The organism is Paraburkholderia bengalensis, assembly GCF_037126505.1.
Lineage (GTDB): Bacteria > Pseudomonadota > Gammaproteobacteria > Burkholderiales > Burkholderiaceae > Paraburkholderia > Paraburkholderia bengalensis.
This window is the reverse complement of the sequence record NZ_JACFYJ010000024.1, coordinates 1-57,671: the sequence shown is the minus strand read 5'-3', so window position 1 is coordinate 57,671 and position 57,671 is coordinate 1. Positions and strand designations below refer to the sequence as shown.

The following is a 57,671-nucleotide window of genomic DNA, read 5'->3' as shown; positions in this document are numbered from 1 at the left end:
GGCGAAGTGCCTTGCGGTGGACGCCCGTTGCACGCTGCGTTCGAATTGCACATCGAGCAGGGGCCGATACTCGAAGCAGAGCAGAAGACGATCGGTGTGGTCACCGATGCGCAAGGTCAGCGCTGGTACGAGATCACGCTGACGGGCCAGGAGGCGCATGCGGGCCCGACGCCGATGCCGCGCCGCAAGGACGCATTGCTGGGCGCGGCCCGCGTCGTCGATCTCGTCAACCGCATCGGCCTCGATCACGCGCCGCTCGCGTGCGCGACGGTGGGCATGATGCAGGTGCATCCGAACTCGCGCAACGTGATTCCGGGCCGCGTGTTCTTCACTGTCGATTTCCGCCATCCCGAGGACGCCGTGCTCGCGAAGATGGACGCCGAATTGCGCGAAGGCGTTGCGAAGATCGCGGACGGCATCGGCCTCGAAACGCAGCTCGAACAGATCTTCTACTACGAGCCCGTGAAATTCGACGCGGCGTGCGTGAAGTCCGTGCGTGCCGCCGCCGAGCGTTTCGGCTATGCGCATCGCGACATGGTGTCGGGCGCGGGTCACGACGCGTGCTATCTGTCGCAGGTCGCGCCGACGTCGATGGTATTCGTGCCGTGCGTTGACGGCATCAGTCACAACGAAATCGAAGACGCGACGCCCGAATGGATCGAGGCGGGCGCGAACGTGTTGCTGCACGCGATGCTGGAGCGCGCGTGCGAGCCTGCTTCATGACGGGCAGGTCGACGCTTTAACGCCTCACTGCTTTACCGATACAACACGCCGTCCCGGCTTCGTGCAAACGAAGCCGGCAGGCACGGCTACGTCCTCACCTTGACGAAGGAACGCGTATGGCCATCAAGCAAACGGGCGACATCGCCACGCATCGCCTGTCGTCCGAACAGCTTTCGTGCGAGTTCGCCGACATTGCGCCGCTGCTCGATCCCACGGCGGCCGCGGCGGCGGCGAGCCGCTGCCACTACTGCTACGACGCGCCGTGTGTGCAGGCGTGTCCGACGCAGATCGACATTCCCAGCTTCATCCGCAAGATCGGCAACGGCAATCTGAAGGGCGCCGCCACTGACATTCTGTCCGCGAATCCCTTGGGCGGCATGTGCTCGCGCGTGTGCCCGACGGAGATTCTTTGCGAAGGCGCCTGCGTGCGCAATCATCAGGATACGAAGCCCGTCGCGATAGGCGCACTGCAACGTCATGCCACCGACTGGGCGATGGCGCGCAACGCCGTGCAGTTCACCCGCGCGGCCGATAGCGGGCGGCATGTGGCCGTCGTCGGTGCAGGTCCGGCGGGGCTCGCGTGCGCGCATCGCCTTGCCGTGGCGGGCCATCGCGTGACGATCTACGACGCGCGGGCCAAAGGCGGCGGTCTCAACGAATACGGCATCGCCGCCTACAAGACGGTCGACGACTTCGCGCAGCGCGAGGTGCAATGGCTGCTGTCGGTGGGCGGCATCGAATTGAAAACAGGTGTCGCGCTCGGCCGTGACATGACGCTCGATGCGCTGCGCGAGCAGCACGACGCAGTGTTCCTTGCGATCGGTCTCGCAGGCGTGCGCGCGCTCAATCTCGAAGGAGAAGAATTGAGCGGCGTGATGGATGCTGTCGATTTCATCGAGCAGGTGCGGCAGGCGCACGACCTCGCGACGGTGCCTGTGGGACGCCGCGTGGTCGTGATCGGTGGCGGCAACACGGCCATTGATGCCGCCGTGCAAAGCCGCAAGCTCGGCGCGTCGAGTGTGACGATGGTGTATCGGCGCGGCGTCGAATCGATGAGCGCGACGTGGGCCGAGAGGGATTTCGCGCTGACGCAGGGCGTGACGCTCGTCACGCATGCGAAGCCCGTGCGCCTGGTTGGCCGCGACGGCGCGGTGACGGGCGTCGAGTTCGAACGCATCACGAACGACGGCAGCGCGGAGCGCCTCGCGCTCGATGCCGACATGGTGCTCAAGGCGATCGGGCAAACGCTCGTGCCCATCGGCCTCGCGCATGAACTGCTCACGCTCGATCAAAACCGCATTGGTGTCGACGCGGACATGCGCACGTCGCTCGACAAGGTGTGGGCCGGCGGCGATTGCGCGGCATCGGGCGGCGTCGATCTGACCGTGCAGGCCGTGCAGGACGGCAAGCTCGCAGCGGCATCGATCGATGCGGCATTTGCGCTCGCTGCGGTCAAAGCCGCGTGAAAGCGCAGTTTTCATGGAACGAACCGAATCCCCACGGAGCCGAACATGGCCGATCTACGCTGCACGATTGCCGGCATTACGTCGCCGAATCCTTTCTGGCTCGCGTCCGCGCCGCCCACCGACAAAGCCTACAACGTGAACCGCGCATTCGAGGCGGGCTGGGGCGGTGTCGTATGGAAGACGCTCGGGCTCGATCCGCATGTGGTCAATGTCAGCTCGCGTTACGGCGCGGTGCAATGGAATGGCCAGCGCATCGCGGGACTGAACAATATCGAGCTGATTACCGACCGGCCGCTCGACGTCAATCTGAAGGAAATCAGAGAGGTCAAGCGCGACTGGCCCGACCGTGCGTTGATCGTCTCGCTGATGGTGCCGTGCAACGAGCGCGACTGGAAATGGATCTTGCCGCTCGTCGAGGACACGGGCGCCGATGCGGTCGAACTGAACTTCGGCTGTCCGCATGGGATGAGCGAGCGCGGCATGGGCTCGGCTGTCGGCCAGGTGCCCGAATATGTCGAGATGGTCACGCGCTGGGTGAAGGAAGGCACGAAGCTGCCGTGCCTCGTCAAGCTCACGCCGAACATCAGCGATATCCGCATGGGCTCGCGCGCGGCCTACAAGGGCGGCGCCGATGGCGTGTCGCTGATCAACACGATCAACTCGATCGTCGCCGTCGATCTCGACCAGATGGCGCCGATGCCGACCGTCGACGGCAAGGGCACGCACGGCGGCTATTGCGGTCCCGCTGTGAAGCCGATCGCGCTGAACATGGTCGCTGAAATTGCGCGTGACGCGGAAACGCCGAACCTGCCCATTTCCGGCATCGGCGGCATTTCGACGTGGCGCGATGCGGCCGAGTTCATGGTGCTCGGCGCGGGCAGCGTGCAGGTATGCACGGCCGCGATGCATTACGGCTTTCGCATCGTCTCCGATCTCGCCGACGGCCTGTCGAACTGGATGGACGAAAAAGGCTACGCGACGCTCGACGACATCCGCGGCCGCGCCGTGCCGAACGTCACCGACTGGAAGTACCTGAACCTCAAGTACGACATCAAGGCGCGCATCGATCAGGACAAGTGCATTCAGTGCGGCCTCTGTCACATTGCGTGCGAGGACACGTCGCATCAGGCGATCACGCGCGAGAAAGACGGCAAGCGTCATTTCGAAGTGGTCGATGCGGAATGCGTCGGGTGCAATCTTTGCATGCATGTGTGCCCCGTCGAGCAATGCATCACGATGGAGCGTGTCGACAGCGGCGAGTATGCGAACTGGACCACGCATCCGAACAACCCGGCGCGCGTGGCGGCAGACACCTCTGGGACCGTGGATGCGCAGCAAGCGGCGAAAGCAGCGTGACGGGACGACTGCAACGCGCCGGACGCGTTTGAGGCAGCACGACAATAAAGCGCATGGCAACCAATAGTCAACGAGCGGTCAAGTGGAGATCCATTGATGAAGCAGACAGCGCAATCCGCCGATGCGTTCAACGCATCCGGCGCGCACGGCAGCAGTCTCTATAACGACGACCTCGCGCCGACGGGCACGGCGCAGCGCACGTGGAAGTGGTATCACTTCGCGGCGTTGTGGGTCGGCATGGTGATGAACATCGCGTCGTACATGCTCGCGGCCGGCTTGACGGAAGAGGGCATGTCGCCGTGGCAGGCGGTCGCGACCGTGCTGCTCGGCAATCTGATCGTGCTGGTGCCGATGCTGTTGATCGGCCACGCGGGCGCGAAGCACGGCATTCCGTACGCGGTGCTGGTGCGCTCGTCGTTCGGCACGCAGGGCGCGAAGCTGCCTGCGATGCTGCGCGCCGTCGTCGCGTGCGGCTGGTACGGCATCCAGACGTGGCTTGGCGGCAGCGCGATCTATACGCTGCTCAACATCCTGACGGGCAACGCGCTGCATGGCGCGGCGCTGCCGTTTCTCGATATTTCGATTGGGCAGCTCGCGTGCTTTCTCGCGTTCTGGGCCTTGCAGATCTACTTCATCGTGCACGGCACGGATTCGATTCGCTGGCTCGAAAGCTGGTCGGCGCCCATCAAGGTTGTGATGTGCATCGCGCTCGTCTGGTGGGCGACGTCGAAGGCGGGCGGCGTCGGCTCGATGCTGTCGGCGCCTTCGCAGTTCGTGGCGGGCGGCAAAAAAGAGGGGCTGTTCTGGCTCACGTTCTGGCCGGGCCTCACGGCGATGGTCGGCTTCTGGGCGACGCTCGCGCTGAACATCCCCGACTTCACGCGCTTTGCGAAGACTCAGCGCGATCAGATCGTCGGCCAGTCGATCGGTTTGCCCGTGCCGATGGCGTTGCTGTCGGTGATCTCGGTCGTGGTCACGTCGGCGACGGTCGTGATCTACGGCAAGGCGATCTGGGACCCGATCGATCTGACGAGCCGCATGACGGGCATCGGTGTCGGCGTGGCGCTCATCATCCTCACGCTCGATACGATGTGCTGCAATCTCGCGGCGAATCTCGTCGGCCCCGCGTATGACTTTTCGAGCCTGTGGCCGAAGGCGATTTCGTATCGAACGGGCGGCCTGATCACGGCGACGATCGCCATCGTGATGATGCCTTGGAAGATTCTCGCGACCACGCAAGGCTACATCTTCACGTGGCTCGTCGGCTATTCGGCGCTGCTCGGGCCTGTCGCGGGCATCCTGATGGTCGACTACTTCTTCATTCGCGGCACGCGCCTCGATCAGCGCGAACTGTTCGACGAGAACGGCGAATACAGCTACACAGGCGGCTGGAATATCGCGGCTGTCGTCGCGCTCGTGATCGGTGTGCTGCCGAATCTGCCCGGCTTTCTGCACACCGCGTTTCCCGCTGCGTTCCCGAACGTGCCCGCATTCTTCAACACGCTTTACACGTATGCGTGGTTCGTGGGACTGGCGCTGGCGTCGATCGTGTACGGCACATGGATGAAGTCGCGCCGCAGTCCGGGCGCCAGCATGGCAAGCGCGTGATCCCCTGATTGCGTGATTCAACGGAGGAGGCAACCGATGACAACCCTGATTCGCGGCGGCACGGTGATCGGTGCGGACCGCAGCTACAAGGCCGATGTGCTGATCGCGGACCCGCAGGACGGCGGCACGATCCTGCAGGTCGAGCGCACGATCGATCCGCCCGCGGGCGCGACGATCGTCGATGCGCACGACCAGTATGTGATGCCAGGCGGGATCGATCCGCACACGCACATGGAATTGCCGTTCATGGGCACGACGGCCAGCGACGACTTCTACACGGGCACGGCCGCGGGCCTGTCCGGCGGCACGACGAGCATCATCGACTTCGTCATTCCGAGCCCGAAGCAGCCGTTGATGGACGCGTTCAGGCAGTGGCGCGGCTGGGCCGAGAAAGCCTCGGCGGATTACGGCTTTCACGTGGCCGTGACGTCGTGGGACGATTCCGTCTATCGCGACATGGGCACGCTCGTGCATGAGCATGGCGTGTCGAGCTTCAAGCACTTCATGGCCTACAAGAACGCGATCATGGCCGACGACGAAGTGCTCGTGAACAGCTTCTCGCGCTCGCTCGAACTCGGCGCGCTGCCGACCGTTCATGCGGAAAACGGCGAACTGGTGTTCCAGTTGCAAAAGCAGCTTTTGGCCAAGGGTTTCAAGGGACCGGAAGCGCATCCGTTGTCGCGCCCGCCCGAAGTGGAAGGCGAGGCCGCGAATCGCGCGATCCGCATTGCACAGGTGCTCGGCGTGCCCGTGTACATCGTGCATGTGTCGTCAAGAGAAGCCGTCGAAGCGATTTCGCGCGCGCGCAACGAAGGGCAGCGTGTGTTCGGCGAGGTGTTGCCGGGGCATCTGGTGATCGACGAAGCGGTCTATCGTGATCCCGACTGGACGCGCGCCGCCGCGCACGTGATGAGCCCGCCGTTTCGCACGAGCGAGCATCGCGAGGCGTTGTGGCGCGGCCTGCAGTCGGGCCAGCTTCACACGACGGCCACCGATCACTGCGTGTTCTGCGCATCGCAGAAAGCGATGGGCCGTGAAGACTTCACGAAGATTCCGAACGGCTGCGGCGGCGTCGAAGACCGGATGTCGGTGCTATGGCACGAGGGCGTGAACAAAGGGCGCATCACGCCGAACGAGTTCGTGCGCATCACGTCGGCGAACGCGGCGCAGATCTTCAATCTGTATCCGCGCAAGGGCGCCGTGCAGGTCGGCGCGGATGCGGACCTGGTGGTTTGGGACCCGTCCGCGACGAAGACGATCTCGGTGAAGACGCATCACCAGAAAGTCGACTTCAACGTGTTCGAAGGGATGACGGTGCAGGGCGTCGCGATGCACACGTTCACGCGCGGCGCGCATGCGTGGGCCGACGGCGATCTGCGCGCGCAGCGCGGCGCCGGACAGTATCTGAAGCGCCCGCCCAACGCCCCGTACTACGATGCCGTGCGTGTCGCAAACAAACTGAAGGAGCCGCATCCCGTCGAGCGCTGAAGATCGCGCCGCCCGGCTTGCCGCTGTCGTCGTATGGCTCGGCCGCTCCCGCATTGCGCGGCGGGAGCGGCCGTTTTCGTTTTCGGTTATCCTTGCGCGCTTTGCCGCAGCGGGCCGGCGCCCGCCATGACGGCCGGCGGCGAGTGCAGACGGCGAAAAACGGCGCAGGCCGCACCAAGGCCCCATGCGCTGCAGGGGATTGGGCCGTCCCCGTATACTTGCGCATTGCCAACCCCATTTTTTCGGTCTAGCTTATTCCGCCTCGGCATATTGATAAGCCCTGAAATGCGTTGTGGAAATAAGGACCGTTTGCTACAGTCCGCCCACGCTGCCGGACGGGTGTTCCGGCAGTCGCACGCATAACCGGATAAAACGAACCTCGGAGCACAACCCTATGAAGTCGATTCGATCCCTTCTGCTGATCGGCCTGCTGCAAGTCGCGACGGCGACGGCCGCATTCGCCGCCGACGACCTCGCGAAAATCAAGTCCGCCGGCGAGTTCAAGATCGGCACGGAAGGCACGTACGCGCCGTTCACGTTCCATGATGCATCGAACCAGCTGACGGGCTTCGACGTCGAAATCGGCCGCGAGATCGCCAAGCGCCTCGGCGTGAAGCCGGTGTTCGTCGAAGGCAAGTGGGACGGGCTGATCGCGGGTCTCGACGCGAACCGCTACGACGCCGTGATCAACGAAGTGGCCGTTACCGACGCGCGCAAGCAGAAGTACGACTTCTCGGAGCCGTACATCGTGTCGCACGCCGCGCTGATCGTGCGTTCGGACAACAACACGATCAAGAGCTTCGACGACCTGAAGGGCAAGAAGTCTGCCAACACGCTGACCAGCAACTTCGGCAAGATCGCCGCCGCTCATGGCGCGGAAGTGGTGCCCGTGCAGGGCTTCAACGAATCGATCGATCTGCTGACGTCGGGCCGGGTCGATGCGACGGTCAACGACTCGCTGTCGTTCCTCGACTTCAAGAAGCACAAGCCGGACGCGAAGGTGAAGATCGCCGCCGTCGATACGGCGTCGGATAGCTCGGACCATTCGGCTGTGCTGATCCGCAAGGGCAATCCCGATCTGCAGGCTGCCATCAACAAGGCACTCGCCGACATGAAGGCCGACGGCACCTACGCGAAGATCTCCGAAAAGTACTTCGGCAAAGACGTTTCCAAGTAAGCACGAAAGGCGAGTCTGAAACATGCCTGCATGGTTGCACCTGATGGGTGAATCGCTGTGGCCGCTGCTGTACGCGGGCCTGGTGTTCACCGTGCCGTTGACGCTCGTGTCGTTTGCCATCGGCCTTGCGCTCGCGTTCATCGTCGCGCTCGCCCGCCTGTTCGGGCCGGGCTGGTCGGTTGCGATCGTGCGCTTCTACGTGTGGCTGTTTCGCGGCTCGCCGCTGCTCGTGCAGCTATTCGTGATCTTCTACGGCTTGCCGAATGTCGGCATCGTGCTCGATCCGTTGACGGCTGCGATCATCGGCTTTTCGCTGAACGTCGGCGCGTACAACTCGGAAGTGATTCGCGGTGTGATCGAGTCGATTCCGAAGGGACAATGGGAAGCCGCGTACTCGATGGGCATGACGCGCGCGCAGGCGCTGCGCCGCGCGATCCTGCCGCAGGCGGCGCGCGTCGCGTTGCCGCCGCTGTCGAACTCGTTCATCGCGCTCGTGAAGGACACGTCGCTCGCCGCCGTGCTGACCGTGCCGGAGATTTTCCAGGCCGCGCAGCGCATCGCGTCGGTGACGTACGAGCCGCTGATCCTCTACACGGAAGCCGCGCTGATCTACCTTGTGTTCAGCTCGGTGCTGTCGTCCGCCCAGGTGCGCCTCGAACGCCGCTTTGGCCGTCATGCGCTTTTCACATCGGGTAACTGAACGATGATCCGCCTCGAAAAAATCGAAAAGTATTTCGGCGATCATCGCGTGCTGAACAGCGTCGATCTGAAGCTCGAACAAGGCAACGTGACGGCGCTGATCGGTCCGTCGGGCAGTGGCAAGAGCACGTTGTTGCGTTGCGTGAACCTGCTCGAAATTCCCGAAGCGGGCTCGCTCGAACTCGGCGATCAGCGCATCCAGTTCAGCCGCACCGAAAAGCCGTCGAAGGAATCGGTGCTGGCGATCCGCCGCCGCACGGGCATGGTGTTCCAGAACTTTCAGCTGTTCCCGCACCGGACCGTGATCGAGAACGTGATGGAAGGGCTCATCACCGTGCAGAAGTGGGACCGCGAACGCGCGCGCGTGCGCGCGCTTGAACTGCTGGAAAAGGTCGGCATCGCGCACAAGGCCGATGCGTGGCCCGTCACGCTGTCGGGCGGCCAGCAGCAGCGCGTGGCGATCGCGCGGGCGCTCGCGCCTTCGCCCGAAGTGCTGTTGTGCGACGAGCCCACGTCCGCGCTCGATCCGGGCCTTGCTGCCGAAGTGGTCGAAGTGCTGCGCCAACTGGCGAAGGAAGGCATGACGATGCTGATGGCGACGCACGATCTGCGCCTTGCCGCATCGATCGCGCGCGATGTGGTCTTTCTCAGCAACGGTTCGATCGTCGAGCAGGGTCCGTCGCGCGACATCTTCATGCGGCCGAAGCAGGCCGAAACCGCCGAGTTCGTGTCGACGCTCACGCAGGCGCTGCCGGAAAGCTGGTCGGATTAAGCTTCGTCGAGTGCAGAAGCATGACTGAAAGGGCGCCTGCGGGCGCCCTTGCTGCTCGCGCAAGGCCTGCCGGCGATGCCCGCGAGGGGCAGCCAGGCTACAATGGCCGTCGCCCTGAACCACGGAAAACCGATGAAGACCCGCCTTCCTGTTATCGCATGCTGCATGGTTGCCGCCTTGTCCGCGGGATGCGCGGCCGTGTACAAGAACACGAGCGCGTGCGAGCAGATGATGCGTCAGTCGGCCAGCGAGGTCACGGCCGCTGACACGCTGAGCATCAGCCACGCGGGCGCGGGCATCAACGGCAGCCGTGTCGTCGTCGAAGGCACGCTCGCGCATCCGCAGACGGCGTCGGAAGCCGCCGCTGCCAAGCCGCCCAACACCAACATCATCGAAGCCGGGCTGCTCGCGCCCGTCGCGGCCGCGATCCAGAAGTCCAAGCCGCCGAAGACCGTCGCGCCCGCCGCTGTCGAATGCACGTTCGACGCGAACGGCCTGAGCGCGTTCCGCTGGCTCTCGCCGCCGCGCCTCGCCAAACCCGCGACGGCGTCGGGCGAAGAAGAACACTCCGACAACTGATTCCATCGCTGCGCCCTCTGCGCTTCCTTCTTCGGCACGCATGCTGCGACGCACGCGCCGTCCCGAAAGCGCCGTGCTAGCATTTCTGCGTGCAACGCACACGTCAGGAGGGCAGCATGGACGGCTTCGTCAGACATCAGATTGAAGGCGCATCCGTCGATATCGACGTGGTCCCCGCCACGCCGCGCGGCTACAGCGCGCGCTTTCGCATCTTTCGCGACGCCGCTGACGATCCCGAATGGCATCACGTCCACGTGTCGGGCTGCGTATTCGACACGCGCGAAGAGGCCGAAGAAGCCGCACGTTCGATGGCATACGAAAGCGTGCTCGGGCGCGGCGGCGCATAGCGCGCGACCGAGCGCGTTTTCGGCAGTGCGTTTCTCTTTTATTCCTTCCTTGCCGCTTTCCTGAAGCTTTCGCATGACGGCGTTGGCCGTCGTGCGAATTCCTTTTCCTCGCCACCACGCCGCGCGCAGCCTGAGTTGGTGGGTGTGCGGTATCTGCTTGCGCTTCCACGAATGCCTGTTTTGGGAGTTTTCTTGTATTGACCGTTGAAATGTCTCCGTAGGATTTGCCTGTCGTGACCGACATCGAAGAAGTGGCGGTGCGTAGGAGGCATCCTCGTGGGACATAGGCTCTGTCGTATAGCGAATATCGGCTTTTCAATAGTTCGGTATCCGAATCAATAGGGCTTGAGACCCGACGATGCTGCGTTTTCGGAAGAAGCGTTGTTATCCGTATCAAGGGTGGGAATGAGCAATCGGTATAGCGTAGGGGATGTTCAACGGGCGTCGGCTGGCCGTTTCGATGCACGCGCAGCGTGGCGCAAAACGGTGCGCAAGGGGCGTCGTGGGCGCACCGGCATGGTCGTTGCCGTGAGTGTCGGGACATTGGCATGGGTGACGCCCGCGCGCGCGGCCGTCACCGACTACATCGCGGTCAGCAATACGGTGATGACGGGCGCGCCGACCATGGCCACGAACGATCTGAACACAATGGCCATCGGGCCGTCCGCAGAGGCATCGGGCATTGATGCGCTGGCTGTCGGCGCGGGTGCGGCCGCGGACCGCAGCGGCTCGACGGCTGTCGGCGCGCTGACGGACGCGCTCGCCATCAATTCGACCGCGATTGGTTATGGCGCGTCGACAGGCTTCACCGCGGACAGGGCGGTGTCGATCGGCTATATGTCGTCGGCGGACGGGTTGGATTCACTGGGACTCGGTTCATTCGCGATCGCGATGGGGCAGCGTAGCGTGGCCATCGGCGTGAATGCCTTCGCGGGTTCGGCACAGGACGGACTCGCGTTGGGATCGAACAGCCTCAACCTGGCGAGCGGCGCGGTGGCGTTGGGCGCGAACGCAAAGGCCGACCGGGCGAACACAGTGTCGGTCGGCAATTCGGCGTTGCAGCGGCAGATCGTCAACGTTGCGGCGGGCACGATGGACACCGACGCCGTCAACGTGAGCCAGTTGCGCAACGCGGTCTCGGCGGGCGTCGCCGATGCCGTGACGTACGATTCGTCCGCACACGACGTCGTCACGCTGGGTGGTGCGGGCGCCAGCGTTCCCGTACGACTTGCCAATGTGGCGAGTGGCTCAATTGACCCGGGCAGTCGTGAGGCAATCAATGGAAGCCAGCTGTATGGGTTCGGCGCGAGTGTGGCAGCAGCGTTGGGCGGGGACGCCGCCGTCGCGTCCAACGGCACGCTGATCGCGCCCACCTATCGCATCGGCGGGAGCGTGTTCCGCAATGTCGGCGACGCGCTTGGCAATCTCGACAGCCGCGTCGCCAGCAACACCACCGCAATCGACGATATCAACGTCGCGCTCAGCAACGTGGTGAACAACGGAATCGAATCGCGCTATTTCCACGCGAACTCGACACTCGCTGATTCGCTCGCGGTGGCGCCCGAATCCGTTGCGATTGGGGGTGGCGCGCAGGCCGCGTTTGCCGGTTCGGTTGCGATCGGCGCGAATGCCGTGACCGATCGCGCCAATTCGGTGTCGGTCGGCTCTGCTGGCAATGAGCGGCAGATCACGCATGTCGCCGCGGGCACAGCCGATACGGATGCCGTCAACGTTGCGCAGTTGAAGCAGGCAGGCCTCGTCGACGGCAACGGCCACGTGACGAGCGCGGTCGTCTACGACAACGCCGGCGGGCAGGTCGATTACGGCAGCGTGACCTTGGGACAGGGTGCCGCGGGCGGCACGGTGATTCACAATCTGGCCAACGGTGTCCTTTCCAGCGACGCGGTCAATCTCGGACAGTTGAACGAGGCGCTGAGCAGCGTCATGAATGTGCAGGCGCAAGGGTCGGGGACGCCGTTCCTGAGTGCAAACGGCGATGACGTCATGGAAGCGGCATCCGCAACGGGCACCCATGCAACTGCCCTCGGCGCTGCGGCAATCGCCAACGGCGATCAGGCAACGGCGCTCGGCAGCGGTGCGCAAGCAAACGGCGCGACGGCGACGGCGGTGGGCGCGCAGGCTACCGTCCACGCCGCCAACGCTTCAGCGTTCGGCGCCGGCAGCCAGGCATTGGCTGATGGTGCAGTCGCGCTTGGCGCAGGCTCGGTTGCGGATCGGGCGAACAGTGTTTCTGTCGGACAGGCAGGGAGTGAGCGGCAGATCGTCAACGTCGCGCCAGGCACGCGAGGCACCGATGCCGTCAACCTGAACCAACTGAATGCTGCCATCGACCAGACCTATCGGTCGCTGAACGACCTCGACAGAAGTACGCGCAAGGGCATCGCGTCAGCCTCGGCATTGCAGATCGTCACGCCCTATCTGCCGGGGCGAACCACGCTCAATGCAGGCGTTGCCGGCTATCGCGGGCAGGCCGCATTCGGGTTGGGCGTATCCCGCTGGAACGACAAGGGGACGGTCAACTTCAACGCGGGCGTGGCGTCCGCAGGTAGCAACAGCACCGTCGTGCGTGCGGGTATCGGCATCGTGATCGGCGACTGATCTCCGCATGGGAGGCTGGCGTGCGTGGCGTGTTCTTGTCACGCACGCCTCATCCTGCGATACCGCTGGAACGGAGCACGTCGGGTCAGATCAGACGTGCTCACGTCGGCTCAGAATGCGTAGAACGGTCCCGTTCCAGCGGAGGTCAGGCGCGATTCGATCGCCGTGTAGATGCGCCGTCCGTAGAAGAACGGCAGGCCCCAGTTGAACGCGCTCGATGGCCCGCCAAGGTTGTTGAACGCATTGTTGCGCGTGGCAAACAGTGTCTGCGCATTGGCGACAGAGAACGCGGGCGATACAGACGTGCCGTCTACGCCTGTCAACGTGGCCGTCATCGTCTGCAAGGATGCGGGGCACCACCAGACACCGCAACGTGCCATCGTCGTGCTTGGAAAGAAGAGCCCGTTCGAGCCGCTGTCGATAAAGCTTTGCGAGTAGGGCTGTCCGTTGAGCGAGGTTGTGACATAGCCGGTAATCGAGTTCGCTTTCAGCACGGTTGCGCCGCTGAGCGCATTGTTGGCCTGCGTGTCGATGCCGAAATAGATCGAGCCGTTGACGGTCGCCGCGCCGGCCGGACCGACCGTGGGCAGTTCGATCACGATGCCGTTGTTGTCGAGCGCAAACCGGCTGATCGGGTTTGTCACCTGCTGGTCGACCGGCTGCTTGCTGGACGTGCACGCGCCTGTCGAGTCGCATGCGTAGTACCAGCGAGGCAACGCAGAGGCGATACATCCGCCGCCGCAATCGACGGAGAACAGGCCGACACCCAGAATGCCATTCACGCGCAATCCGCTGGGCGTCATCATCGGCAAGCCGGACGCGGCGCAGTCGGACGGTACAGTGGGGACGGAAGGATCGCCGATCACCTGGATCGGAATGCCGCTCGCGAGTTGGCTTGCCATCCGGACGTCGGCGGTGCGCACGGCGCCCCACGTGAAGCCGGTGCCGAACACGCTGCATTCGCCGCTGACGCCTGTTGCGGTTCCTGCAGGCAAAGCCGCGGCGACCGCGGGCAGCGCAAGGCTCGCCGGCAGTTGCGACGCGAGTAGACGCAAGCCCTGAGAGCCGGTGTCGACCTGAACGTTGTCGATGGTCACGCAGTTAGCGGTGCCCGGCGCGCATACCGTCACGCTGGTCGTGAGCATGTTGCGGGTTTGCGTTGGCGTAGACGTGACAACGACGGGCTGGACGTTTGGAATCGTCGATTGCGGCACGCTGGCGGAGGACGGGTTGTCCGGCGCCGGTGCGGACGCTGCGAGCGTGCCGCTGGCGCTTGTACCCGACGAGGTTGTGGTCGTTTGGGACGAGTTGTTGGCGGTGCCCGTCGCGCCTGAGCCACCGCCGCCGCACCCTGCCAGCGCGACGACTGCGGCGAGCATGACCATGGCCATCTGCGCAAAGGCTGCCACGCGCGAAGATTGCGTATTCATCGCGGCCTCCGTTAGCGCAGATCGTTGGGTGAAACGCCGGGAGGAATCGCGGCGGGCAACCATGCGCGGCCAACGTAACTGCGCATTTGCCCGCCAGACTCCACGATCACGTCCGGCTGCTCGATTCGCGAAGCGTGTAACTGCCCCGACTCGTTGAATTGCTCGGTTGCTTTCGCGCGATATCGCTGTGCATACGGACCGAGCAATTGCGTGAGATCCGGCATCGTCGGACCTTGCCACGCGTAGGCGAACACGACGCCGTCGCGGCTCGCGTACTCGTTGATGGTAGTGCCGCCTGCGTCGACGCTCGAACGCACGCGGACGGTGCCATCTCCGAGCACGCGCAGCGCCGCGTTGTCTCTGGCCTGCATCGGTGGTGTCGTGCCGCCCAGCGCGGCGTGCGCGAGGTTCGAGGTCAACATGTTCGCGCCCAATGCAAACATGACTGACGCCGCGATCATGATCGCGGAATGGTTTTTGGTGAGTGTCATGACGCGGCCCCCAGGTTTTTGAGATCGTGATTTCAAGATATCACCGGGTTTTCGAGAGACCGGTCATGCCGGCTGCCTGGTCGCGCTCGTATCTCAAAAGGAGGGACGCGGTTCGGAGGTGATTTGTCTATAAAAATCAACCGTCTGGATCGGTAAAAAAGAACGCTTGTGTCGTGGCGAAAATCATGGCGAAACGTTAAATTTCGACTCGAAAGTCCGTCCGGAATGCCGGCGGCGCGACGCATTATGAGATGATGCGGGCGGCTTTCAGGCCACGTCGGGCGCGCATCGCAGTTCGTAATCCGAACGCGACGTATCGCGCTGCACCGACGCTCATGAGCCGGGGCGCCAGGCGCGACGTGATGACGGCGTTCCCCGCTTTTTGCACTTCGACTCGCTGGCCCGGTAAAATGATGGGTTAGTCCACGGAACTTGCCGTGGCGTAGCGGAAGGATTCCCTGAACATGACTGAACTTCGTCTCACCAAGCGGTTTGCAGCATTGCTGATGGCAGGCGGTCTGGTCGCCGGCTGCGGCACGTCGTCGCCGACCAAGATCGACTACAAGAGCGACTCGAAATCGAAGGAAGTGTCACTCGCAGTTCCGCCGAACATGACCGAGGAAACCGCGGACCAACGCTCGCTGCCGCCGCAAAGCGGCCAGACTTCGCTGTCCACGCTGCAGCAGGTGCAGAGCGAGGCGCCGTCCACCGCGTCCGTGGCGCCCGCCGTCACCGGCATGCATATCCAGCGCGACGGTTCGGAAAGCTGGCTGGTGCTCGACAACGAGACGCCCGAACAAGCCTGGCCGCAGATCCGCCGTTTCTGGCAAGAACAGGGCTTTCTGCTCGTCGTCGACCAGCGCGACAAAGGCGTGATGGAGACGGACTGGAACGAAACGCATCCGACCATCAACGACGGCCTGATTCGCAGCACGTTGTCGAAGGCGATGGGCAACTCGTACGTGACGGCGGAACGCAACAAGTACCGTACCCGTCTCGAGGCGGCGCCCAGCGGCGGCACCTATGTGTTCATCAGCCAGAAGGGCCTGCGCGAGGCACTGAGCGGCGTGAACAACGACACGAGCAAATGGGAGCCGAAGCCGAATGATCCCGCGCTCGAAACCGAATATCTGAAGCGGCTGATGGCGTCGCTGGCCAAGAACGATGCGAGCGCGCGCGCGGCTAACGCATCGGGCGGCACGGCGCTCACGCCGGCTGGCGCGCAAACCGCGCCCAATGCAGCGGCAGGCGGCGCGAAGTCGGCGGCGGCTGCAACCGCTGCACAGAACGTCGCGCTGGCCGGGCAGACACCCGTGCGCGACCCGTCGTCGACCGAGACATCGGCGCAGGCATCGTCTACCGAGGTCACGCTTGGCGAGCCGTATGACCGCGCATGGCTGCGCGTCGGCCTTGCGCTCGATCGCAGCAACTTCACCGTCGACGACCGGGACCGCACGCGCGGCCTGTACTTCGTTCGCTACGTCGATCCGAAGGACATGTCGTCAGCGGAGCAGGGCTTCTGGAGCCAGATTTTCCACGGTCGCAAGGAAAAGGTGGCCAAGCAGTATCGCGTGAACGTCCGCGCGGTCACGCCGAATCAGACGCGTGTCGCCGTTGTCGACGACAAGGGTGATGTCGATTCGTCGTCGCAAGCCAAGCAGATCATGTCGCTGATGGTCGATCAGTTGCAGTAAGCGTCGACGCCGCGCTGTGGGGCGCGGCCACATGCACAAAGCCCGCGTGACGTTTGCGTCTGAACTGACCCCGCGAAGTTGGACAGATAAGTTCTAGTGGGAATCTGAGGCCTGAGTCCTGTATTGCACGGGACTCAGGCCTTTCAGTATGAGCCTGAGGCGTTCGTGGTTGTAGTAATGGATATAGTCGTCCACCGCGCTGCGCAACTGCTCCACACACGTGAAGCGTTCCAGCCTGTACAGCTCGGACTTCAGCGTGCCGAAGAAGCTCTCCATCGCGGCATTGTCAAGGCAGTTGCCCTTGCGTGAGACATGCTCTGGATTACTTTGTGCCGCCTCAGTAGCCGGCCGAACGCCGACATCCGGTATTGCCAGCCTTGATCTGAATGCAACAACGGACGCTCCGTGTGGCCGAGTTTGGCCAGAGCCTTTTTCAACATCGCGCTGACCAGTTCGAAGCTCGGTCGTCGATCCGTCTGCCAGGCAACGATCTCACCGTTGTACAGATCCAGCACCGGTGACAGGTACAATTTCTCGCCGCCGACGTTGAATTCGGTTACATCAGTCACCCACTTCTGATTGGGGCTATGGGCCTCGAACTGTCGCTGCAAAAGGTTCGGAGCGGCACGGCCCACTTCACCTCGCCAGGAACGATACTTCTTCTGACGAACCCGGGACTTCGGTTGCAATTGCCCCATGAGCCGCTGCACAGCCTTGTGGTTCACGAGATGACCCGCCTGGCGAATCGCAGCCGTGACGCGGCGATAGCCGTAACGCCCCTTGTGACGCTCGAACACCGCCTGGATCTTTGCCTTGAGATCGGGGTGCCGGTCACCGGCCTGCAACCACTTGAGATGGTAGTAGAACGTGCTTCGGGCCAGCCCGGCAGCCCTGAGCAGCGCGGGCACCGGATGGCACTGCCGTAGCGCCTGCACTATTTGCGTTTTTTCTTTTGCGCTGCCCGCTTCTTCGCCTGCAGCAGCGCATCGAGCTTTTTTAGATACGCCACCTCCGCGCGCAGATACTCGTTCTCCTTGAGCAGTTCCTCGCCGCTACGTTCGTCCGGTATAGATACTTCGTTGAGCTTCGGGGGCAAGGCAGTGGCCATGTTTCGGGAGCGTTCTCGCGGGCGGGCTGACAAAGCGGCTAATCCGCCCTCATCATACTGCCGTCTCCACAGCCCAATGACAGAACGGTTGCGGATGTTGAAGCGCGCCGCCGCCTCCCGATCCGACAAGCCTGCGCGCTCCATCTGCTCCAGCACCGACCGCTTGAACGGCGCAGTGTAGTACTCGTGCTTACGCTGGATACCGGCCGCCCCGAGCGCCCGGTACGCCGCCAACCATTTGCGTAAGGTCGCTTCATCGATTCCATGCCGTCGTGCGACGGCACGCAAAGAATCACCTGTGTCGGATTCAACCTCTGTGATGACCGACAGCTTAAACTGCTCCGTGTACTTCGCCATGAAAAACACCCCAAAGGTTGGATTGGCGTCCAACTTTTGGGGTGCAATTCATCACGCGGGCTTTTTTGCGCGGTCGCGCGGCGCCCTGGGACCGCGTCTACTCGTCCTCAAGTCCGCGTGCCTGCGTTTTGCTGGCAGGACATCGAGCAACGCAATGATGCGCGGAGACAAGCCATGTTCGACGTCATGCCGTACTGGATGTGGGTGGTGAGCCTGATCGCGCTTGCCTTGCTGTGTGGCGCGGTGCTGTCGTCGGACGCGCCGAAGCGTCGCGGGATGCCGCGTATGCAGCGGTTCGCCCATCGCCGGAAGATCCGCTGATAACGTCCGCGCCGGATCGCCAACCGCTCGCTCTGTCCGCACAGTCGGTGGGCAACGTGACGCTACGGTGTAGCTTCCGTTGCTGGTTTCTTCGCGCAAGGCCGTGCTCTGCCGCTTCGCATATGTTTGGCGCCCGAAATCAGGCGCTTGTACGAAGCGTCCCGCGAGGCGTGGCAATAGGCACGCTAGCTGCCCTAACCGGTCGGGAAAATCGACGAAGCCGGCGGTACCGCCTTGCTGCGTCGGGTCCGTAAGCGGAGCCGGGGTGCGAATGAGCAGCGCGACGCAGACGCGAGTCGAACCTGGAGAAGACAGGGAAAACGAATGCGCAGAGAAGCGAATGCACAGAGAAGCGAATGGCTCCATGTCTGGCGGGCGTCCGGGGAGGGTGCCCGTTCTGTTGGCCCCGTCGCGTACCCCTTGTACTGCGGCGGCTTTTCCCGCGCTTCGCGTGTGCAGCGCAGGCTATTTTCGTGCTACCGCCTCCGCCGACCCGACCCGCAAGCCGCGAAGGCAACGGTTCGCGCCACGGAACGGCCCGCAAACCTCAGCAGCGCTCGCTCACGCGCCGTCCGCCGACGCCCGGGATCCGCTTGATGACGCCCGTCGCGAGCGCCGTGCCGACCAGAATGACCGCGCAGCCCTCGATCATGCCCATCGACACGCGTTCGCCGAGAAACAGCGCGCCCCACAGGATGCCGAAGATCGGGATCACGAACGTCACGGTGATCGCGCGCGCCGGCCCCGCGACGGCGATCAGATGGAAGAACAGCATGTACGCGACGCCCGTGCACGCGATGCCGAGCGCGATCACCGCGCCCCACGCCTTGATGGACGGCGCAGCGGCCGGCCACGACGCGATGGCGAGCGGCAGCAGGACGATGGTCGCGCCGATCATCGTGCCTGTCGCGACCGTGAGCGCGTCGACGCCCATCAGATGCTTTTTCGTGTAACTCGCCGCGATGCCATACAGCAGCGTCGCGCCGAGCGCGGCCGCCGCCGCGAGGGCCGTCGTCGCGGGCGAGATGTTGGTGCCGCTCGGCGCGGCAATCTGGTCCCACACCAGCATCAGCACGCCCGCGAAGCCGATCACGAGGCCGATGCTGCGCAGCGTGCTCAGCTTGTCCTTGAGCCACAGGTAGGCAACGAGGCCGCCCCACAGCGGCGTCGTCGCGTTGATCACGGAGGTGACGCCAGCCGACAGCGTGATTTCCGCGTATGCGAACAGGCAGAACGGCGCGGCCGAATTGAGAATGCCGACGATCAGGAGCGGCAGCGCGCGCGTGCGCAACGTCGCCGCCGACTCGCGCAGCGGCCGGCGCGCAACGAGCACCATCACCAGGAACAGCGCGCCGATGCCCACGCGCAGCGCCATCAGCGGCGCGACCCCGAAGTCGCTCACGCCGACGCGGATGAACAGGAACGACGCGCCCCATAGCGCGGCGAGAACGAGAAGCTGGAAGACGTTGACTGGATTCATCGTGAGGGTGTCGCGCGCAGTTGAGTCGCGATGCGTACGCATGCTAACACCCGACTTACGCGCGTCGTTTCACGATGGGATGAAACAGCAAGAATCGGCAAGTCGACGCAGCACGCGAATGGCGGGTGCAGGCCACCCGCCATCGCCGGCGCGCAGATCAATGCGGGCCGGTACGCGTCAATGCGGAATCATCCACGTGAGCACGTTCTGCTGCAGCCACACAAGAATGCCGAGCAGCACGGTCAGCAGGATCGAATGCTTGAAGGTCTTGGCGAACACATAGCCTTCCTTGCCCTTGAGATCGGTGGTGGCGACGCCCGTCGAGATGTTCTGCGGCGAGATCATCTTGCCCATCACGCCGCCCGACGAATTCGTCGCGGCCATCAGCACGGGGTTCAGATTCAACTGATGCGCGGCGACCACCTGGAGATTGCCAAACAGCGCGTTGCCCGATGTATCGCTGCCCGACAGGAACACCGCCACCCAGCCGAGGAACGCCGACACCAGCGGAAAGAACGGTCCCACGGACGCCACGCCCAGACCGAGCGTGTAGTTCATCCCCGAGTAGTTCATCAGGTACGCGAGACCGACGATCGTCGCGACCGTCAGAATGGCGATGCGCGTCTGCACCCACGTATCGGCGATCGCGCGGCCGAAATCGGCCGGCTTCAGGCCGACAACGAACGCCGTGATGATCGACGCAACGAGGATCGCCGTGCCCGTCGCGAGCGGCTGGAAGTCCCAGATGGCGCCGTACGGCGTGTTGTAGAGCGTGATGTAGACGGCTTTGTCGAGCCCCGGCCACGGCACCTTGACGTCGCCGATCAGGAAGATTTTCGCGATCGTCCAGATAATCACGACAGCCGACACGATTAGCCACGGATACCAGCCCTGCGTGCCCGTGACCTTGCCGCGCGTCTCGTTCACGCGGTCGACGTTGATGGCGAACGCGGGATCGGCGGCGGGGCGCCACACGCGCAGAAAGGCGATTGTCAGGATGAGCGAAACCAGCGAAGACAGCACGTCCGTCAGGCTGTAGTTGATGAAGTTCGAGGTGACGTACTGCGTGAGCGCGAAACTGCCGCCCGACACCAGCAGCACGGGCCACACGCGCAGCATGTTGCGAAAGCCCGCGTACACGCCGATCACATAGAAGGGCAGCAGCAGCGCGAAAAACGGCAGCTGGCGGCCGACCATCTTGGCGAGCGCGTCGGTGGGCAGGTGCGTGACGGCGCCGAGCACGGTGATCGGCACGCCCAGCGCCCCGAACGCGACGGGCGCCGTGTTGAAGATCAGCGTGAAGGTCAGCGCTTCGAGCGCCGGAAAGCCGAGCAGGATCAGCAGCGAACTGGTGATGGCGATCGGTGTGCCGAAGCCCGAGATGCCCTCGAACAGCGCGCCGAACGAAAAGCCGATTACCACCAGCACGATGCGCCGGTCGTTCGGCAGGTTGTCGATCATCCACATGCGGAAGGCCGCGAAACGTCCCGAATACTGCGCGATGTTGTACAGCAGAATCGCCGTGACGACGATCCACATCACGGGCCAGCAGGCGAAGACCGCGCCCGCCGCGACGGAATTCAGCGCGAGTCCGACGGGAAACTGCCAGCCGAAGATGGCGATCAGCAGGCCGACTACGAGACCGGCCAGCGACGCCTGCCACGCCGGTCGCCGCGCCCAGCCGAGCAGCACGAGCACCACGATGATAGGCAGCGCGGCCACGATGAACGAGGGCAGCAGGCTGTTGCCGATGGGAGTCAATATCTGATGAAACATCACGTCTCCTTCGTTGTTGTTCGATTCGACGCGAAGACTGCGCCTACGCGGCGAAGCGGCAGGGCTGGACGGATGAAGGCGCGCAACGGATACACAAGCGTCGTGCGACGCGAGCGCGGGAGGCGCGGGATCACGCAATTAAACAGGTGTTGCACTGGCAACCGCCAGCATAGAGCGCTGGAGATTTCCGTCAAGCAGGGAAAACGAAGAAGGCTGTTGCGGGAATAGAGGCGGGGCGTTGTTCGTAGCGCACGCATTTGCGCTTGCTGTAAGTAGAATGTTTGGCGTTCGTAAGCTTCCGCGCGAACGTAGTAACCCGTTGCGCGCATTCATCGACGGCGCGCGCTGCCCATCGAGGCGCCGCCCGCCAGGCGACGCGCCCGCGATTCACTGGGAACTAGTGTGAACGGCCGCCGCCGTGTCCGCCGCCCGATGTCCAGGCGCGACCACCCCCGCCGCCGCCCCAGCCGCCGCCGCCCCATGCGCTGTGACCGCCGCCCGAGTAGCCATAGCCGCCATAGCTGCCGCCGTGACCGCCCCAGCCCGCGTGCGTGCTTCCGCCCCAGGCGCCGTGACCATTGCCCCAGTAGCCGTGACCATTGCCCCAGTAGCCATGACCGTTGCCCCAGCTGCCATGTCCGCCGCCCCAGTATCCGTAATGACCCCAGTGGCCGTAGTAGCCGTAGTGTCCGTAATGCCCGTAATAGCCGTGCCCGCAACAGCCGCCAAAGAACGCGAAGCTGAACGTCACCGACGGCCACCAGAAGCCGGGCCAGCCATACGCGTAGTAAGGATAAGGGTAGGGGTACGGGTACGCGTAGGGACTCCACGCGACGGGGTAGTACGCAGGCGCGCCGTAGGCGGGCGCCGGCTGCGCGGGCGCGAGGTCATAGGCGGGTGGCTGGCCATCGGGCGACGTCCCGTCGGGCATCGTAAACTGTTCCTGCACGGGAGCCTGCGTCCGGTCGCCCGATCCGATGGGCATCTCCTGCTGCGTAGCCGCCGTCGGCACGGCGGGATACCCGGCGTAGTAGCCGTAGTAGCCAGGATAGTAGCCGTAGGGAGAGTAGTAATAGCAACCAGACAGCGCTCCCGACAGCGCCAGCATTGCAACGGCGCTGGCGACGCGCAGCGTTGCATCGAGCGGTTTCATGACGTGCTCCTCTATCGCGCGCCGCCGCATGCGCGTCGCGCATTCACGTTATCTAAAGAGCTTACGTCAGCATTTCGCGGCTCACCTCACAAAGTGGTAACCGCTTATTTCAGGGCGACGTGCTGCAGGACATGTCCGGCGCGTACGTGCGCGCCGGACTCTGCCCATCTCCCTTCGGCTTCCGAAACGTCGGGTCTGCGTCGCCGCTCGCGCGATGTCCGGGTCCGTTTGCCGCATCGCCTCGATGGCGATTTGTCGTATATGTTCTGCGTGATCGACCTGCCGGGCCGACTTGCCGGGCGCAAATCCTGAGGCCGGCTTTGCCAGGCCGTCGGCGTGGTCGGGGTCAGTGCCTGCGGTGCGGGGCGAAACCTCAAGCAGGGCGTGAATGCGCCAACTACTTGCCGACCTGGTTGCCGATCACGCCGCCGACGGCCGCGCCGCCCAGCGTGGACAGCGCATTGCCCCCGATCGCCGCACCCGCCGCGCCGCCGACACCCGCGCCGATTGCCGTATCCCGTTGCCGTGTGGTCATGCCGTCGCAGGCGGCCAGACTTGCCACCACAGCCACCAGCGTCGTCAGCGCACCGATTCGATGGAATGTTTTCATGGTTGCGACTCCCTGTTTTATCGGCGGGATTCGCATGTTGCGCTCCCGCTCAAGGTGATTTCATGGTATCGCCGCGGTCCGTTTCTGTTTGTGTGGGCTTGTCAGTAAAGTGTCGGTTTCGTAATCAAATGTTTCGCGTTTTCGAACGATTGCGACGGCCGTAAAAACAACATGGCCGCACGCGCGATGCGGTAAAACCGCGCGCAAAAAAGCCCGCCTCCACGGGGCGGGCTACTCTGATCGCGACACGCACGAAGCGTCGTGCGCGCCGGACGTCGACCGTCACTGACGCTGATAAATCTCCGCGCCGCTCTTGATGAACTCGACGGCCTTCACTTCCATGCCTTTTTTCAGCGCGTCGGTGTCGCTCATGCCTTCCTTCGCAGCGAAGTCGCGCACGTCCTGCGTGATCTTCATCGAGCAGAAGTGCGGGCCGCACATCGAGCAGAAATGCGCGACCTTCGCCGAATCTTTCGGCAGCGTTTCGTCGTGGAATTCGCGCGCCTTGTCCGGGTCGAGGCCGATATTGAACTGGTCTTCCCAGCGGAACTCGAAGCGCGCCTTGCTCAACGCGTTGTCGCGCACCTGCGCGCCCGGATGGCCCTTCGCGAGATCGGCGGCGTGCGCGGCGAGCTTGTACGTGATGATGCCCGTCTTCACGTCGTCCTTGTTCGGCAGGCCGAGGTGCTCCTTCGGCGTGACGTAGCACAGCATCGCCGTGCCGAACCAGCCGATCATCGCCGCGCCGATGCCCGACGTGATGTGGTCGTAGCCCGGCGCGATGTCCGTGGTCAACGGTCCGAGCGTGTAGAACGGCGCCTCGTCGCACCATTCCAGTTGCAGGTCCATGTTCTCCTTGATGAGCTGCATCGGCACGTGGCCCGGACCTTCGATCATCACCTGCACGTCGTGCTTCCACGCGATCTGCGTGAGTTCGCCGAGCGTCTTCAGCTCGCCGAGCTGCGCTTCGTCGTTGGCGTCGTAGATCGAACCGGGGCGCAGGCCGTCACCGAGCGAGAAGCTCACGTCGTACGCCTTCATGATTTCGCAGATGTCTTCGAAGTGCTCGTACAGGAAGCTTTCCTTGTGATGCGCGAGACACCACTTCGCCATGATCGAGCCGCCGCGCGACACGATGCCCGTCATCCGGTTGGCCGTCAGTGGCACATATTGCAGGCGCACGCCCGCGTGGATCGTGAAGTAGTCGACGCCTTGTTCGGCCTGTTCGATCAGCGTGTCGCGGAAGATTTCCCACGTCAGGTCTTCGGCCTTGCCGTTGACCTTTTCGAGCGCCTGGTAGATCGGCACCGTGCCGATCGGGACGGGTGAATTCCGGATGATCCATTCACGCGTCTCATGGATGTGCTTGCCCGTGGACAGATCCATCACGGTGTCGCCGCCCCAGCGGATCGCCCACGTCATCTTGTCGACTTCCTCGCCGATCGACGACGTCACGGCCGAGTTGCCGATGTTCGCATTCACCTTCACGAGGAAGTTCCGGCCGATGATCATCGGCTCGCTTTCCGGGTGATTGATGTTCGCGGGAATGATCGCGCGGCCGCGCGCGACTTCTTCGCGCACGAACTCGGGCGTGATTTCGTTCAACCCGTTCGGACCGAATGCCGACGCGCCGAATGCCTGGCCCGGATGCTGGCGGCCCATCATCGCGGCGAGCTTCGCGCCCGTCGGGCCGCTCGTCTTCAGGCTTTCCAGATACTCGGCGCGGCGCTGGTTCTCGCGAATCGCGATGTATTCCATTTCCGGCGTGATGATGCCGCGCCTGGCGTAGTGCATCTGCGAGACGTTCTTGCCGGGCTGCGCGCGGCGCGGCGTGCGATGCAGGCCGGGAAAGCGCAGCTGCGCGGTGGCGGGATCGGCGGCGCGCTCGCGGCCGTAGTCGCTGGAGAGCCCCTGCAGCGCCTGCGTGTCGCCGCGCGCTTCGATCCAGCCCTGGCGCAGCGCGGGCAGGCCCGCGCGGATGTCGATCTTGGCGTCGGGATCGGTGTACGGACCCGACGTGTCGTACACGTAGATGGGCGGATTCTTTTCGCCGCCGAAGCCCGTGGGCGTGTCGGACTGCGTGATTTCACGCATCGGCACGCGGATGTCGGGTTGCGAGCCGGTCACGTAGACCTTGCGCGAGTTCGGCAGCGGTGCGACGGCAGCTTCGTCGACGTGCGCGTCCGCGGAAATGAATTTCGGGTTGGCGTTCATGCGTCTCTCCATGCAATTGTGGGGCGTTACAGCTACGCAGGAGAACGAGACGGAGGGGAAGTGGACCGGGTTCGCGCGAGTAAGGTGATGCAGTACGGCAGGTAAAGCGGCGAGCCCGAACGCTTCCCTGCGCTGGCATTATCCAGATCAGGTTCAAAGGGTATTTCTCACCCACGCCGTGCGGTGCCGTATTCGTATCCGGCGACGCACAACGCAGGACCCCCGCGTTAGCAGCGCACACGATACCCTGGCTGGGCCGGGTTTGGCAACTTATCTCGAAACTGACGGAGAGCGCACGGGCGAGACGCGGGCGGGTCGGCGGAAAAGCCGTGTCGCACGAGGCTTTCAGCATCATGACGGTTTTCGGGCACGTGCCGTTGCTGACGCAATCGGTTATCTCATTAATGAGGGGAATGCCTTATTCTCGAGGTAGCCGTGGCGGTGGCGGTGGCGGTGGCCGCGGCGGTGGCGGTGGCGGTGACGGTGACGACGTCGATGTAAGGCGGATTCAAGATCGCTCGCCGCGTGCCGTTACCGATAGCAAAGGCAGTCTGATTATCGGGAAACCTAATCAAAACGATGCATGAGGAAAGAGACATGACGACATCGAAATGGGCACGTGGCGCGGCGGCCGTGCTGGCCGCGACGGCGGGCGCATGCGTGCCGTGCGCGGTGGGCGCGCAAACTCTCGCGTCGGGCGGCACGATCACTTTCGCCGGTGCGATCGTCGCACCGTCGTTTGGATTCGCAGCGACGCCCGTCACGCGCCATTCGCAAGGATTCCGTACGGAGCGATCGATGGACCCGAATGCTTCGGCAATCGATGTGACGTTCACCCCGGCTCCGGACACACCGACGGCGGCGCAAGTGTCGGTGTTCGTGAACACCGAAGGCGGCATCGCCGCGCCGCGCACGCTGACAACGCGCTTCTCCGATAACGCGCGCCATCTGGCGCAGACGGGCGCGGCATTCAGCATGGGACGCGCGGGCGGCACGCTGTCGATCGAAAGCGGCGCGGCGGCCGAGCGCGCGGTGACCGTGATGCTCAGTTACGACTGAGTCTCGACGGTCGGTTGGCGGCTGGATGGCGACCGACGCGCGGTTTATCCACCTTTGTTCAGGCGTGCGGGGACGGGCATCGGTCTATCGCCCGTTTTCGGCTGCCTTGCTACGAAAGTTACGATTCTCTTGCCGAAGCGTTGCCCAGATACTGCATAATGCACGGCGGCGCGGTTTTCGCGTCCGTTGGCTGCCGTTGTTGCGTTCTGCATCACGATAGCCATCAATTCGCGCCACTATCCCAGACGCTTCCCTTGTCGTCCGACGGCTGTTCAACTCCCGTTTTACCGTTCTACTGCCATGCCCGCCCGCTTGACCACCGATGCCGCGTCGCCGATGCGGCGCCAGCCGTTCCGTTTGTGGGTGTTCAGCGGGGCTGCCGGCCCGTCGCCGGCATGGGCGGTCTGACGTGGCGTTCCATCTCCCCGGCCGTTTCCCGTTTCGCCTGCCGCAGTCCCACGGCGGACAGATCGCGCTCGCGCTCGGCGTCGTCTATATCGTATGGGGCTCGACCTATCTGGCCGTGCACGTCGCGCTAGGTTCGTTTCCGCCGCTGCTGATGTCGGGATTGCGCAATTTTTTCGCGGGCGTCGGGCTGTTCATCTTCACGATGCGCCGCAAACCTGTGTGGCCGCCGCTCGTCGAGATCCGCAATGCGGGGCTGGTCGGCACAATGCTCGTCGGTCTGTCGAGCGGGATGCTCGCGTACGGGATGCGCACGGTCGGCACGGGCACGGCGGCCGTGATGGTGGCGACCGTGCCGCTGTTCGCGACCGTCATCGCGGCGATCGCGGGGCGCAAGATCGCAAAGGGCGAGTGGTTCGCCGTCGGGCTGGGGCTGGTCGGCATCGCGATCCTCAGTCACGGCGACCAGACAGCGGGCTCGGCGGGCGGCAGTCTTGCCATTCTGTGCGGCGCGTTGTTCTGGGCGGGCGGCGCGCATCTGGCGTCGCGCCTCACGCTGCCTTCGGACCTGTTCCTGTCGACATCGCTGCAAATCGGCCTGGGCGGCGCGATCTCGACGATGGTCGCGTGGATTTCGGGCGAGCGCATGATGGACGTTCACATCCTGCCCGTCCTCGCGTTTCTGTATCTGATGCTGGTCGGCACGATGGCCGCGTATGTCGCGTATGGCTTCCTGATCCGGCACACCAGCCCGATCATCGCGAGCAGCTGCATGTACGTGAACCCGGTCGTCGCGGTGGCATTGGGCGCTGTGCTGCTCGGCGAACCGGTGACACGCGCGACCGTGATCGCGACCTGCGTGATTCTGGTGAGCGTCGGGCTGTCGTTCTGGTTTGATTACCGGCGGCGCGGCGAGGCCTGATCCGCTTGCGGGCGCGCATGGGGGCGGGGCGGTGATGCAGCGGCTCGTCGCGTTGCGTGTCGGCCGCGCGAAGTAGCGAGCCGCGACGGCAGGGTATCGGCAGCTTCCTTCAATCGTTCCGCAACGGCACGGGATCGGGTATATCTTCTCGGGGCGATCGTCCGCCATCACGCGCCTCGGTTGCGTCCCAACCGCACGTCCGGTCGTCGCCATCGGGCGCATCATCATGCAGCGGTCGTCCGCGATCACGCGCCTCAACCGGGCCTTAACCACACGTCGGTGACCCTCATCGGGCGCGCCATCGTCACGCCGCGCCGCCCAGCAAGCACCGCCAGGCAGCCACTACAACCGCGCCGCCAGTTCCGCGCCCTCGCGTATCGCGCGCTTCGCATCGAGTTCCGTCGCGAGCGACGCCCCGCCGATCACATGAAAGCGCGGCCCGTCGGCGGCGGGCGCAGCGGGGTAGAGGTCGCGCAGCGACTCCTGCCCCGCGCATACGACGATCGTGTCGACATCGAGCCACTGCTCGCTGCCTTCGCGTGCGATCAGCAGGCCGCGCTGCGCGATCTGCCGATACGTGAGCCCGTCGAGCATCGCCACGCCGTTGCGCGCGAGCGCCGCGCGATGCACCCAGCCCGAGGTCTTGCCGAGGCTCGCGCCGAGCTTGCCGGTCTTGCGCTGCAGCAGCCAGATCTCGCGCACGGGAACGCACGGGCGCGGCGTCTTCAGGCCGCCGCGCCCGCTGACGGACAGATCGACGCCCCATTCGTCCGCCCATGCGTCGCGCGACAGCGGTAGCGGCTCGTCCGCGCGATGCAGCAGGAACTCGCACACGTCGAACCCGATGCCGCCCGCGCCGATCACCGCAACGCGCCGCCCGACGGGCACGCCGTGCAGCACGTCGACATACGACAGCACGTTGGGTCCGTCGATGCCCGCAATCGCGGGACGGCGCGGCACGATGCCCGTCGCGACGATCACGTCGTCGAGCGCGAGGCGGCGATGAGCGCGGGATCGACGCGCGTCGACAGACGCACGTCGACGCCATGCCGCGCGAGCTGGCTGCCGAAATAGCGGATCGTCTCGCTGAACTCTTCCTTGCCGGGAATGCGCATCGCCAGATTGAACTGACCGCCGATGGTTGCGGCCGCATCGAACAGCGTCACGCGATGCCCGCGCGCAGCCGCCACACTCGCCGCCGACAGTCCCGCCGGCCCGGCGCCGATCACGGCCACGGCGCGCGGCTTCTGATGCGCGGCGAGCGGCCGGTAGACGAGTTCCGTCTCGCGGCCCGCGCGCGGATTGACGAGGCATGTGGCGCGCTGGTTCTGAAACGTGTGGTCGAGGCACGCCTGATTGCACGCGATGCACGTGTTGATCTCATGGGCGCGTCCTTCGGCTGCCTTCATGACGAAGTCGGGATCGGCGAGCAGCGGCCGCGCCATCGACACCAGATCGGCCACGCCGTCAGCCAGCAGCGCTTCGGCGACCTCGGGCGTGTTGATGCGGTTCGACACGATCACGGGCACGCCGACGGCCGCTTTCAGACGCGCCGTCAACGGCGCGAACGCGGCGCGCGGCACCGACGTGACGATGGTCGGCACCCGCGCCTCGTGCCAGCCGATGCCCGTGTTGAACATCGTCACGCCCGCCGCTTCGAGTGCTTTCGCGATCTGCTCGGTTTCATCCCACGTGTTGCCGCCTTCGACGAGATCGATCAGCGACATCCGGTACACGACGATGAACCGCTCGCCGCACGCGGCGCGCACGCCCTCGACGATCTCGCGCGCGAGCCGCATCCGGTTTGCGAGGCTGCCGCCGTACGCGTCGTCGCGTCGGTTGGTGCGCGGACACAGGAACTGGTTCAGCAGATAGCCTTCGCTGCCCATGATCTCGACGCCGTCATAACCGGCGCGTTGCGCAAGCCGCGCGCAGCGCGCGTACGCGCGCACGGTCTTCGCGATGCCGGCGAGCGTCAGCGCGCGCGGCTTGAACATCGAAATGGGGGACTTCAGCGCGGACGCCGACACGACGAGCGGCTGATAGCCATAGCGTCCCGCATGCAGGATCTGCAGCGCGATCTTGCCGCCTTCGTCGTGCACGGCCTGAGTGAGCTTGCGGTGATTGTGCAGATCGAACACCGAGTTCAGCGTGCCGCCGAACGGTAGCAGCCAGCCTTCGCGATTGGGGGAAATACCGCCCGTGATGATGAGACCCGCGCCGCCTTTCGCGCGCTCGCGGAAGTACGCGGCGAGCTTCGGATAGTTCCAGAAGCGGTCTTCCATGCCCGTATGCATCGAGCCCATCACGACGCGATTGCGCAAGCGCGTATAGCCGAGGTCGAGTTCGGACAAGAGCCGCGGGTAAGACATGCAAGCCACCATGTAAAGTTGGGACGCGCTCGAACGATACACGCGCGCACCCGCAAAACCGCCGAAGAAAAATTCTAATCGCCTTTCAATTCCTTTATGTCCGGCGCCGGATTGTTCGCGAATCATCAGAAGTAAGCGCGATGGCACGACGATTGCTGACCGCAGTCGTCCAATCGACGTGTGCAAGCCGCCGTTTTAGCGTGCTCGCCGACATCGCGGACAAAAAAGGCGCGTCGCCAGCGACGCCTCCGCGCGTCCATCCGGCGCACAACGACACCACTAACGTCAACGCCGGACAGATGCACGGATGCGGGCGGCGCGTCGCAGATCAACGGGCTCGAGCCCAATCAGGGAGAGGTGGCAAATGAAGGTTATCCGGACCATGGCGGCGCTGATAGGCGTCGTCGCGCTCGTGTCGGCGTGCGGCGGAAGCTCGAACGACGTGGGCAAAGAACTCGGGTTGCAGAACCCGTTGATCCACTTCGTGCATGCGATTCCGAGCGGCCCGACCGTCGACTTTCTCGTCAACGGCGCGGCGCTGCAGAAGAACATCGCATACAAGAACGTGACGAACTTTGCGAACATCAACACTGGGCAGACGTCGGTCGGGTACGCGCCGGCGGGGACCACGGCGGCGCTTGCGAGCGGTGCGTTCTCCGACGTCGCCAAGGGCCACGAGTACACGGTGATCGCCGTGCCGGGCGCGTCGGGGCCGGACATCGGGCTGATCGATGATCCGTTCGACAAGGGGCTGTTGTCGGGCAGTGCGCGCGTGCGCGGGTTCAATGCCTCGGTGAACGCCAGCAACCTCGACCTGTATCTGGTGCCCGCGAACAACACGAACATCGCGAGCATCAGCCCGACGATGGCGGGCGTGTCGTTCAAGAACGCGGTGCCCGCGAGCGGTCAGGACTCGATCTATGTGTCGGGCGGCACGTATGTCCTGATCGCGACGGCGGCGGGAAGCAAGACACCGATCTTCCAGTCGAACTCGTTCGCTCTCGCGAACAACGCCGACTGGCTCGTGACATCGGTACCGATCGGCGGCGCGTTGAGCCAGCTGTTGCCCGGCCAGATTCACTTGCTGGTCGCGCAGGGCGGCAACACCTCGCAGCCGGCGCTCGAGCTGACCAACACGTTGAACGGCCAATAAGAAAAAACGCGAGAAAAACGCCACGCAGCATCAGGGGGATGGCACGGCGGCTCGCTCACGTGAGCCGCCGTTCTGTTGTTTGCGCGCGATGTATCTGTCGCGTGTTTGCGTCCGCGAGCGGCGTGACGAAAAAAAATGCCGCCGCGTGAGACGCGGCGGCGACATGTGGAATTCGAATCAGCCTGTTGAGCAGTATGAAAGCAGCGTTATGAACGCGGCTGTACGAAGGCGAAATCAGTCCGAATGCTTCTCGGCCGAATTGGTGATCGCGTTGCCGCCCTTCGATATGTCCTGGCCCGCGCCCGCCATGGTGTTGCAGGCGGCCAGCAGCGTCGTGCCGGCGAGCAGCAAGAGTGCGATGAATCGTGTCATGAGTCTCTCCCTAGCAGGTTGTTCGATGAATGCATCCGGTCGATGCGCGCGCAGGTCGTTCAGGTCATGCATTGGCGCGTGTTTGTTGGCTACTCCGGCGCGCGCGTCCTGGTCGTCCGACCGGGGCATCGCGCCAGCCGATCCGGTCTGATTCCATGGTAAGAGAGGCATTGCCGCGACGCTGTCAGAGACGCGACGATTTTCTTGTCGGCGCAATCCTACGCGGCAACCCGTGTCGCAAGCATCACGAAATATCGACTCAATATCGAGTCAGCCGCGCACGATGGGCGCGGGCCCTGCATGCGGGTCAGTGTCGAGGGCTTTATCGGGGGATTTTTCGGGGGCTTCATTGCGCACTTCATTGGGCGCTTTAAGGCCGGGCTCATCGAGCGTCGATTTGACGTGTGCAGAAGCGTCCGGCGCGTCCGGCGCGTTGGCCACGGGCAGCACGACACGGATATCGGTGCCGCGCAGGTTGCCGCGACGGATCTCGAAGCGGCCGCCGCGGGCGGCCACGCGCTGTCGCATGCCCATCAGCCCATGCGTATGCGTGCGCGTCAGGTCGGCGGGCATGATGCCGATGCCGTTGTCGGCGATGTGCAGCGACACCTCGCCGTCGCCCTTGGCAAGGCCGATGGTGATCTGCGTTGCGCGCGCGTACTTTGCCGCGTTGGTGAGCGATTCCTGCGCGACGCGAAAGAGCGCGATTTCCGTGTGCTCGTCGAGCTGGATGTCGTCGGCGGGCAGTTGCAGGTCGAGCGTCCAGCCGTTGCGCTGCGCCGCTTCGTCGCCGAGCGTGCGCAGCGCCGTGACGAGACCGAAATTCGCGAGCACCGTTGGCCGCATGTCTTCGATGATGCGGCGCTTGAGGGCAATGCCCTGATCGAGCGTGGCGAGCGCACGCGTGAGCTTGTCGGCGACGGCGGGGTCGGTGTCCTGCAGCTTGCGCCGCGCCCACGCGACATCCATCTTGCTCGCCGTGAGAATCGCGCCGAGTTCGTCGTGCAACTCGCGCGCGAGCTGCGTCTTTTCGTTTTCGCTGACCGCCTGCAGGTGCCAGCCGAGCGCTTCCAGTTGCCGCGTGCGCTCGTTGACGAGCTGATCGAGTTCTTCCTGTTGCGTGATCAACTGCTTCTGCGCGCGCGCCTGGCTGTCGAGCTGAATGCCGAGATTGCGGAACAGCAGAATGAACAGCACGATGTTGAGAGCCGACAGACCCGCTGCCACCAGCGTCGACACGCGCTGGTCGGCGCGGCTCGCGTCGAGTGCGCGCTGCGCGCGGCGCTCCTCGTTGTCGCGCAGCAGCACACGCTCTTCGTCGTCGAGCGCGCGTTGGCTGCGCTCGCATCGCTTGCGCCGGGATGTCCCGCTGCGGCCGGTGCGCCGCACGCCGCGAGCGCCGCCGCATTGCCGGTTGGATCGGGCGATGCCTGCTGCAACGTCTGCACGCCGTTGCCGATGCGCGCATCGATCAGCGCGGCAATCTGCGTGAAGCTGGCCAGTTCCGCGCCGTCGGCGGCGCGCCCGAAATACGCATCGAGCGAACGGAGGGCGCGGCGAATAGCGGCGGCGCTCGTGCAGAACTCGCGCGCATCGGCGCGATTCCTGGTCAGAAGAAAGCGGCTTTCGTGCGCTTGCAGTTGTGCGAGCTGCGCGCCGAGATCGCCCAGCTGCGCGCTCACGCCACGCGCTTCGAGGGCCGCTTCGTATTCCGACGCGATGCGTTGCCGCGCTGATTCCAGAATGACGAGACCGCCGCAGGTGATGACGATCGCCACTGTCATCGCGATCGCCCAGCTGCGCTCGTGCATCCAGCCTGTCAGCGTTGTCGTGAGTCGTGTTGCGGCTGCGCCTGACACGGCAGTCTCCATGCGATGAACTCATCGACAGTGTAGCGTCGCGGGGCGCCTTTGCGTTCAGCCATCCCCGCCGACGGGCCGCCGAAAGCCGCTGTCGGCGGATTCCCACAGAAAAAACAGCGCGCGCCGGAATGCGGGTACGCAAACTGCTCCGTACGATGGGTGTTCACGATCCATCAGGGAGGTTGCCATCATGCTCAAGTGGGCGTTGTTCTTCGCCGTGATTGCCGTCATTGCAGGGCTGCTCGGCTTCACGGGCATTGCAGCAGGCGCGGCGGCGATCGCGAAGTTCCTGTTCGTGGTGTTCCTGATCCTGTGCGTGGTGTTCCTCGTGCTCGGCTTCGTCGTGACGAAGAAGATCGTCGATTAGCGGAGCGCGAAGGCAATCTATCCGCCACGGATCAACGGACCCGCGATGACACATCGCTCAAACAGGAAGGAGCGTCCGCATGCTGCATTACGCACTCGTTTTCTTCGTGATCGCGATCATCGCCGCTGTGTTCGGCTTTACCGGCATCGCGGCCGGCGCGGCCGAAATCGCGAAGATTCTGTTCTACATCTTTCTGGTCGTGTTCGTCGTCACGCTGCTGTTGGGCGTGTTCCGAACCTAGCGAAAGCATTACACCCCAACGCGCGCGCGGCGGATCGCGCATTGGAGACGACGGCGCGCACGCGTTTTCCACCACACCGGATCAAGGAGTCAGTCAATGTCGAAGTCATCTCAAGGCGAGTTCGTGATGGACGTCGAACGGATTCGCGCGCAGGCGCGCAAGGATATGGATGAAGGCCCCGTCACGCAGACCTACGGCGCGAATCGCGACACCGTGCTCAAACTGCTGAACGGGGCGCTCGCGACGGAACTGGTCTGCACGTTGCGCTACAAGCGTCATTACTTCATGGCGAAGGGCATCAATTCGGAAGCCGTTGCGCAGGAGTTTCTCGAGCACGCGAACGAAGAGCAGGAGCACGCCGACACGCTTGCCGCGCGCATCGTGCAGCTCGGCGGCGAGCCGGATTTCGCGCCCGACAGCCTGACGGCGCGTTCGCACTCCGAGTACAGGGAGGGCGAAAACCTCACCGACATGATCCGCGAAAACCTCGTTGCCGAGCGCATCGCGATCGATACGTATCGCGAGATCATCCGTTATCTCGGCGATGGCGATGTCACGACGCGCCGCATCTTCGAAGAGATTCTCGCCGTCGAGGAAGAGCACGCGGACGATATGGCCGATCTGCTGGCGGGCCGGGAATAAGCCGTTCATAGCGGCTGCCTGCAGCCGTTGCGCCGGGCGGCACGCGCTTGCGCACCGCTTGCCTGCTGCGGGCAGCCTGGATGGTCATACCATGTCGAACATTGCGATGATCCGGGTATTGATTGCGGACGATCACGCCATCGTCAGAGGCGGATTCAGGCAGTTCGTCGCCGACGAGCCGGACATGTGTGTCGCGGCGGAAGCGTCGACGGGCGACGAAACGATCCGGCTCGTGCGCGAGCAGCCGGACGGCGAGCCGTTCGACGTCGTTCTGCTCGACATCGCGATGCCCGACAAGAACGGCATCGACACGTTGCGCGTGATCCGGCAAATGCGGCCCGAGCAAAACGTGCTGATCCTCTCCGGCTATCCGGAGAGCCAGTACGCCATCAATCTGCTGCGCGCCGGGGCGAACGGCTACCTGAACAAGGACTGCGAGCCCGACGAGATCGTTCGCGCGATCCGCTCCGTGGCGCGCGGCCATCGCTATCTGTCCGAGGCCGTCGCCGACACGCTCGCGAACAGCCTCGACAAACCGTCGGCCGCGCATCCGCACGAACAGTTGTCCGAGCGCGAATTCCAGATCTTCTGCAAGCTCGCGTCCGGGCAGATTCCCACCGATATCGCCGACGAACTGCATCTGTCCGTGAAGACGGTGAGTACGTATCGCGCGCGCGTGCTCGAAAAAATGCGTATGACGAACAACGCGGACATGACGTACTACGCGATCAAGAATGGCCTGATCGATTGACGGCACGCGAGCATGGAACGCCACCGATGAACGCCGATTCCGCCACCGCACACCACACATCCGGCCACGCGCCGCTGCGTGTGCTGCTGATCGAGGATTCGCCGCTGATCCGGCGCAGCATCGTCGAGGCGATCGACGCGTCGGGCGCGATGCAGGTGGCCGCGCAGGCCGAATCCGCCGACGAGGCTATCGCGCTGCTGGACGGCGAGGCGTTCGACGCCGTGATCGTGGATCTGCAGCTCAAAGGCGGATCGAGCGTGCCCGTGCTCGCGTACATGCAAAAGGAAGGGCTGATCGACTCGACGTTTGCCGCCGTGCTCACCAATCACGCGTTGCCCGCGTATCGCGAGCGCTGCCTGCAGTACGGCGTGCGGCACTTCTACGACAAGTCGTTCGAGTTCGATCGCGTGATCGACGCGCTGCACGAATACGCGCAGGCGCGTCTGGAAGAGCGTTGACGCGCGCCGTTCAGTCGGCGGCGGCCGCAAGCGGTTCGGGCTGGCCGCGCAGGTGATTGAGCCCCGCGAGCACGACGAACAGCAGACCGGCGATGCTCACGCCGACCCAGCCGAACAGCGGCCACACGAACGCACCGACGGCCGACCCCACCGCGCCGCCGATGAAATAGCACACCATGTACACCGTGTTGACGCGGCTGCGCGCCTCGGGGTTGAGCGCGTAGATGCGCGACTGGTTCGAGATCTGCGCGGCCTGCACGCCGACATCGAGCACGATCACGCCGATCACCAGCCCGATGACGCTCGCTCCCGACAGCGCGAAGATGACGAACGAGATGGCCGCGAGCACGATCGACAGCGAGACGATCGCGCGCGGCCCACGCCGGTCGGCGAATTTGCCCGCGAGGGGCGCGGCCATCGCGCCGCCGGCGCCGACGATGCCGAACAGCCCGGCCGCCTGCGGCCCATAGTGAAACGGCGGGCCGGCGAGCAGCAGTGCGAGCGTCGACCAGAACAGGCTGAATGCCGCGAACAGCAAGGCGCCCGTCATCGATGCTTCGCGCAGCCCGCGCAGTTCGACGGCGAGATGCCACATCGACGCGATCAGCTTGCCGTAGGCGAGCGTCGAAGTCGGCTGGCTTTTGGGCAGCTTCGACAGGATGACGGCGGCGAGGCCGATCAGCGCGACGATCGACGCGCCGAACACGGCGCGCCAGCCGAAGTACTGGCCGACGAAACCCGCCGCCGTGCGCGCGAGCAGGATGCCGAGCAACAGGCCGCTCATCACGGTGCCGACCGCGTGCCCGCGCTGCGAAGGCGGCGCGAGCTCGGCGGAGAAGGGCACGGCTTGCTGCGCGATGGTCGACAGCACGCCGATCGCGAGGCTCGCGAACACGAGCACGATCAGGTTGGGCGCGGCGGCCGCGAACAGCAGGGCGACGCACAGACCGGCGATCTGCAGCAGGATCAGCCGGCGCCGGTCGAAGCGGTCGCCGAGCGGCGCGAGCAGCAGCATGCCCGCCGCGTAGCCGAGCTGCGTGGCCGAAGGCACCACGCCGATCCATGCGGCGCTGTGCGGAAACGACTGGCGGAAGTCGTCGAGCAGCGGCTGGTTGTAGTAGATGTTCGCGACGGATACGCCCGCGATGGTCGCGAGCAACAGCAGCAGGCCGCGTAGCGAGCGGTCGGACGCGGCGGTATCGGCAGTGGGTGTGGACATGATGCGGCGGCCGGCGCGGCGCCAGCGGGAGAGGATCGAGCGTGCCGATCATACCGGAGCGGGGCGCTTTTTGCTGGCGTCCGCCGCGCGCATCCGCGTTCCGTCTGCGCTTCATTCGCGCGTCGTTCGCGTTTTCGTCCGCGTGTTGTCCGCGTGTTGTCCGGTTCGATGCGGCACGCCCGCCGCCGTGAGTCGATCAGTCGGTCGATCAGTCGGTCGATCCGTCAGCCGATCCGTCAGCCGATCAATGTGCCTTCGGGCTCATAGAACGGATAGGGGCCGTCCGCCGCATCGACATAGGCATGATGCGTGACGACGCCATTCGCGCTGTCATAACGATGCAGCGCGAACGCGGGCGGCTCCATCATGAAGGCCGACGGGGCGTCATCGCGCAGATCGAGCGCGACCTGATGCGCGGGCGCGGGCACGGCCGAAGCGATCGTGCCGCCAAAACGCACGAACATCGGGCGATGCACATGGCCGCACATCACGCGCTCGACGTTCGGATAGCGCGCGACGAGCGCTTTCAGCCTGTCGGCCGACGCGGGTTCGAGGCGCAGGGCGTCCATGTGTCCGATGCCGGAGGCGAACGGCGGATGATGCAGCGCGACGATGGCTGGCTTGCCGCCTGCCGCTTCGAGTTGCGTTTCGAGCCATGCGAGACGCGCATCGCAGAGCAGGCCGGCGCTTTGACCGGGCACCATCGAGTCGAGCGCGATCAGGCGCAGTTCACCGATGTCGCGCGCGTACTGCACGAACTCGCCGCCCGCATGCAGTTCTTCGCGATCATTGAATGCGGCGCGCAAGGCCGCGCGGTCGTCGTGATTGCCGACCAGCAGGTAGTAGGGCATGGCGAGCGGCGCGAGCAGCGCCTTCAGATGCGCATATTGCTCGGGCTCGCCCTGATCGACGAGATCGCCCGTCACGATGACCGCGTCGGGGCGTGGATCGAGCGCGTTCAGACGCTCGACGCAGCGCGCGAGATACGCCGCCGTGTCGACGCGTTTGTAGGCCAGTGCGCCTGGCCGTTTGATGTGGAGATCGCTGATCTGGGCTATTAGCATGTCGTCATCCTGTTTCAATGTGTCCGCGTCGTCCGTTCAGGCCAGCGCAATCAACGCTTCCTTTGCGATGGAAATGCCGACGGGCGTCCCGCGCGCCAACTCGATGCGTCCCGCGACATCGACGATCAGATCGTCGGGTGCTGCCTCGCGAATCGTGAGCCGCGTGCGTTCGCCGAGGAACGCGGCAGCTTCCACGATACCGCGCAATTGTGCGCTCTGCGGATCGGCGAGCCAGGCGTCCTCGGGCCGGAAAAACACCTCGTCGTCGTGCGGCGAAAGACGCGTCGCGTGCGTCGACGGCAGCGGGATCACGCCGCCCGTCGTCGCGAGCTTGCCGTCGCGCGCCTGTCCCGACACGCGGTTGATCGTGCCGACGAACTGCGCAACGGTGCGGTTTGCCGGACGATAGTAAATCTCGCGCGGCGTGCCGATCTGCTCGATACGCCCCGCGCTCATCACGACGATGCGGTCGCCCAGTTCCATCGCCTCCGCCTGATCGTGCGTCACATACACGGTTGTGATGCCCAGTTCGCGCAACAGCGCATTCATCTCGCTGCGCAGCGTATCGCGCAAGCGCGCATCGAGGGCAGTCAGCGGCTCGTCGAGCAGCAGCGCGAGCAGCGCGAGCAGCGCGCGCCAGCGCGACGCGCTGCTGCTGGCCGCCCGACAGTTGATCGACGGGTTTGTCCGCATGATCGGTCAGACGCATCATCGCGAGCAGTTCGTCGACGCGCTCTTTCGCCACGTCCGCCTGCACGCGCCTGATCTTCAGCCCGTAGTGGATGTTGCCGCGCACGGTCAGGTTCGGAAACAGCGCGTAGCTCTGGAACACCATGCCGACCTGGCGTTTCTCGATGGGCAGCGCAGTGACCTCTTCGTCGCCGAATGCGACGCGGCCGCCCGTGTCCGGCTGTTCGAGGCCGGCGATCATGCGCAGCGTGGTCGTCTTGCCGCAGCCCGACGGGCCGAGCAGCACCAGCGACTCGCCCGCGCCGATCGACAGGTCGAGCGGCTCGAGCACACGCGTGCCGCGAAACGTCTTCGCGCAGCGCGTCAGCGTGATGGGAATGGAGGCGAGTTTCATGGCTGGTCGGGAGGATTGGTTGGCGCGGCGCTCGCGCGCGTTTTCTTTCGGATGCTGCGCTGGCCCGTCGCATCGACGCCGAGCCATTGCATCGCGACGAGGAGCGGCATCGTCATGATGAAAAAGAGAATCGTATAGGCGCTGCCGATCTCGATGCGCAGCGACGCATAGGTGTCGGCGAGGCCGACGGGCAGCGTTTTCGTTTCGGGCGTGTGCAGCATCCACGTCAGGTTGAATTCGCCGATCGACAGCGTGACGACGGCGAGCGCGCCCGCGACGATGCCTGGCCGCACGTTCGGCAGCACGATCGTCACGAAGCGCGTGAAGAATCCCGCGCCCAGGCTTGCCGCGCCTTCTTCGAGTGTGCGCAAACGGGAACTGGCACATACGGCGGCGACGGCGCGCACCATGAACGGCAGCGTGAACACCACATGGCCGGCGATGATGAACATGACGCTCGTGCGGAACATCGTGAAGCCGCCGTACACGACGAGCAGCGCGAGCGCCGACGCGAGTCCCGGCAACGCGATGGGGAGCACGAGAAACTCTTCGACGATGCGCGACAGCCGTGTCTGGCTGCGCGCGAGCACATAGCCGGCGGGCACGCCCGTCACGAGCGTGATGGCGAGCGTCGCGAGCGCGACTTCGAGCGACAGAAAGACGGACGCGTGATACTGCGTCCACACTTGGCCGAGCCAGCGCAGCGTCAGGCCGCTTGCCACGCCCTGGAAGTAGTTGACGGTGAGGCCCGCGAGAATCGACATCACGACGGGCACGATCAGGAACGCACAGAGGAGCAGCGTGACGAGCCATTGGCCCGCTGCGAGCCACGCGGGCAGCGAGGGCAGCGTGAGCGCGCGCCTGTGTGGCAGGTTCGGCGCGCGGGCAGTTCGAACGACGGAATTCATGCGGGTGTCATCATTGGACATGGAAAGGAATCAGGCCGTCGCCGCCACGGCCGAGCCGCTGACGCTGCGCGCGACATACAGCACGACCCACGTGACGATGCCAAGTACGATCGACAGGCCCGCCGCCGTCACCATGTTCGCGTTCAGCGTGAACTCGGTGTAGATGGTCATCGGCAGCACGTCGATGTCGGTGGCGAGCGTGAACGCGGTGCCGAATGCGCCCATCGCCGTCGCGAAACAGACGGCGCCCGCCGCAATCAAACCCGGCGACAGCGCGGGCAGCACGATGTCGCAGAAGATTCGCCACGGCGACGCGCCGAGCGAGCGCGCGGCTTCTTCGAGCGATGCATCGAGCTTCGTCGCCGATGCCATCACGGTGACGATCACGCGCGGGATCGAGAAATACAGGTAGCCGAGAAAGAGGCCGCTCATCGAGTACGCGAACACCCACTTGTCGCCCGTGAGCTTGAGCGACAGCGCGCCGATCAAGCCCTGACGGCCCGCCAGCATGATCACCATGAAGCCGACGACGACGCCCGGAAACGCGAGCGGAAACGTCAGCAGCGCGAGCAGCGCGCGCTTGCCGGGAAACTCGCGCCGCGCGAGCAGCAGACCCGAGATCACGGAGAGCGCGAGCGTCGTCGCCGTCACGGCCACCGACAGTACGACGGTGGCGAGCAGGCTCTTCATGTAGCGCGCGTTCGCGAGCATCGCGCCGTAGGCTTTCAGCAGATGGCCGTCGGCACTGACCTGCACGAGGGCGGTCATCGGCAGCAGCCAGAACGCGATGAACACGGCGAGCGCGGGCGCGATCAACGCGATGCGCCAGCGCAGCGGGAACGTGATGTCGTTCAATGCATCACCTGCAGATACTGCTCGCCGAACGCCTGCTGCTTGTCGGCCATCTTCGCGAAGTCGACGGGACGGGCGCGTTGATATTCGGCGGCGGGCAGGAATTTCGATGCGGCGTCGGCCGTCATCGCGTTGGCGCGCACGGGGCGCAGATACGCGTTGGCCCACAGCTTCTGGCCTTCGTCCGACAGCACGAAATCGAGCACCTTCTTGCCGTTGGCGTCGTGCGGGGCGCCCTTCACGAGGCTCATCACGTACGGCACTTCGATCGTGCCTTCCTTCGGAATCACGAACTCGACGTTCGCGTGATCCTTGTACCTCGCGCGATACGCGTCGAAATCATAGTCGAGCAGAATCGGAATCTCGCCCGACAGCACGCGGGCGTAGGCCGTCTGCTTCGGCACGATCGGCTGGTTGGCCTTGAGCTTCGCGAACCAGTCGAGGCCCGGCCTGAAGTTGTCGAAGCTGCCACCCAGCGCCTGGTTCACGGCGACGGCGCCCGCGTAGCCGACGAACGCGCTCGACGGGTCCAGGTAGCCAATCATGCCCTTGTACTCGGGCTTGAGCAGATCGGCCCATGAGCGCGGCACGGGCTTGCCTTCGAGCGCGTCCTTGTTGACGAAGAAACCGAGCGTGCCCGAATGAATCGCGAACCAGTACCCTTGCGGGTCCTTCAGGTTCGCGGGAATGTCGTTCCAGTGCGCGGGCTTGTACGGCGCGATCACGCCCTTGTCCTTCGCCTGGAACGCCGACGACACGCCCAGATACACGACGTCCGCCACCGGGCTCTTCTGCTCGGCCATCAGCTGCGCGATGGATTGACCCGAATTTTTGTTGTCGAACGGCACGCGGATGCCCGTCTTTTGCTGAATGGCGGCGATCTGGCTTGCCCAGTCGGCCCATTCGGGCGGGCAGTTGTAGCAGATCGCGCTTTCGTCGGCATGCGCGAGTGGCGGCGCGGCGAGCGTCAGCACGAACGACGACGCAACCAGCGCCGCGCGTGCGACGCGCAAGGCTGCAATACCGATGGAGGAACGGCGGTTCACGGCAGGTCTCCCGTAGGTGGAAAGGAAGGGTGTATCGAAGGCGTGGTGGCGCGTTAGCGCCGCGGTTGCCGCGCGCTCATGCGTGCGTGCGCACCGTGCGGTCTGGGATCGGGTCCGACGAATCCGAAAGCGCGGCGATCGCGGCGATGGTCGCGCCCTCGCGCAGCGTGTGCGGCAAGGTCAGCGACAGCGACGGCGCGCGCAGGGCGTCGTCGAAGTCCGCCGGCTGATTGCCGTCGATGTGCGCGATCAGCCGCTCCCACGCCGCGCAGCCAATCTCGCGATTCGGCGCGCAGATGCTGGCCAGAGGCGGCGACAGCAGTTCGCCCATCGCGAGGCCGTCGAAGCCGAGAATCGACATGTCGCCGGGCATGTCGAGGCGCGCGCGGCGCAGGCCGCGCATCACGACCATCGCCAGCAGATCGTTCGAGCAGAAGAGGGCGGTGGGGCGGTTCGGGCCCGTCGTCAGATGGTTGAGCACGGACGGCGCGAGTTCATCGGCGTTGAAATCGATTTCCAGCGCGGGCGCCGGCGTGAGGCCCGCCTGCTGCATGGCCTGCATGTAGCCGAGATGGCGCAGCCGCGCGCGGTCCGACGCGGCGAGCGTGCCCGCGAGCATCAGGATGCGTCGATGCCGTGCGCGATCAGCATGCGCACGCCGTCGTAAGCGGCCTGACGGTTGTCGACCGAGACGGACGGGCGGCGCACCGTGTCGTTGTGCATCAGCACGTAGAGCATGCCGTCGCGGTCGAGATCGTCGAGCAGCGGGTGCGTATCCGCGTCGGCGACCGTCAGGATCAGCCCTTCGACGCGCTGTTCGCGCAATGTCTCGATGGCGCGGCGCTCGCGGTCGGCGTCGTATTGGGTGGTCATCAGCATCAGCCGATAGCCCTGCGCGGACGCGAGTTCGTCGATGCCTTGCAGGCATTCGGCGAACACGGGGTTGGCGAGCGTCGGCAAGATGACGCCGATCAGGCGGGAGCGCTCGCCGCGCAGCTGACGGCCGAGCGGACTTGGGCGGAAATTGAGCGCGTCGATCGACTGGCGCACTTTTTCGAGCGTGACCGGGTTGACCGTATGCGGCGCGTTGATCGCGCGCGAAACGGTCGCGATCGAAAAGCCCGCATGGGCGGCGACATCCTTGATCGTGGGCGTCATCGTTGGATTTCCCCATCAGCGTGTGTCGCGTTTCGCGTGATGTCCGCGCGCGACGTTGTAAACGTTTTCGTCGGCGAGATTATCGGGAAGGTTTATGACGGGTCGATGACCGTTTGCTGTCGCGGGAGTGAGCCTGCGTGTGCGCTCGCGGCGTGCGTCCCCGGTTTGGGTTCGTTTGGTCAGGTTGCGGCGCGATGGTAGAATCGCGTCCGCCCTGCCCGGGTGATGAAATTGGTAAACATAGCGGACTTAAAGCATTGAGTGCCCAGCCGGAAACGGCTGGTGCAGAACCCTTCAAATTCGGCGAAACCCCTGACTTGCGCGCGCTGCACCATGCGCGGCCGAGGCGACGCCGAGCCAAGCCCGCTTTCCTGCCCGTTCGCGCGGAAGGGAGGTGTGGAAGGTGTAGAGACTAGACGGGGGGCGCCTAAGGCGATGCGCTTGCAGCATGCGTATCGCGATGGTGAAGGCATAGTCCAGCGCACGAACGGCTGCTTTTTGAGCTTGTTTGCAGACGGCGTCGAAAGACGTAGTGTGACGAAAATCCGCCGCTTAACAGCTTGCCGGTTCGAGTCCGGTCCCGGGCACCAGAAGTTCTGCTGGCATTCTTCCTGCCGGATTCAGTAATTGCCGACATGAGCCCGCCAGATGGCGCGCGGTGGGCCTTTCGGTTGCTCCGTTATCTGACCGTTCTGCTATGTGGCGTCACGCGCGGATCGCCGCAAAGGCGACAGCAACTTCGGTAAGCCAATTACAAGCGCACTTCCGATTTCCTCACCGGCCCGGCCAAAATAAGTGGTGGCCCGTGCTCACAGCACTTCGGGTGTGGCTAGTGGCGCCCGCGTCCTCGTCGTCCTCGTCGTCCTCGTCGTCCTCGTAGAAGCAGCCGGGATTCGGGCTCGCCCTCACTCGATTCTGGCCGCACGGACACGTAACCAGGTTGCCTCTATCACGCCCGCACGCCCACGATACATTCGCCGCGTCGCTGTACCGATAATCTTGAACGTGCCCTTGCAAGTGTCGATGTTTCCGCATGTCGCCTCATCTCCATACAGGGCAAATGGCTTGCAGTGGTCCATCATAAGAGTGGCGGAGCCACCGATGACAACCCCGCCCGTCGTAGCCGGACTCCCTTGCACAATCAGCGCCTTACGCATGGATGTGCCCGTCGTCACCTCGGCCCACCGACCGGTCCGGAATTGCCTCAGGCGGATATTCAACCCCAAAGTCATCCTGTAACGTATCGACAATCCAGTCCCGATTGCCCAGAAGGAACTCCCCCGGCGCGAACGGTTCGTTATACAAAGCGGCGGCAAACCCTTCACCGTCAACGATGCTGGCTCCGCGCTCCCCACGCGAGCTGAGGGTGGCGAAAAGCCGGGCCGACGCTTCCCGATTGTTATTCATTGCTATCCCTTTCCTGTTTGCATGTGCGAATGGCACCGCGTCACGCTAACGCAAACCGGAAAAAGGAATCAATGAGACAAGTGATGTTGTTGATAAGGAGTGCAAAATATAGCTGACATGTCGATGTTGCGACGTCTCTCACAGCGGAGGGCTCTGCTATCCGCAGGCGCTTCTGCTCACCCGTCCCCCGGCGAAGACTTCCGCGCTAACGTTGGCGCCCGATGCCACCGCGCACGGTCGCGGCGGGCGTCATCCTGCGGCGCTGGGCAATTTCACCGATCGGGCGCAGCTTTCCCACCTCGGTGCAATCTTCATATGAAGCCCTCGACAGCCGAGAGCCGGCGAAATCGCAAACGGATTCACAGATTCGAAGATTTCACGCATCGGCCGCCACGCAGTGTACGAAGGCGCCGGAACCGCCGCAGCACGACGGTGTCGCCAGCGCGCTTCCATTCGTCTACAGTAATACGCTGTCACTCACGCAATTCAACGCAAAACGGGAGCAGGCCAATGCAGCTGATCGGCATGATGGATTCACCGTACGTCCGGCGCGTCGCCATTTCGCTGTCGGTGCTCGGATTGCCGTTCGAGCACCAAAGCGTATCGGTTTTCCGCCATTTCGACGCGTTTGCGCGAATCAATCCCGTCGTGAAGGCGCCGACTTTCATCGCCGACGACGGCACGATGCTCATCGACTCGTCGCTGATTCTCGACTATCTGGATCATCTGAGCCCGCCGGAGAAGCGACTGATGCCTGCCGAAACAGGCGCGCGCATGAAGGCGCTGAGCCTGATCGGCTTCGCGCTCGCGGCCTGCGAAAAGACGATGCAGAACGTCTACGAAGTGAATCTTCGGCCTGCCGAACGGCAACATCAGCCGTGGATCGAGCGCGTACAGGGGCAACTGTTCGCCGCCTATGAGCATCTGGAACAGGCGATCGCGGGTCGCGAAGGCAATGGCTGGCTGTTCGGCGAGCGTCTGATGCAGCCGGATATAAGCCTGGCCGTCGCATGGCGATTCCAGCAGTTCATGCTGCCCGACGTCGTGACGCCGGACCGTTTTCCCGCGCTCGCCGCCTTCTCGGCGCGCGCCGAAGCGCTGCCGCCGTTTGTCGCAGCTCCCCTCGAATGACCGTTCGCCCGGCGCTCGACGAGGCTGCGCAAGGGGTTGCGCGATTGTTCCGTGGCGGCGACAACTATCTTCGCGTTTAGCTCATTTATCACTAACTATCGGCTCTCTACAATTCACCCGATCGAAACTTGTATGCGTATCGACGCCGCACCGGAACACGCGGCGTCATGTGATGGGGAATGGCCATGAGAGCGATTATCGAACGTCAGCTGTATCACCCGGCAGTGGTGCTGCCGATGGTTTCGCTCATCCAGATCATGGTCCAGGTCGACTTCAATCTGAGCCAGGCGGGCTTCGTGGTCGCGACGCACGGCGCGCGCGCCGCGCTGCAGCGCTCGCGCGAGCTGCTTTGCTCGCTGCATCACTGCGACGCATGAACGGCGCGGCGTAACGGACCGCCACGCACGGACTGGCATCAGGAGGATTCGCGACCCATCACTTCAGCCGATGGCATCGAGGCGTAAGATGACCGACTCGCACACGCGTTTCGGGAGGGTCTGCCATGCCACAGCACTTCGACGCCATTGTGATCGGCACGGGACAAGGCGGCTCGCCGCTCGCCGTGCGGCTCGCTGAAAACGGCCGCAAGACGGCCGTGATCGAGCGCGACAAGTTCGGCGGTACGTGTGTGAACGTCGGCTGCACGCCGACCAAGGCGTATGTCGCAAGCGCGCGCGCCGCGCATGTGGCGCGGCGCGCCGCCGACTACGGCGTGCGCATCGGCGGCGACGTCACCGTCGATCTCGCGCAGGTGAAGGCGCGCAAGGACAAAATCATCGGGCAATCGCGCACGGGCGTCGAAGGCTGGCTGCGCGGCACGGAGAACGTCACGGTATTCAAGGGGCATGCGCGCTTCACCCATCCGCACACGCTCGCTATCACCGATCCTGAAACAGGCAATCTGCTCGCCGAGCTGAGCGCGGACGACATCTTCATCAACACGGGCACGCGCTCCGTGATTCCGCCGCTCGACGGCCTCGAGCGCATCCGCTATCACACCAACTCCACGTTGCTCGATCTGACCGAATTGCCCGAGCATCTGGCCATTGTCGGCGGCAGCTATATCGCACTCGAATTCGCGCAAGTGTTTCGCCGCTTCGGCAGCCGCGTGACGGTGATCGTGCGCGGATCGCGCGTGCTCGCGCGCGAGGACGAAGACTTCGCGCGCAACGTGCAACAGGTGCTTGCGCGCGAAGGCATCGTGTTTCGTCTCGGCAGCGAGCCGTCGCGGGTCGAGCCGCTGCTGGCCAATGGCGACGGCGTGCGGCTGTTCTTCGGCGCCGATGCCGAGCCCCTCGAAGCGTCGCATGTGCTGTTTGCCACGGGCCGCCGCCCGAATACCGACGATCTCGGTCTCGACGCCGCCGGCGTCCACGTCGACGCGCACGGCACGATTCCCGTCGATGGCCAGCTGCGCACCAATGTGCCCGGCATCTGGGCGATCGGCGACGCGAACGGTCGCGGCGCGTTCACGCATACCTCTTATGACGACTACCAGATCGTGTCGGCGAATCTCTTCGACGGCGGCAAGCGCAGCGTCGACGATCGCATCATGGCGTACGCGGTGTTCGTCGATCCGCCGCTCGCGCGCGTCGGTATGTCGGAGCACGAGGTGCGTCAAAGCGGCCGCGACGCGCTGATCGCGACGATGCCGATGACGCGCGTGGGCCGCGCGCGCGAGAAGGGCGAGACCGACGGCTTCATGAAGGTGCTGGTCGACCGCGCGTCGAAGCAGATACTCGGTGCGACGATCTACGGCGTCGACGGGGACGAGGCGATTCACACGTTCATCGACATCATGACGGCGCGCGCCCCCTACACGACGCTGCAGTTCGCCATGCACATCCATCCGACCATCAGCGAGCTCGTTCCGACACTGCTCGACCGGCTCGCGCCGATGAAGTGAGGCGCCCATATGCAACTGCAGACGGGGAATCTGTTTAGCGGCGAAGCGAAGCGCGACGGCGACGAACACATCGACATGCTCGTCACCGGGCAGCGGCTGAACGTGGAGCGCATCGTATCGATGGGGCACGCGAGCCCGGAAGGCTTCTGGTACGACGACTCGCGCGCCGAATGGGTGGCGCTGCTGTCGGGCGCGGCCGTGCTCGAATTCGAGGAGGACGCCATGCTGCACGACATGCGTCCCGGCGACTACGTGCTGATCGAGCCGCATTGCCGGCACCGCGTGGCGTGGACGCACGAGCAGGAGCAGACCGTGTGGCTCGCGATCTACCACGAGCCGTGATCGCGAGCGGCGCACACAAGGTCAAGCGCTGCATTTGACTATGATCGACAGGCAGCGGCGTGTTCGCGGATAATCGGCGGCGGCGCGCGCCCTTGCGCACCGGTCGACAACAACGCTATTCGCAACGGGAACTGCACAGATGGGCAAAGGACGAGTCGAAGCCTTCAGCGATGGCGTGATCGCCATCATCATCACGATCATGGTCCTCGAACTGAAGGTGCCGGACGGCTTCGAACTCGAAGCGCTGCGCCCCGTGATCCCCATCTTTCTCGCCTACGTGCTGAGCTTTCTGTACGTCGGCATCTACTGGAACAATCATCACCACACGTTCCATGCGGTGCAGAAAGTGACGGGCGGCGTGCTGTGGGCGAACCTGCACCTGCTGTTCTGGCTGTCGCTGTTGCCCGCGATCACGCACTGGATCGGCGAGAGCCATCTGGCCGCATGGCCGACTGCGCTATACGGCATCGACCTGTTCATGTGCGCGATGGCGTACTTCATTCTGACGCACGTGCTGATCCGTCATCACGGACCGGACTCGACGATTGCACGCGCGCTCGGCCGCGACTTCAAGGGCAAGATTTCCGTCGTGATCTATCTGGCGGGCGTGGCGCTTGCATTCGTCGCGCCGTGGATCTCGGTTGTGCTCTATACGCTGTGTGCCGTGATGTGGCTCGTGCCCGACCGCCGCATCGAACTGCTCGTCGAGGAATAGCCGATGATGCTCGCGCTGAAGCTCGCGCTCGTGCCGGGCTTTCTCGCTGCGCTGACGATCGCGGGGCGCGTGTGGGGACCGTCGGTGGCGGGTTGGCTGGCGGGCTTGCCCGTCGTCGCGGGTCCGATCGTGCTGCTTCTTGCGCTCGAGCGCGGCCCGGTGTTTGCGTTGCAGGCATCGGCGGCATCGATTGCCGCGATTGCCGCGTCGGAAGCATTCAACTTAGCCTATGCGTGGACGTGCCGCTTCATGCGGTGGCCGTTCGCGCTGATCGCGGGACTTGCCGTGTGGGCGCTAGTCGCCGTGTTGCTGACGCATTTGCCCGCGTCGCTTGGCTGGTCGCTGGCTGCCGCGTGCGGCGCGGTGGCGCTCGCGCAAGCAGGCTTGCCGCGCGTCGACGGCGTGGCGCCCGCCGCGCGGCTCGGTTATCTGGATCTCGGGTCGCGCATGCTGGCAGGCGCGCTGCTGACGCTCGCCGTGACGTCGCTGTCGGCGTCGATGGGCGCCGCGTGGAGCGGCGTGCTGTCGGTGTTTCCGCTGCTCGCCATCGTGCTCGCGGCGTCGGCGCAGCGCGCGCACGGCGCGGACTTCGTCGCGCTGCTGATGCGCGGCATGGTGATCGGGCGCGCCTCGTTCGCGGCATTCTTTGCAGTGGTCGCGCTGACGTTGCCGACGCTCGGCGTGCTGCCCGCGTTCGCATGCGGCGCGCTCGCCTCCGTGCTCGTGCAGGGCGCGACGAAGGGGATGATCTCGATGTCCGGCAAGCCCCGCGCGCCTGCCGCGGCGCTCGATTGAACGGGAGTTCGCATCATGAAGAGGCTCCGTGCGCAAACCTCCCGCATCGGTCTGATCTCCGATACGCACAATCTCGTGCGTCCCGAGGCGCTGGCATGGCTCGCCGGATGCGACGCCATCGTCCACGCGGGCGATATCTGTAATCAGGCGGTGCTCGACGCGCTCGGGCGGATTGCTCCGTTGACGGTCGTGCGCGGCAACAACGACACGGGCGACTGGGCCGCGTCGATCCCGCCGCATGCGACGCTCGACGTGCAGCAGGTGAAGATCCTGGTCGTCCACGATATCGCCGATGTGCCGCGCAACGTGCGCGAAGAAGGCGCGCGCGTGGTCGTGACGGGGCATTCGCACAAGCCGCTCGTCGTCGAGCGCGACGGTCTGCTGTTGGTCAATCCCGGCAGCGCGGGGCCGCGCCGCTTCAAGCTGCCGATTTCCGTGGGTATGCTGACGGTCGACGGCGCAAACGTCGAGGCCACGCTCCACACGCTGACGGCATAAAAAAACGGGTCAGCCGAAGCTGACCCGTTTCAGTCGATACGCGGTGACGTCTGCCCGTGACGTCTGTGCCGCTTATGTGTGCGTTCAGGCGCGCACAGCACCCGCCGCCGCATACGCTTCTTCGAGTTCCGCCGCCTCGCGCTCGCCGCGCAGCACGGCGTGCGCTTCAGCACGCGTTGCCACGCACGGACCGGAGCCGAGCAGCGGCTTGCGCGCCGTTTCGCGCAGCGCGAGCACCGACACGATGCCGATCAGCGACGCGCCCATCAGATAGTACGCGGGCATCATCAGGTTGCCCGTGCGGTCGACGAGCCACGCCGTGACGAGCGGCGTCGTGCCGCCGAACAGCGACACCGAGATGTTGAAGCCGATCGCGAGCGCGCCGTAGCGGATCTTCGTCGGGAAGAGGGCGGGCAGCGACGAAGGCATGACGCCCGTGAACGTCGACAGCAGCGCGCCGAGAATCAGCAGGCCGCCGAACACGGGCAGCACCGCACCCGTGCGGATCAGCAGCAGCGCCGGAATCGACAGCGCGAACAGGCCCACGCAGCCGAACAGCATCACCGGCTTGCGGCCGATCTTGTCCGACAGGTGACCGGCGTAGAGCGTCATCGGCATCATCAGCACCATCACGAGCAGCACGATGAACAGGCCGTGCGATTCATTGAAGTGCAGCGTCGCCGACAGATAGCTCGGCAGATACGACAGCGCCATGTAGTCGGTGACGTTGAAGATCAGCACGAGGCCGACGCACAGCAACAGCGGCTTCCACTGCTGCGCGAGCAGTTCGGCGAAGCTCTGCTTCGGGCGCGACTTCTCGTCGGCTTCGCGCGCTTCGGCTTCCTTCTTGAACGCGGGTGTTTCTTCGAGCTTCATCCGGATGTACAGACCCACCAGCCCCAGCGGACCGGCGATGAAGAACGGCACACGCCAACCCCACGACAACAGCGCTTCCTGCGACAGCGAAGCCGTCAGCACGGCGACCGTGCCCGCGCCGAGGATATAGCCGACCAGCGTGCCAAATTCGAGGAAGCTGCCCGCGAAGCCGCGGCGGCGATCCGTCGAGAACTCGGCGATGAAGGTGGCCGCGCCGCCGTATTCGCCGCCCGTCGAAAAGCCTTGCACGAGGCGCGCGACCAGCAGCAGCGCGGGCGCGAGAATGCCAATCGAGCCGTAGCTTGGGATCAGGCCGATCGCAAACGTGCCGAGCGCCATCATGATCATTGTCATCGCGAGCACGCGCTGACGGCCGATCCTGTCGCCGAGCGGCCCGAACACCATGCCGCCGATCGGGCGCACGACGAACGCGGCCGCGAACGTGCCGAAGGTCGCGATCAGCTGCGCCGACGGGCTGCTCGCCGGGAAGAACACCTTGCCGAGGGTCACGGCGATGTAGCTGTACACGCCGAAGTCGAACCATTCCATCGCGTTGCCGAGCGCCATCGCGCCGACGGCACGCTTGAGAAGGGAGTTGTCGACGACGGTGATGTCGTCGAGAGTCAGGCTGTTGTCTTTGTTGTTATGTCGCCAGAAGCCGTTGCTGGATGCCGTCAAGGTTAATGCTCCTATGACTGCGGCCGAACGCGCACAGGCGTTCCGCCACGGATTGCCGGAAGTGCAGTTTCGCGAGCGCTCGATGGCGCATAGGCGCGCAAAGGCACGAAGCCTGGCACGGACCACACAAAGGCGTGCTGCGCAGGCGTGCATAAGCACATCGCGCAGGAAAAAGTAACGCCCGTGCATTGCGGAGGTCGTCGCGGAAATGCACTCGTTGGTTGCTGCTAAACGTTGGTACCCGCGTGGCCTTGCAGGGGGGCAGATACCGGAGGACGCTTGCGCATGCAATGCGCTCGCGCCGCTTGAAAAGGCTTGAAACGAAAAAGGCCGGTGAGGCGTCGCTCTGGACCGCGCGGATCAAGGCCGCACGACTTGCAACGGAACGACCGACAAGCCTTCTTGTATAAAAAACAATCCAATCCCACCCGGCAAACACGCCACGCCTAAGGTTGAACTGAACGCGAATGAAGGAGTAATGCTGTCAAAACGATGCACATGATAGCACGATAACCGAGGATCGCGCAAACGGCTGGCTGGGCGCGGGTCACGCGGACGCGCGCAATCCGTTGTCAGGCGCGGGATTGCGCGATTTCGGCGGGTGCTGAAAAGACCGTTCGGGATTAACGGTTTCGTTCATTTTATGGGTCCGTCGGCGCAAATGCGCCCCGGCCGTCAGACGCGCTAATCGGTCCGGAATACGTCCGCCCAGACCGAAAAAAGGACGAAAAAAATCCGCGCCCGGGCGCGGATTGCCGGCGTGCCGTGTGGCGGCTGAAATGGGCCGCTCAGCTTTGCGCAGGCGGCACGTAGCCGGAAGCCTGATCGGCGCCTTCGCCGAAGAAGAACTTTTCCGTCTGCTTCATCAGATACTGGCGCGCGCGCGGGTCGGCCATGTTCAGTCGGTTTTCGTTGATCAGCATGGTTTGCTGCTTGAGCCACTGCTGCCATGCTTCCTTCGAAATGCTCTCGTAGATCCGTTTGCCGAGTTCGCCCGGCAACGGCGGGAAATCGAGACCTTCGGCTTCCTTGCCGAGCTTCGTGCATTGAACCATGCGAGTCATGCTGTGCTTCTCCTGTAATCGGTGGGGTGCGGCGTCGCGTTATTGTGCGCGCTCAGAGCTGTTTCATCAGCACGAGCGACTTGCGCTGCCAGTTGTAGAGCCGGCGGCGGTCTTCGGGCAGGTCGTCGACCGTGACCTTGACGAAGCCGCGCTTGAGGAACCAGTGCTCGGTGCGCGTCGTCAGCACGAAGATGCGCGTGAGGCCGCGCGCCCGCGCGCGCTGCTCGATGCGCTTGAGCAGCCGCTCGCCGTCGCCCGTGCCTTGCGCTTCGGGTGCGACCGTCAGGCACGCCATTTCGCCGATGCGCTCCTGCGTGTACGGATAAAGCGCCGCGCAGCCGAACAGCACGCCATCGTGCTCGATCACCGAGAAATGGTCGATGTCGCGCTCGATCTGGTGACGGCCGCGCCGCACCAGCGTGCCGTCGGATTCGAGCGGCTCGATCAGCGCGAGAATGCCGCCCACGTCGTCGGGCGTCGCTTCGCGCAGGCTTTCGAGGTTCTCGTACGAGATCATCGTGCCGACGCCGTCGTGCAGGAACAGTTCCAGCAGCAGGCTGCCGTCGAGCGCGTACGGAATGATGTGCGCCCGCGCCACGCCGCCGCGGCATGCGCGAATAGAGTGCTTCAGATAGAAGCCCGCGTCGCCCGTCACGGCGCCGCTTTCCTGCAGACGATAGGCGTCGTCGAGCGACAGTTCGCGGATCAGCGCGCCTTCTTCGTCGAGCAGGCCTTCCGTTTCGGTGAGGAACACGATCTTGTCGGCGCGCAGCGCGATCGCGGCCGCCGACGCGACATCTTCCATCGACAGATTGAACGCCTCGCCCGTCGGCGAGAAGCCGAGCGGCGACAGCAGCACCAGCTTGCGGCTCGCGAGCGAATGACGGATCGACTCGGCATCGATCTTGCGCACGACACCCGTGTGCTGGAAATCGACCCCGTCCAGAATGCCGACGGGCCGCGCCGTCACGAAGTTGCCCGACACCACGCTGATGTGCGCGTGCGCCATCGGCGTGTTCGGCAAGCCCTGGCTGATCGCCGCCTCGATGTCGAGACGCACTTCGCCGGCCGCTTCCTTCGCGGATTCGAGCGCGCGCGCGTCGGTGATGCGCATGCCGTGCGAGAACTCGGACTCGACGCCGTGCAGGCTCATCTGCTCTTCGACCTGCGGGCGCGAGCCGTGCACGAGGACGATCTGGATGCCCATTGCCTGCAGCAGCGCGATATCGGACACGAGCGCGTTGAGCCGCCCCTCGTGTACGACCTCGCCGCCGAAACCGACGACGAACGTCTTGTTTCGGAACGCATGGATGTACGGCGCGACCGATCGCATCCAGTCGACGAATTGCGCGTGCTGCAGCAGGGCTTCCGCGTCGCCGGACGAGGCCGGGGAGCTGGCGGGCGTGGGGACGAGGTCGGTTTGGGAATTCATGCCCCGGATTATAATGCGCCCCCATGTCGAATGTACCCAAAAGCTCCACGGGAGCCGATACGAAAAACGCCGCCGATGACGCTGCGAAAGAGGCGCCGGACACGGCGTCACGCGATGGCCGCGACGCGGCGCGTCGTGACGTTTCCGTGAATCCTGCGCATGCGCCGCGCCAGGACGCGCCTGCGGGGGGCGTCGCGCAGAAAAATGCAGGCGGCGAGGCGTCGAAGGGCGCTCGTGCGGAGCGGGCGCGCAATCCGCGGCGAGACCAGCAGGGCCGCGCTGCCCGACCGCAACAAGGACAGCATCCAGGTAAGCAACAGCAGGCCCAGCAGGGCCAGCAAGGCGCCCCGCGCGCCCGCCACGAGGGCGACGGCGTGGCGCGCAATGTGCCGCGCGAGCCGCGCAGGCCCGCGCGCGTGGTCGAGCCGAATCCCGTTCCGCCCATCACGTTTCCGGAAGCGCTGCCCGTCTCGGGCCGGCGCGACGAAATCGCGCGTGCGATCGAGCGCAATCAGGTCGTGATCGTCAGCGGCGAAACGGGCTCGGGCAAGACCACGCAGTTGCCGAAGATCTGTCTCGCGCTCGGACGCGGGCTCGGCGCGGGCGGCAGCGGTCTGATCGGTCATACGCAGCCGCGCCGGATCGCGGCGTCGGCGACGGGCAGGCGCATCGCCGAAGAACTCGGCACGCCGTTCGGCGAAGTGGTCGGCTACAAGGTGCGTTTCACCGACAATCTCGCGCCCGGTGCGTCCGTCAAACTGATGACGGACGGCATCCTGCTCGCGGAAACGCAGACCGATCCGCTGCTGAAGGCCTACGACACGCTGATCATCGACGAAGCGCACGAGCGCAGCCTGAACATCGATTTTCTGCTCGGCTATCTGAAGGAGATCTTGCCGAAGCGGCCCGATCTGAAACTGATCGTGACGTCGGCGACCATCGACGCCGATCGCTTCGCACGCCATTTCGGCAGCGACGAGAAGCCCGCGCCCGTGATCGAAGTGAGCGGGCGTCTGTACCCCGTCGAAGTGCGCTACCGGCCCGTTGCCGAGGATTCACCTGCGGTGAAATCGGCGGAAGGCAATGCGCGCGAGCGGCCGAAAAGCCAGCGCGAAACCGACCGCGACCTGATGGACGCGATCGTCGAAGCCGCCGACGAACTGTGCCGCGAAGGCCCCGGCGACGTGCTCGTGTTTCTGCCCGGCGAGCGCGAAATCCGCGACGCGGCGGAAGCGTTGCGCAAGCATCATCCGCCGCACACGGAGATTTTGCCGCTGTTCGCGCGGCTGTCGGCGGCGGAGCAGGAGCGCGTGTTCCGTCCGTCGAACACGCGGCGCATCGTGCTCGCGACCAACGTCGCGGAAACCTCGCTGACGGTGCCGGGCATCCGCTATGTGATCGACACGGGTCTTGCGCGCGTGAAGCGCTACTCGTATCGCAACAAGGTCGAGCAGCTGCAGGTCGAGTCGATCTCGCAAGCGGCGGCGAACCAGCGGGCAGGGCGCTGCGGCCGTGTCGCCGACGGCATCTGCATCCGTCTATATGACGAAGCGGATTTTCAGGGCCGTCCGCGTTTCACGGACCCGGAGATTTTGCGTTCGTCGCTCGCGGCCGTGATTTTGCGGATGAAGTCGCTGCACCTGACGGCGATCGAAACGTTCCCGTTCATCGAGCCGCCGCCGGGCCGCGCGATCGCGGACGGCTACCAGCTGCTCAACGAACTCGGCGCTGTCGACGACGACAACGCGCTCACGCCGCTTGGCCGCGAACTCGCGCGGCTGCCGCTCGACCCGCGCGTCGGCCGGATGATTCTCGCCGCGCGCGACCAGCAGTCGCTTGCCGAAGTGCTCGTGATCGCCAGCGCGCTGTCGGTGCAGGACCCGCGCGACCGCCCTATCGACGCGCAGGAGCAGGCCGACCAGGCGCATCGGAAGTTCGCCGACGAGCGCTCCGAGTTCCTGCAATGGCTGAAGATCTGGGCGTGGTTCGAAGAGGCCGTCGCGCACAAGAAGTCGAACAAACAGCTGACCGACGCCTGCCGGCAGAACTTTCTGTCGCATCTGCGTCTGCGCGAGTGGCGCGACGTGCACTCGCAGTTGCTGACGGTGGTGCGCGAGCACGGCTGGCGTCTGAACGAGAGTGAGGCGACGTTCGAGCAGATCCATCTCGCGCTGCTGACGGGCCTGCTCGGCAACATCGGCCTGAAAGCCGACGACGAGCCGTATTACCTCGGCGCGCGCGGCATCAAGTTCTATCTGTGGCCCGGCTCGGCGCTTGTGAAGAAAGCGGGCAAGTGGGTGATGGCGGCCGAACTCGTCGAGACGAGCCGCCTGTACGCGCGCTGCATTGCGAAGATCGAACCGGAATGGGTCGAGCGCGTGGGCGCGCATCTGCTGAAGAAGTCGCTGTCCGAGCCGCATTGGGAAAAGCGCGCGGCGCAGGTGACGGCGTTCGAGCGCGCGATGCTGTACGGCTTGCCTGTCTATCACCGGCGGCGCGTGAGCTTCGGCAAGCAGGACCCCGCGCGCGCGCGCGAACTGTTCATTCGCGGTGCGCTGGTGGAGGGCGAATTCGACACGAAGCTCGCGTTCTTCGCGCACAACCGCAAGCTGCTCGCCGATATCGAGCAACTGGAGCACAAGTCGCGCCGCCAGGACGTGCTGGTTGACGACGAACTGATCCACGCGTTCTACGATCAGGCGATCCCGAGCGGCATCTACACGGGCGCCGCGTTCGAGCGCTGGTATCGCGACGAAGTGAAGAAGAGCGGGCAGCAGGAAGACAAGCTGCGCCTGCTGTATCTGTCGCGCGACGATCTGATGCGCCACGAGGCGGCAGGTGTCACGACCGACCTGTTTCCGAAGCGCATGACGATGTCGGGCGTCGAGATGGCGCTGACGTATCACTTCGAACCGGGCTCGCCGCGCGACGGCGTGACGCTCGCCGTGCCGCTGTATGCGCTGAATCAGGTGGATGCGCGGCGCGTCGAATGGCTCGTGCCTGGCATGCTGAAGGAGAAGACGCAACAGTTGCTGAAGTCGTTGCCGCAGAAGCTGCGCCGTCATGTGGTGCCGTTGCCCGAGTTCGCGGCGGCTTTCGTCGATCGGCACGGCGGACCGAAATTCGGCGCGTGCGGTCTGCTCGACACGCTGATCGCGGACGTGCGCGAGCAGACGCAGGTCGCCATGAAGCAGTCGGACTTCAAGCTCGAAACGCTCGCGCCGCACCTGTTCATGAACTTCAAGGTGATCGACGAGCACGGGCGACAGCTCGCGATGGGCCGCAATCTCGCGCAGCTTCGCGCCGAGCTGGGCAGCCAGGCGCAACAGCATTTCCAGAAGATCGCGGCGAGCGCGGCGGGCGCGGCGCTGGCGAACGCGGCGTCCGGCGGCGGCGATGCGTCCGCGCGGGACGGCGCAGCGGG

General features: G+C 64.7%; 46 protein-coding genes, 5 pseudogenes and 1 riboswitch (1 of these 52 running past the window's edge). Of the genes and pseudogenes, 29 read left to right on the top strand and 22 right to left on the bottom strand.

Annotated features, from left to right (window positions below):
* The 11 genes from H3V53_RS16605 to H3V53_RS16555 all read left to right on the top strand — a co-directional run.
* A protein-coding gene (locus H3V53_RS16605) for a Zn-dependent hydrolase (protein WP_336598859.1) crosses the window boundary here: on the top strand, positions 1–723 show its 3' portion. The gene continues 555 nt to the left of window position 1, outside the view; the window shows 723 of its 1,278 coding nt (coding positions 556–1,278); its start codon lies beyond the left edge, outside the window; it ends in the stop codon at positions 721–723.
* Between the two features lie 116 nt (positions 724–839).
* Positions 840–2,189 (top strand): NAD(P)-dependent oxidoreductase, encoded by a 1,350-nt coding sequence (locus tag H3V53_RS16600; protein ID WP_336598858.1) that lies wholly within the window; start codon positions 840–842, stop codon positions 2,187–2,189.
* A 45-nt stretch (positions 2,190–2,234) separates the two neighbouring features.
* Positions 2,235–3,545 carry an NAD-dependent dihydropyrimidine dehydrogenase subunit PreA gene (gene preA / locus H3V53_RS16595; RefSeq protein WP_336598857.1) on the top strand — a complete coding sequence of 437 codons (1,311 nt, stop codon included), beginning with the start codon at positions 2,235–2,237 and terminating at the stop codon, positions 3,543–3,545.
* A gap of 96 nt (positions 3,546–3,641) precedes the next feature.
* Positions 3,642–5,153: an NCS1 family nucleobase:cation symporter-1 gene (locus H3V53_RS16590; RefSeq protein WP_336598856.1), complete on the top strand. Its 1,512-nt coding sequence runs from the start codon at positions 3,642–3,644 to the stop codon at positions 5,151–5,153.
* A gap of 36 nt (positions 5,154–5,189) precedes the next feature.
* The gene (gene hydA, locus H3V53_RS16585) at positions 5,190–6,641 is read left to right on the top strand and encodes a dihydropyrimidinase (RefSeq protein ID WP_336598855.1); all 1,452 of its coding nucleotides are present in this window, start codon (positions 5,190–5,192) and stop codon (positions 6,639–6,641) included.
* Between the two features lie 394 nt (positions 6,642–7,035).
* Complete coding sequence (locus H3V53_RS16580; RefSeq protein ID WP_054924865.1) at positions 7,036–7,818, top strand: transporter substrate-binding domain-containing protein; 783 nt, start codon at positions 7,036–7,038, stop codon at positions 7,816–7,818.
* A 22-nt stretch (positions 7,819–7,840) separates the two neighbouring features.
* On the top strand, positions 7,841–8,518 hold the full coding sequence (locus tag H3V53_RS16575) for an ABC transporter permease subunit (protein ID WP_054924864.1): 678 nt from the start codon (positions 7,841–7,843) through the stop codon (positions 8,516–8,518).
* A 3-nt stretch (positions 8,519–8,521) separates the two neighbouring features.
* Positions 8,522–9,289 (top strand): amino acid ABC transporter ATP-binding protein, encoded by a 768-nt coding sequence (locus H3V53_RS16570; protein ID WP_336598854.1) that lies wholly within the window; start codon positions 8,522–8,524, stop codon positions 9,287–9,289.
* 132 nt (positions 9,290–9,421) lie between these two features.
* Positions 9,422–9,868 carry a hypothetical protein gene (locus H3V53_RS16565; RefSeq protein WP_336598853.1) on the top strand — a complete coding sequence of 149 codons (447 nt, stop codon included), beginning with the start codon at positions 9,422–9,424 and terminating at the stop codon, positions 9,866–9,868.
* Positions 9,869–9,984: 116 nt separating this feature from the next.
* Positions 9,985–10,215: a hypothetical protein gene (locus H3V53_RS16560; protein ID WP_054924859.1), complete on the top strand. Its 231-nt coding sequence runs from the start codon at positions 9,985–9,987 to the stop codon at positions 10,213–10,215.
* 516 nt (positions 10,216–10,731) lie between these two features.
* On the top strand, positions 10,732–12,834 hold the full coding sequence (locus tag H3V53_RS16555) for a YadA family autotransporter adhesin (RefSeq protein ID WP_336598852.1): 2,103 nt from the start codon (positions 10,732–10,734) through the stop codon (positions 12,832–12,834).
* Positions 12,835–12,944: 110 nt separating this feature from the next.
* On the opposite strand, the gene H3V53_RS16550 is transcribed toward H3V53_RS16555, so the two are convergent.
* Together H3V53_RS16550 and H3V53_RS16545 are read right to left on the bottom strand one after the other, a co-directional pair.
* On the bottom strand, positions 12,945–14,264 hold the full coding sequence (locus tag H3V53_RS16550; protein WP_336598851.1) for a DUF3443 domain-containing protein: 1,320 nt from the start codon (positions 14,262–14,264) through the stop codon (positions 12,945–12,947).
* An 11-nt stretch (positions 14,265–14,275) separates the two neighbouring features.
* On the bottom strand, positions 14,276–14,755 hold the full coding sequence (locus H3V53_RS16545; protein ID WP_336598850.1) for a DUF2844 domain-containing protein: 480 nt from the start codon (positions 14,753–14,755) through the stop codon (positions 14,276–14,278).
* Between the two features lie 464 nt (positions 14,756–15,219).
* Between H3V53_RS16545 and bamC the strand changes: the two genes are divergently transcribed.
* Complete coding sequence (gene bamC / locus H3V53_RS16540; RefSeq protein ID WP_336598849.1) at positions 15,220–16,449, top strand: outer membrane protein assembly factor BamC; 1,230 nt, start codon at positions 15,220–15,222, stop codon at positions 16,447–16,449.
* A 93-nt stretch (positions 16,450–16,542) separates the two neighbouring features.
* Here bamC and H3V53_RS16535 read toward each other — a convergent pair.
* Positions 16,543–17,914: pseudogene (locus tag H3V53_RS16535) on the bottom strand (IS3 family transposase).
* A 174-nt stretch (positions 17,915–18,088) separates the two neighbouring features.
* Between H3V53_RS16535 and H3V53_RS16530 the strand changes: the two are divergent.
* Positions 18,089–18,235 (top strand): hypothetical protein, encoded by a 147-nt coding sequence (locus H3V53_RS16530; protein WP_336598848.1) that lies wholly within the window; start codon positions 18,089–18,091, stop codon positions 18,233–18,235.
* 547 nt (positions 18,236–18,782) lie between these two features.
* Here the strand turns inward: H3V53_RS16530 and H3V53_RS16525 are convergent.
* From H3V53_RS16525 to thiC, 5 genes are all read right to left on the bottom strand, one after another.
* On the bottom strand, positions 18,783–19,757 hold the full coding sequence (locus H3V53_RS16525; protein WP_336598847.1) for a DMT family transporter: 975 nt from the start codon (positions 19,755–19,757) through the stop codon (positions 18,783–18,785).
* Positions 19,758–19,892: 135 nt separating this feature from the next.
* Entirely contained in the window at positions 19,893–21,491 is a 1,599-nt protein-coding gene (locus H3V53_RS16520; RefSeq protein WP_054924854.1) for a lactate permease LctP family transporter, read from the bottom strand.
* 397 nt (positions 21,492–21,888) lie between these two features.
* Positions 21,889–22,644: a hypothetical protein gene (locus tag H3V53_RS16515; RefSeq protein WP_336598846.1), complete on the bottom strand. Its 756-nt coding sequence runs from the start codon at positions 22,642–22,644 to the stop codon at positions 21,889–21,891.
* Between the two features lie 397 nt (positions 22,645–23,041).
* Entirely contained in the window at positions 23,042–23,254 is a 213-nt protein-coding gene (locus H3V53_RS16510) for a glycine zipper 2TM domain-containing protein (RefSeq protein WP_054924852.1), read from the bottom strand.
* A gap of 282 nt (positions 23,255–23,536) precedes the next feature.
* Entirely contained in the window at positions 23,537–25,468 is a 1,932-nt protein-coding gene (gene thiC / locus H3V53_RS16505; protein WP_336598845.1) for a phosphomethylpyrimidine synthase ThiC, read from the bottom strand.
* 106 nt (positions 25,469–25,574) lie between these two features.
* A riboswitch (TPP riboswitch) is annotated at positions 25,575–25,702 on the bottom strand.
* Positions 25,703–26,065: 363 nt separating this feature from the next.
* On the opposite strand from thiC, the gene H3V53_RS16500 reads away from it, so the two are divergent.
* Both H3V53_RS16500 and H3V53_RS16495 read left to right on the top strand, forming a co-directional pair.
* On the top strand, positions 26,066–26,527 hold the full coding sequence (locus tag H3V53_RS16500) for a hypothetical protein (protein ID WP_336598844.1): 462 nt from the start codon (positions 26,066–26,068) through the stop codon (positions 26,525–26,527).
* Positions 26,528–26,936: 409 nt separating this feature from the next.
* Positions 26,937–27,854 carry an EamA family transporter gene (locus H3V53_RS16495; protein WP_336598843.1) on the top strand — a complete coding sequence of 306 codons (918 nt, stop codon included), beginning with the start codon at positions 26,937–26,939 and terminating at the stop codon, positions 27,852–27,854.
* A 342-nt stretch (positions 27,855–28,196) separates the two neighbouring features.
* Here H3V53_RS16495 and H3V53_RS16490 read toward each other — a convergent pair.
* A pseudogene (locus H3V53_RS16490) lies at positions 28,197–30,226 on the bottom strand (2,4-dienoyl-CoA reductase FMN-binding domain-containing protein).
* Between the two features lie 364 nt (positions 30,227–30,590).
* Here H3V53_RS16490 and H3V53_RS16485 point away from each other — a divergent pair.
* The gene (locus H3V53_RS16485) at positions 30,591–31,379 is read left to right on the top strand and encodes a DUF4397 domain-containing protein (protein WP_336598842.1); all 789 of its coding nucleotides are present in this window, start codon (positions 30,591–30,593) and stop codon (positions 31,377–31,379) included.
* Positions 31,380–31,613: 234 nt separating this feature from the next.
* Here H3V53_RS16485 and H3V53_RS16480 read toward each other — a convergent pair whose 3' ends face one another.
* Both H3V53_RS16480 and H3V53_RS16475 read right to left on the bottom strand, forming a co-directional pair.
* Positions 31,614–31,751: an entericidin A/B family lipoprotein gene (locus H3V53_RS16480; protein ID WP_054924844.1), complete on the bottom strand. Its 138-nt coding sequence runs from the start codon at positions 31,749–31,751 to the stop codon at positions 31,614–31,616.
* A 417-nt stretch (positions 31,752–32,168) separates the two neighbouring features.
* A pseudogene (locus H3V53_RS16475) lies at positions 32,169–33,622 on the bottom strand (sensor histidine kinase); the annotation flags it as partial.
* A gap of 181 nt (positions 33,623–33,803) precedes the next feature.
* On the opposite strand from H3V53_RS16475, the gene H3V53_RS16470 reads away from it, so the two are divergent.
* The 5 genes from H3V53_RS16470 (at position 33,804) to H3V53_RS16450 (ending at position 36,072) form a co-directional block, all read left to right on the top strand.
* Positions 33,804–33,980 (top strand): DUF1328 domain-containing protein, encoded by a 177-nt coding sequence (locus tag H3V53_RS16470; protein WP_082427194.1) that lies wholly within the window; start codon positions 33,804–33,806, stop codon positions 33,978–33,980.
* Between the two features lie 79 nt (positions 33,981–34,059).
* The gene (locus H3V53_RS16465) at positions 34,060–34,221 is read left to right on the top strand and encodes a DUF1328 domain-containing protein (protein WP_012400904.1); all 162 of its coding nucleotides are present in this window, start codon (positions 34,060–34,062) and stop codon (positions 34,219–34,221) included.
* A 96-nt stretch (positions 34,222–34,317) separates the two neighbouring features.
* On the top strand, positions 34,318–34,863 hold the full coding sequence (locus H3V53_RS16460) for a ferritin-like domain-containing protein (protein ID WP_336598841.1): 546 nt from the start codon (positions 34,318–34,320) through the stop codon (positions 34,861–34,863).
* Between the two features lie 106 nt (positions 34,864–34,969).
* Positions 34,970–35,614 (top strand): response regulator transcription factor, encoded by a 645-nt coding sequence (locus H3V53_RS16455; RefSeq protein WP_336598909.1) that lies wholly within the window; start codon positions 34,970–34,972, stop codon positions 35,612–35,614.
* 26 nt (positions 35,615–35,640) lie between these two features.
* Complete coding sequence (locus tag H3V53_RS16450; protein WP_054924842.1) at positions 35,641–36,072, top strand: response regulator; 432 nt, start codon at positions 35,641–35,643, stop codon at positions 36,070–36,072.
* A gap of 10 nt (positions 36,073–36,082) precedes the next feature.
* On the opposite strand, the gene H3V53_RS16445 is transcribed toward H3V53_RS16450, so the two are convergent.
* The 8 genes and pseudogenes from H3V53_RS16445 to H3V53_RS16410 form a co-directional block, all read right to left on the bottom strand.
* Positions 36,083–37,291: an MFS transporter gene (locus H3V53_RS16445; protein WP_336598840.1), complete on the bottom strand. Its 1,209-nt coding sequence runs from the start codon at positions 37,289–37,291 to the stop codon at positions 36,083–36,085.
* Positions 37,292–37,527: 236 nt separating this feature from the next.
* Positions 37,528–38,355: a phosphodiesterase gene (locus H3V53_RS16440; protein ID WP_336598839.1), complete on the bottom strand. Its 828-nt coding sequence runs from the start codon at positions 38,353–38,355 to the stop codon at positions 37,528–37,530.
* A 36-nt stretch (positions 38,356–38,391) separates the two neighbouring features.
* Positions 38,392–39,439: pseudogene (locus H3V53_RS16435) on the bottom strand (ABC transporter ATP-binding protein).
* Positions 39,436–40,347, bottom strand: a complete 912-nt coding sequence (locus tag H3V53_RS16430; protein WP_336598838.1) for an ABC transporter permease — start codon at positions 40,345–40,347, stop codon at positions 39,436–39,438. Before H3V53_RS16430 ends, H3V53_RS16435 begins: the two are co-directional and overlap by 4 nt.
* Positions 40,348–40,377: 30 nt before the next feature.
* Entirely contained in the window at positions 40,378–41,202 is an 825-nt protein-coding gene (locus H3V53_RS16425) for an ABC transporter permease (protein WP_336598837.1), read from the bottom strand.
* Positions 41,199–42,212 (bottom strand): ABC transporter substrate-binding protein, encoded by a 1,014-nt coding sequence (locus tag H3V53_RS16420; protein WP_419539508.1) that lies wholly within the window; start codon positions 42,210–42,212, stop codon positions 41,199–41,201. Before H3V53_RS16420 ends, H3V53_RS16425 begins: the two co-directional genes overlap by 4 nt.
* A 109-nt stretch (positions 42,213–42,321) precedes the next feature.
* Positions 42,322–43,403 (bottom strand): annotated as a pseudogene (locus H3V53_RS16415) (LacI family DNA-binding transcriptional regulator).
* Between the two features lie 1,149 nt (positions 43,404–44,552).
* Positions 44,553–44,810, bottom strand: coding sequence for a hypothetical protein (locus H3V53_RS16410; protein WP_336598836.1), 258 nt, complete (start codon positions 44,808–44,810; stop codon positions 44,553–44,555).
* 510 nt (positions 44,811–45,320) lie between these two features.
* On the opposite strand from H3V53_RS16410, the gene H3V53_RS16405 reads away from it, so the two are divergent.
* From H3V53_RS16405 to H3V53_RS16375, 7 genes are all read left to right on the top strand, one after another.
* A complete protein-coding gene (locus H3V53_RS16405) occupies positions 45,321–45,941 on the top strand; it encodes a glutathione S-transferase family protein (RefSeq protein WP_336598835.1) in 621 nt (206 codons plus the stop codon).
* A 185-nt stretch (positions 45,942–46,126) separates the two neighbouring features.
* Positions 46,127–46,318, top strand: a complete 192-nt coding sequence (locus H3V53_RS16400; RefSeq protein WP_028365860.1) for a hypothetical protein — start codon at positions 46,127–46,129, stop codon at positions 46,316–46,318.
* Between the two features lie 125 nt (positions 46,319–46,443).
* Positions 46,444–47,847: an FAD-containing oxidoreductase gene (locus H3V53_RS16395; protein ID WP_336598834.1), complete on the top strand. Its 1,404-nt coding sequence runs from the start codon at positions 46,444–46,446 to the stop codon at positions 47,845–47,847.
* A 9-nt stretch (positions 47,848–47,856) separates the two neighbouring features.
* Positions 47,857–48,189 (top strand): cupin domain-containing protein, encoded by a 333-nt coding sequence (locus tag H3V53_RS16390; RefSeq protein ID WP_336598833.1) that lies wholly within the window; start codon positions 47,857–47,859, stop codon positions 48,187–48,189.
* A 139-nt stretch (positions 48,190–48,328) separates the two neighbouring features.
* A complete protein-coding gene (locus H3V53_RS16385) occupies positions 48,329–48,904 on the top strand; it encodes a TMEM175 family protein (protein ID WP_336598832.1) in 576 nt (191 codons plus the stop codon).
* A 6-nt stretch (positions 48,905–48,910) separates the two neighbouring features.
* Positions 48,911–49,699, top strand: coding sequence for a hypothetical protein (locus H3V53_RS16380; RefSeq protein WP_336598907.1), 789 nt, complete (start codon positions 48,911–48,913; stop codon positions 49,697–49,699).
* A gap of 15 nt (positions 49,700–49,714) precedes the next feature.
* Positions 49,715–50,197 carry a metallophosphoesterase family protein gene (locus H3V53_RS16375; RefSeq protein WP_336598831.1) on the top strand — a complete coding sequence of 161 codons (483 nt, stop codon included), beginning with the start codon at positions 49,715–49,717 and terminating at the stop codon, positions 50,195–50,197.
* An 84-nt stretch (positions 50,198–50,281) separates the two neighbouring features.
* Here H3V53_RS16375 and proP read toward each other — a convergent pair whose 3' ends face one another.
* The 3 genes from proP to argA all read right to left on the bottom strand — a co-directional run bounded on the left by proP (position 50,282) and on the right by argA (position 54,247).
* Positions 50,282–51,751 (bottom strand): glycine betaine/L-proline transporter ProP, encoded by a 1,470-nt coding sequence (gene proP / locus H3V53_RS16370; protein ID WP_336598830.1) that lies wholly within the window; start codon positions 51,749–51,751, stop codon positions 50,282–50,284.
* A 788-nt stretch (positions 51,752–52,539) separates the two neighbouring features.
* Positions 52,540–52,815, bottom strand: a complete 276-nt coding sequence (locus H3V53_RS16365; RefSeq protein WP_054924826.1) for an oxidative damage protection protein — start codon at positions 52,813–52,815, stop codon at positions 52,540–52,542.
* Between the two features lie 52 nt (positions 52,816–52,867).
* Positions 52,868–54,247: an amino-acid N-acetyltransferase gene (argA, locus tag H3V53_RS16360; RefSeq protein WP_336598829.1), complete on the bottom strand. Its 1,380-nt coding sequence runs from the start codon at positions 54,245–54,247 to the stop codon at positions 52,868–52,870.
* A 23-nt stretch (positions 54,248–54,270) separates the two neighbouring features.
* On the opposite strand from argA, the gene hrpA reads away from it, so the two are divergent.
* On the top strand, positions 54,271–57,671 hold a 3,401-nt coding region (hrpA, locus tag H3V53_RS16355), incomplete at its 3' end, for an ATP-dependent RNA helicase HrpA (protein ID WP_336598828.1).

Coding starts and splice junctions, on each gene's coding strand:
- H3V53_RS16600 (WP_336598858.1), top strand. CDS start 840: ATGGCCATCAAGCAAACGGGCGACATCGCCACGCATCGCCTGTCGTCC.
- preA (WP_336598857.1), top strand. CDS start 2,235: ATGGCCGATCTACGCTGCACGATTGCCGGCATTACGTCGCCGAATCCT.
- H3V53_RS16590 (WP_336598856.1), top strand. CDS start 3,642: ATGAAGCAGACAGCGCAATCCGCCGATGCGTTCAACGCATCCGGCGCG.
- hydA (WP_336598855.1), top strand. CDS start 5,190: ATGACAACCCTGATTCGCGGCGGCACGGTGATCGGTGCGGACCGCAGC.
- H3V53_RS16580 (WP_054924865.1), top strand. CDS start 7,036: ATGAAGTCGATTCGATCCCTTCTGCTGATCGGCCTGCTGCAAGTCGCG.
- H3V53_RS16575 (WP_054924864.1), top strand. CDS start 7,841: ATGCCTGCATGGTTGCACCTGATGGGTGAATCGCTGTGGCCGCTGCTG.
- H3V53_RS16570 (WP_336598854.1), top strand. CDS start 8,522: ATGATCCGCCTCGAAAAAATCGAAAAGTATTTCGGCGATCATCGCGTG.
- H3V53_RS16565 (WP_336598853.1), top strand. CDS start 9,422: ATGAAGACCCGCCTTCCTGTTATCGCATGCTGCATGGTTGCCGCCTTG.
- H3V53_RS16560 (WP_054924859.1), top strand. CDS start 9,985: ATGGACGGCTTCGTCAGACATCAGATTGAAGGCGCATCCGTCGATATC.
- H3V53_RS16555 (WP_336598852.1), top strand. CDS start 10,732: ATGGTCGTTGCCGTGAGTGTCGGGACATTGGCATGGGTGACGCCCGCG.
- H3V53_RS16550 (WP_336598851.1), bottom strand. CDS start 14,264: ATGAATACGCAATCTTCGCGCGTGGCAGCCTTTGCGCAGATGGCCATG.
- H3V53_RS16545 (WP_336598850.1), bottom strand. CDS start 14,755: ATGACACTCACCAAAAACCATTCCGCGATCATGATCGCGGCGTCAGTC.
- bamC (WP_336598849.1), top strand. CDS start 15,220: ATGACTGAACTTCGTCTCACCAAGCGGTTTGCAGCATTGCTGATGGCA.
- H3V53_RS16530 (WP_336598848.1), top strand. CDS start 18,089: ATGTTCGACGTCATGCCGTACTGGATGTGGGTGGTGAGCCTGATCGCG.
- H3V53_RS16525 (WP_336598847.1), bottom strand. CDS start 19,757: ATGCGTACGCATCGCGACTCAACTGCGCGCGACACCCTCACGATGAAT.
- H3V53_RS16520 (WP_054924854.1), bottom strand. CDS start 21,491: ATGTTTCATCAGATATTGACTCCCATCGGCAACAGCCTGCTGCCCTCG.
- H3V53_RS16515 (WP_336598846.1), bottom strand. CDS start 22,644: ATGAAACCGCTCGATGCAACGCTGCGCGTCGCCAGCGCCGTTGCAATG.
- H3V53_RS16510 (WP_054924852.1), bottom strand. CDS start 23,254: ATGAAAACATTCCATCGAATCGGTGCGCTGACGACGCTGGTGGCTGTG.
- thiC (WP_336598845.1), bottom strand. CDS start 25,468: ATGAACGCCAACCCGAAATTCATTTCCGCGGACGCGCACGTCGACGAA.
- H3V53_RS16500 (WP_336598844.1), top strand. CDS start 26,066: ATGACGACATCGAAATGGGCACGTGGCGCGGCGGCCGTGCTGGCCGCG.
- H3V53_RS16485 (WP_336598842.1), top strand. CDS start 30,591: ATGAAGGTTATCCGGACCATGGCGGCGCTGATAGGCGTCGTCGCGCTC.
- H3V53_RS16480 (WP_054924844.1), bottom strand. CDS start 31,751: ATGACACGATTCATCGCACTCTTGCTGCTCGCCGGCACGACGCTGCTG.
- H3V53_RS16470 (WP_082427194.1), top strand. CDS start 33,804: ATGCTCAAGTGGGCGTTGTTCTTCGCCGTGATTGCCGTCATTGCAGGG.
- H3V53_RS16465 (WP_012400904.1), top strand. CDS start 34,060: ATGCTGCATTACGCACTCGTTTTCTTCGTGATCGCGATCATCGCCGCT.
- H3V53_RS16460 (WP_336598841.1), top strand. CDS start 34,318: ATGTCGAAGTCATCTCAAGGCGAGTTCGTGATGGACGTCGAACGGATT.
- H3V53_RS16455 (WP_336598909.1), top strand. CDS start 34,970: ATGATCCGGGTATTGATTGCGGACGATCACGCCATCGTCAGAGGCGGA.
- H3V53_RS16450 (WP_054924842.1), top strand. CDS start 35,641: ATGAACGCCGATTCCGCCACCGCACACCACACATCCGGCCACGCGCCG.
- H3V53_RS16445 (WP_336598840.1), bottom strand. CDS start 37,291: ATGTCCACACCCACTGCCGATACCGCCGCGTCCGACCGCTCGCTACGC.
- H3V53_RS16440 (WP_336598839.1), bottom strand. CDS start 38,355: ATGCTAATAGCCCAGATCAGCGATCTCCACATCAAACGGCCAGGCGCA.
- H3V53_RS16430 (WP_336598838.1), bottom strand. CDS start 40,347: ATGAATTCCGTCGTTCGAACTGCCCGCGCGCCGAACCTGCCACACAGG.
- H3V53_RS16410 (WP_336598836.1), bottom strand. CDS start 44,810: ATGAATAACAATCGGGAAGCGTCGGCCCGGCTTTTCGCCACCCTCAGC.
- H3V53_RS16405 (WP_336598835.1), top strand. CDS start 45,321: ATGCAGCTGATCGGCATGATGGATTCACCGTACGTCCGGCGCGTCGCC.
- H3V53_RS16400 (WP_028365860.1), top strand. CDS start 46,127: ATGAGAGCGATTATCGAACGTCAGCTGTATCACCCGGCAGTGGTGCTG.
- H3V53_RS16395 (WP_336598834.1), top strand. CDS start 46,444: ATGCCACAGCACTTCGACGCCATTGTGATCGGCACGGGACAAGGCGGC.
- H3V53_RS16390 (WP_336598833.1), top strand. CDS start 47,857: ATGCAACTGCAGACGGGGAATCTGTTTAGCGGCGAAGCGAAGCGCGAC.
- H3V53_RS16385 (WP_336598832.1), top strand. CDS start 48,329: ATGGGCAAAGGACGAGTCGAAGCCTTCAGCGATGGCGTGATCGCCATC.
- H3V53_RS16380 (WP_336598907.1), top strand. CDS start 48,911: ATGCTCGCGCTGAAGCTCGCGCTCGTGCCGGGCTTTCTCGCTGCGCTG.
- H3V53_RS16375 (WP_336598831.1), top strand. CDS start 49,715: ATGAAGAGGCTCCGTGCGCAAACCTCCCGCATCGGTCTGATCTCCGAT.
- H3V53_RS16365 (WP_054924826.1), bottom strand. CDS start 52,815: ATGACTCGCATGGTTCAATGCACGAAGCTCGGCAAGGAAGCCGAAGGT.
- argA (WP_336598829.1), bottom strand. CDS start 54,247: ATGAATTCCCAAACCGACCTCGTCCCCACGCCCGCCAGCTCCCCGGCC.